The sequence below is a fragment of the Tardiphaga sp. P9-11 genome, from assembly GCF_008329525.1.
GTDB lineage: Bacteria > Pseudomonadota > Alphaproteobacteria > Rhizobiales > Xanthobacteraceae > Tardiphaga.
Genome location: NZ_NPKQ01000004.1, coordinates 282,177 through 338,558, shown reverse-complemented (window position 1 = coordinate 338,558; position 56,382 = coordinate 282,177). Strand labels below are relative to the sequence as shown.

Sequence of the window (56,382 nt, the reverse complement as noted above, 5' to 3'; positions counted from 1 at the left end):
TCAGGCCCACGCCGAGTGGTGCCTATTGCTGAACAACCGGCGGTGTACCCGCCGACTGCGCGGCACCCTGACGGGCCGGCGCGGCGGGCGCTGGCGTCGTGCGAGCACGCTTGGCTGGTGCAGGTTTGGTCGAACTTGTGCCCGTCGCCGCAGCGGGATCCGGAGGAGCTCCGGCAGGCGCAGCAGCAGCCTCTTCCGGCGGCTCGACGGCGTCGTTCTGGACGGCCTTTTCGAGCGCGCGCAGCTTGCTGACGTTCTTCTGATGCGCGTCGTAGGTCTCGGTGAAGGCGTGACCACCGGTGCCATCGGCAACGAAGAACAGGTCACGGGTGCGCGCGGGATTGGCGGTCGCTTCGAGCGACGCACGGCCGGGATTGGCGATCGGCCCAGGCGGCAGGCCTTCAACGACATAGGTGTTGTACGGCGACGGCTGCTGGATCTCGCTGCGCTTGATCGGACGGCCGAGCGTGCCCTTGCCGCCGACAATGCCGTAGATGATCGTCGGATCGGACTGCAGCTTCATCTTCTGGCGCAGGCGATTGGCGAATACGGCGGCCACGCGGCTGCGCTCGTCGGCACGGCCGGTTTCCTTCTCAACGATGGAAGCGAGCGTCACCAACTGCTCCGGCGTCTTCGCGGGGATATCGGCGTTGCGGCGTTCCCAGATCTCGGCCAGCACGCGCTTTTGCGCCTGCTGCATGCGTTGGATCACCTGGTCGCGCGGCGTGCCACGCGGAAATTTATAGGTCTCTGGCAGCAACGTGCCCTCGCGCGGCATTTCGCGGATCGAGCCGGTGAAGATGTCGTTATCAGTCAAACGCGCGACGATCTGCTCGGAGGTCAGGCCTTCGGGAATGGTGATCGAGTGTTGCACGACCTTGCCTTCGACGATGGTGCCGATGACGTCGCGCAGATTGGCGTTCTTCTGGAACAGATACTCGCCGGGCTTCAGTTCGGAGCTGGCTTTCAGGGCGAACACGGCGCCGATGAAAACCCAGCGATTGGCGGAGATCACGCCTTCGCGCAGCAACGCTTCAGCGATGTCGCCCTTGCCCGCGCGTGCGGGGATATTGACGACCTTCTCGTCCTGCAGCGGTCCCGGCGCTTCGAGCGCCTGGCGACCATAGACATAGGCACCACCTGCACCGAGCATGGCGACGATGATGATGGTGATGATGGCATTACCGGCAACCACAAGCGGATTGCGCGCATGATCGGAACGCTTCGGCGGCGGCGGAACCTGCTCCGGCTCCAGCGCGGCACGCGGGCTCCTCGGCGAAATGGGCGGCCTCTCACTCATCGATAGCACCTGATTCTGTCGGTTCAATCGTGACGGGGACAAACACGATCCCCGTCAATAGCATACGCCCAGTGTTGGAATTAGTGCGGAATACGGCGAAACGGTGGAGGTTCTCTAACCAGCCACGCGCTGCAAGATCACGGACGCATTAGTACCGCCGAAACCGAATGAATTCGACAAGGCAATGTTGACCTCGCGCTTGCGCGGGGTCAATGCGACGAGATCGATCGCAGTTTCCACCGACGGATTGTCGAGATTGATCGTCGGCGGCGCGATGTTATCCCGAATCGCAAGCACACAGAAGATGGCCTCGACCGCACCGGCAGCACCGAGCAGGTGGCCGATCGACGACTTCGTCGACGACATCGATACTTTCGACGCGGCATTGCCGAGCAAGCGCTGAACCGCGCCGAGTTCGATCTCGTCGCCGAGCGGCGTCGAGGTGCCGTGCGCATTGATGTAGTCGATGTCGGCCGCGGCAATGCCTGCGCGCTTCATTGCAGCATTCATGCTGCGGAACGCACCGTCGCCATCGGGCGTCGGCGACGTGATGTGATAGGCATCGCCCGACATGCCGTAGCCGATGATCTCGGCATAAATGCGCGCGCCGCGCGCCTTGGCGTGTTCATACTCTTCGAGCACGACGACGCCGGCGCCCTCGCCCATGACGAAGCCATCGCGGTCCTTGTCGTAAGGCCGCGACGCCTTCTCGGGCGTTTCGTTGAAACTGGTCGACAGCGCGCGTGCCGCCGCGAAGCCGGCCATCGCCAAACGGCTGATCGGCGACTCGGTGCCGCCGGCGACCATTACCTCGGCATCGCCAAGCGCGATCAGACGGCTGGCATCGCCGATCGCATGCGCGCCGGTCGAACATGCCGTGACCACGGAGTGATTGGGGCCTTTGAGGCCGTGCTCGATCGAGACATAGCCCGAAGCGAGATTGATCAACCGGCCGGGAATGAAGAACGGCGACACTTTGCGCGGGCCGCGTTCTTTCAGAAGCAATGCGGTATCGGCAATGCCGGACAGACCGCCGATGCCGGAGCCGATCATCACGCCAGTGGCGCAGCGATCGTCTTCATTGTCGGGGTGCCAGTTGGCATCGTCGAGCGCCTGCCTGGCGGCGCACATCGCATAGATGATGAAGTCGTCGACCTTGCGCTGGTCTTTTGGCTCCATCCACTGGTCGGGATTGAAGGTGCCATCGCTGCCGTCACCGCGTGGAATTACACAGGCGATCTGACTGGTGAGATCGGATACATCGAACGTATCGATCCGCTTTGCGCCGCTCTCACCGTTGAGGATGCGCTTCCAGGTCGGCTCGACGCCGCAGCCAAGTGGCGAAACCATGCCAAGGCCTGTGACGACCACCCGCCTCATTGTCGTACCTCCACGGCCCATCCTTGAGCCGATGTGTCTTGAACTAAAGTCTCTTGAGCAAATACCTGCGCATCACAGCAAGAAGCCGGTGGATCGCGCAAACGCAATCCGTCCGGCTTCAAATGTGTCGCGCGAAGGCGTCAGCTCTTTGCGTTCTTCTCGAGAAACTTGGTGGCGTCGCCGACGGTCAGAATCGTCTCTGCGGCGTCGTCCGGAATTTCGCAGCCGAACTCTTCTTCGAATGCCATTACGAGCTCGACCGTGTCGAGGCTGTCAGCGCCGAGATCATCGATGAAGCTCGCGGCATCGACCACCTTCTCTGGTTCAACACCAAGGTGTTCAACCACGATCTTCTTCACTCGCTCGCCAATCTCGCTCATATCAACCTCGTGCTTGTTACATTGGGCCCGTCCGCAGACGATACGAGCCATCGTGGAGCGTTTAACTCGTTAAACCTTGCGCAGTTGCGCGTCTCTGGATTGACCCCGTCGTCCCGGACGGAGCCTCGCGAAAACGGCAGGCTCGTCCCCGCCAATATACAGGGTTTCAAATTCCTGCAATGGCCTTCTTTGCCCCACCGTTGGCGGTTCGGTTACCATACTTCATCTGGCTTGGCCACATAGCCCGGTGACCGTCCAAACCTCAATTAAATCACAGCGTTGGGGTTCCCCGACGCTTAGATCATCGCCATGCCGCCATTGACATGAATTGTCTGTCCAGTGACGTAAGCTGCCTCATTTGAGCTCAGATAGACGGCTGCCGCCGCAATATCTTCCGGCGAGCCGAGACGCCCTGCCGGCACCTTACTGAGAATCGTTTCGCGTTGCTTATCATTCAGCACATCGGTCATCGGCGTCGCGATGAAACCGGGTGCAATGCAATTGGCCGTCACATTGCGCTTCGCGTATTCCGCACCCAGCGTCTTCATCATGCCGATCAGACCCGCTTTCGCCGCAGTGTAATTCCCCTGCCCGGGATTTCCGGTGACGCCGACCACCGAAGTAATCGCGATGATTCGGCCGAAGCGCTTGCGCATCATCAGCTTGGTGGCAGCACGCGCGAGGCGGAAGGTCGCGGTCAGATTGACGTTGATGACGTCATCCCAATCCTCGTCCTTGAGCTGAACGAACAGATTGTCCTTGGTGATACCGGCGTTCGCCACAAGGATGTCGAGCTGTCCCATCGCCTTTTCGGCGGATGGCACGAGTTCTTCGACTTCCGCTGCATCGGACAGATTGCACGGCAGCACATGAACGCGGTCGCCGAGCTTGGCTGCCAATGCATCAAGTATCTCGCGGCGCGTGCCCGAGATCGCCACCGTGGCGCCTTGTGCGTGCAGGGCGGTCGCGATCGCGCCACCGATGCCACCGGTCGCGCCAGTGACCAGCGCTGTACGTCCCGTCAAATCAAACATCTTGTCTCTCCTCTGGCCGCTTACGCCGAACGCGCTGCTGCGAGCGCATCCTTGGCGGCGGCAATGTCGTTGGGTCCACCGATGGCGACGCCCACAGCGCCTTCGGCAATGCGTTTGACGAGCCCGCTCAGCACCTTGCCGGAGCCGACTTCAAGAAAGCGGGTCACGCCCTGACCTGCCATATAGGACACGCATTCGCGCCAGCGCACGGTGCCGGTGACCTGCTCGACGAGGCGGCGGCGAATTTCATCAGGATCCCCAATCGGCGCGGCGAGTACATTGGACACCAGAGGCACCACCGGCTTGTTGATCGTAACCTTGGCCAGCGCCTCTGCCATCACGTCGGCGGCAGGCTGCATCAGGCTGCAATGGAACGGCGCCGACACCGGCAGCAGCATCGCACGCTTGGCGCCCTTGGTCTTGGCGATTTCCAGCGCGCGTTCGACCGCAGCCTTGTTGCCGGACACCACCACCTGACCACCACCATTGTCGTTGGCGGCATGGCAGACTTCGCCCTGTGCGGCTTCTTCAGCCACGGCCACGGCCGTCTCGTAATCGAGGCCAAGCAACGCTGCCATGGCACCGACGCCCACCGGCACGGCCTTCTGCATGGCCAGCCCGCGGGTCCGCAGCAGGCGGGCCGCATCCGTGACCGATAGGCTTCCGGCCGCTGCCAGCGCCGAATATTCGCCGAGCGAGTGACCGGCCACGAAAGCCGCGTCCCTGGCCAGCGAGATGCCTGCCTCGGTTTGAAGCACCCGCATGGTCGCCAGCGACACCGCCATCAGCGCGGGCTGAGCGTTTTCGGTCAATTGGAGGGTTTCGGCCGGCCCATCCCAGATGATGCCAGTCAGCTTCTCATTCAAGGCCGAATCGACCTCGTCGAACACCGCCTTGGCGGCTGGAAATGCCTCGGCCAGTGCCTTGCCCATGCCGACCGCCTGGGAACCCTGCCCCGGAAAGGTAAATGCTGCGGTCATTGACGCCCCGTCATGTTTTTTGGCTTAAACTCGTTCAAACATGCGCCGTAAGACACTGGCACGACGGGGAATGTCAAGCTGCAGCGCCCGGGATGCACCACGATCCGGGTTCCCGCCCGCTCCCGGAATCCGCTCATTTGACCCCTGTTTCGCTTGCCATTACTGGGAAAATCCGTATAAGGCCCCGATCCGCAGATTCCGGCCGGGAGCTGAACGGACGGTCACAGCAAAATTCACCTGTAAATCATCCACAGCGGTTTTGTTGCGATAGGGCCAGTCGGCTCGTCGTCCCGTGCTCCCGCCTTCTGAGCAATATCGAGTCCTTTCCATAAGGGTTCGAAGGGCTTGCCGCCGGGAAACGCGCTAACCTTGGAAAGGACAGCCATGCCTCTTTATGAGCATGTATTTCTCGCACGTCAGGATGCGAGCGCACAGCAGGTCGAAGACCTCACCACCCAGATGACCGGCATCGTCGAAGGTCTCGGCGGCAAGGTCGTGAAGATGGAAAACTGGGGCGTGCGCTCCCTGACCTATCGCATGAACAAGAATCGCAAGGCGCACTTCGTGCTGATGAATCTCGATGCCCCGTCCGCGGCGGTCACCGAGATCGAGCGCCAGGAGCGGATCAGCGAAGACGTTATCCGTTATCTGACCGTCCGTGTCGAAGAGCACGAGGAAGGCCCAAGCGCCATGATGCGCAAGGCTGATCGTGATCGTGAGCGCGATGACCGTGGCGGTGGTTTCCGTGGCGACCGCGAAGGCGGCGGTTTCCGTGGCGACCGTGAAGGCGGTGGCTTCCGTGGTGATCGTGGTCCGCGTCGTCCGCGCGACGACGAAGCAGCATCGGTTGAGGAGTAAGAATAATGGCTGAAGCTGGTGCACGTCGTCCGTTTTTCCGCCGTCGCAAGACCTGCCCGTTCACGGGTCCGAACGCGCCGAAGATCGATTACAAGGATTCCAAGCTGCTGATGCGTTACGTTTCCGAGCGCGGCAAGATCGTGCCGAGCCGCATCACTGCCGTCTCCGCCAAGAAGCAGCGTGAACTCGCCCGCGCCATCAAGCGCTCGCGTTTCCTCGGCCTGCTGCCCTACGTTATCCGCTAAGGCGGTTTTCGACCGGCGGCCTAAGGCCGCCGGTCGCTTCTATTTCTCATAAGGCTTCCGGGTCGTCCGGTCGCCGATGGTTGGGGCTTCGAGCCTCTAACCGCTCAAAGGGGGCGGGACAGCTGATGATCGCAAGTCTTCTCATCGCGTTTGCCGCCGGCGCTGCCTCAGCGCTGATGTTCGCCTCGATCATTTCGGGCGCGTTGATTTCCCTTTTGCTGTTCTATCTCGCGCCGCTGCCCTTGATGGTGGCCGCTCTCGGCTGGGGCCCGGTCACTGCTGCCATCGGCGGCATCGCAGCCGGCACCTCGCTCGGCCTGCTGTTCGGCATGCCCTATCTCGCCGCCTTCGTCTTCACCGTGGCGCTGCCCGCCTGGTGGCTTGGCCATCTCGCGCTGCTCGGCCGTCCCGTTACTGCAGAGGTGCCCGGAGTGAATGGCGCCCCCACAACGCCGCCCGTGGTCGAATGGTATCCGGTCGGCCGCATGCTGCTGTGGACCGCGGGTTTCGCCGCTTTCACCACCATGGGCGCGCTGCTGACCCTCGGCACAGACGGCGACACCATCGTCTCATCGCTGCGGCACGCTCTGACCCGCATTCTGGGATCGCGCGGCGGCGCTGGCGACTCCGAACAGATCATCAACGCGCTGGTGACGATCGCGCCGGCTGCCGCCGCCATCGTTGCGATCATGACGCTGACGCTCAATCTCTGGCTTGCGGGCCGCATCATCGTGACATCGGGCCGGCTGAATCGGCCGTGGCCGGAGCTGAAATCCGCGGCACTGCCACCGATGACGATGGTCGCGCTGTGTCTGGCCATCGCGCTGTCCTTCATGGGCGGACTGATCGGCATCTTTTCGCAGATCGTCACGTCGGCGCTGATGATGGCCTATGCCCTCACCGGCTTCGCCGCGCTGCATACGCTGACCATGGGCATGAAAAGCCGCGTGATGGTGCTGGGCCTGACCTACGCCATGGTGCTCATCCTGGGCTGGCCCATCCTCACCATGGTGGGCCTCGGCCTCGCCGATGCTTTTTTCGGATTTCGCCAACGTTTTCTCGCACGCAAGCCACCTTCTTCGACGGTGGCCTGATTACTTCACCTCACTCACTACTCATTCAAACTCAAAGGAGATCGATCATGGAAGTCATTCTGTTGGAACGCGTTGCCAAGCTCGGCCAGATGGGCGAAGTCGTCCGCGTCAAGGACGGCTACGGCCGCAACTTTCTGCTGAAGCGCGGCAAGGCGCTGCGCGCCACTGCCGACAACCGCGCCAAGTACGACGGTATGAAGGCTGACCTCGAAGCCAACAACATCAAGGCCAAGGCAGAAGCCACCACGGTTGCCGAGAAGATCAACGGCCGCAACGTCGTCATCATCCGTCAGGCATCGGAAACCGGCCAGCTGTTCGGTTCGGTGTCGGTGCGCGATATCATCGCCACCTTCGAAGCCGACGGCGTTACCTTCGCCCGCAGCCAGGTTCTGCTCGACGCACCGATCAAGACCATCGGCCAGCACAAGATCTCGATCGCCGTGCATCCTGAAGTCGAAGTCAGCGTCAGCGTTACCGTTGCCCGTTCGGCCGACGAAGCCGAGCGCATCAACCGCGGCGAAGACATCTCGAGCCGTCAGGAAGATCAGGACGCAGCCGCCGAAGCACTGGCTGCCGCTGGCGAGTTCTTCGATCCGGACGCACAGGGCAACGCCGAAGAAGACAACGGCTAAACCCACACGACAGAGCTTCTGCTCAAACGAGAAAAGCCCGGCCAATATGGCCGGGCTTTTTTTGTTCGGTCGTTCGAACGACGACTGATGTCTTACTGCGAGATCGGCGGCACCGGGGGGCCTGACGAGGCCGGAGGCGCCGGTGGTGCAACAGACGGCGGAGGCGGCGGCGGTGCTGCAGGCGTCGGGGCGGTAGGCGCCGGCGGAGTTGCTGGAGGTGGCGTTGGAGCCGCAGGTGCCGGCGCAGGCGTTGCTGCTGGCGGAGACGCAGGAGCAGGCGCTACGGGTGCAGGCGTCGGCGTCACGGGCGCGGATGGCGCCGGACGGCTCTCCCCTTCGGGGGCCTTCGGTGCCGGCGTCACCGGCGGGACCGGATCCGGACGTAATGTCGGCGGCTCAGGCCTGGCTTCGGGCTTAGCTTCAGGCTTGGGCTCCGGCTTCGCCTCGGGCTTGCTTTCTTCAGCGGGCTTCGCAGGCTCGGTCTTGGCCGGCTCCGGCTTTGGCTCGACCTTCGGTTCAGTCTTGGGTTCAGTCTTGGGCTCAGGCTTGGGTTCGGCCTTCGGCTCAGTCTTGGTTTCGACCTTGGGCTCGTCCTTCACAGGCTCGGCCTTCGGCTCTTCCTGATGGCGACGCCCCTTCTTGCCGAGCTTCTGCTTCTGCGCAGGGCGCTCGGTTTCAGCAGCCGCAGGCGCCTGCGCATCTGCGGGCTTGGCCGCATCCGGCCTGGCTTCGGGATTCTCTGTCTCCGGACGTGCCTGACGCTTGGCATTGCGGCCCTTCCGCGTGCCGGGCTCGACCTGAGCCGGCGCAACATCGGCCTCCGGCTTCGCGGCTTCCTGCGAACGGGATCGGCGGCCCGGAGGCGTCGCCTCGGGCGCCGGTGCAGTACCTGGCTTCGCATCGGCCGGAGCCGGCTTCTGCTCGGTGGTCAGCTCCCGGCCCTGCCGTGTCAGGTTATCCCCGGTAGCAGGACGGCGGTCGGCTGCCCCGTTGGACACGACATAAGCGGCCATCGAGGCCGCCATATCTGTACTCGTGGTGTAGTGCTGGCGCAGGAAGGCCGGCAGCTGACCGGGTGCCACCGTCTTCAACAGTCCGCGCGGACTTTTATGGCAAACGGCACAGCCGCCCGCGAAAATCTGGGAGGGTGATTTTCCGGCTTCGAGGTTTTGGGCCTGTGCCGGGACTGCCGCGAAGCTAACCAGGAGCATCACCGTCGCTAAACTGAGCGCTCGGCTCAACATTTCAATCTCCTGATTTGGCTAGCTTAGTCACGCGGATCACCTTGTATCCGATTGTGACGTGAATGGAAGCATCGACATATCGCAACGATGTGATCGGAACAATCGGGATGGCGGCATTGCAGCGTGCGCATTGGCACAGACGGTGCGCGGCTACTATCATCTATCTGAGAGCTAGGGAGACAGTTGATCTCGTGCACGGCGGGAAGTTACGCTGGTGCTTCAGTTTGCGCGTGATCGGATCATTGGGGTGATTTCGATGGACCGTCTGTTGCGATTCTTCCTGAGTCAGTACATTCGCCGAGGGGCAATAACCTTCACAACCTCCTCCGGCCAACAATTCACCTTCGGCGATGGCTCCGGCCCTCCCGTCTCTGCCCGCTTCGTCACCAAAGCCGCCCAACGCCGACTACTTCTCGATCCCGAACTGGCGCTCGGCGAGATATTCATGGACGGGCTCCTCGTCATGGAGCGCGGCACCATCGCCGACCTTCTCGCCATCGCTCTGAACCAGTCCGATATGGCGCCCCGCTGGGCCAGGCTGCAATGGTGGGTCCGTTACGTTCTGCGCCACGCCCAACAGTTTAATCCGCGCAAGCGCTCCCGCAACAACGTTGCCCATCACTACGATCTGGACGCCCGGCTCTACTCATTGTTTCTGGATGCCGACAAGCAATATAGCTGTGCCTATTTCGAAGGACCGGACGCGACCCTGGACGACGCCCAGCTCGCCAAGAAGCGCCACCTCGCGGCCAAGATGCTCATCAAAAAAGGTCAGCGCGTACTCGACATCGGCTCCGGCTGGGGCGGGCTTGGGCTTTATCTGGCAGAGATGACCGGCGCCAATGTTACTGGCGTTACGCTGTCCACCGAACAGCTGCAGGTCGCCAATGCCCGGGCCGGCGAGAAAAACCTCAAAGACCGCGCGAAATTCCTGCTCGAGGACTATCGCGACATCCCCGGTCCATTCCACCGCATCGTCTCCGTCGGCATGTTCGAACATGTCGGCGTCGACCATTACGACACCTACTTCAAGCGATGCGCTGAACTCCTGACCGAGGACGGCGTCATGGTGCTGCACTCCATCGGCCGCCCTGAGGGACCCGGTATCACCAATCCATGGGTTGCCAAGTACATTTTCCCCGGCGGCTACATCCCTGCTCTGTCGGAAGTTCTCCCGGCGATCGAACGGGCCGGGTTGCTCGTCTCGGATATTGAAATCCTGCGGCTGCATTATGCTGAAACGCTGAAAGCGTGGCGCGAGCGCTTCATGGCACGACGCGAGGAAGCCGTGCGGCTCTATGACGAGCGCTTCGCGCGGATGTGGGAGTTTTATCTTGCGGCGTCGGAAATGTCGTTCCGTATGCAGAACGTGATGAACTTCCAGATCCAGCTCACCAAACGTCAGGACGTCGTGCCGTTCACGCGGGATTATATCGGGCGGGAGGAAGATCGGCTTCGCGCCAGGGAACGTGCCCAGCAACCGCGTTTGCAGATTGCCGGCGAATAAGCTCGCTCAGTGCTGGAATTCGAGCGTCACCTGACGGCGGCGCGCGACCCGCCGCGACGGTAAAATGGCGGGACGCTCAAGGCGAGCCATGGCGGCGGACAGGGATTTCGCGTCGCATGGGACGTTTTCGAGCTGGGCGGTGCGCTGGAACGTGTCGACCAGCGTGGACAACCACGCAGAACCGTCGGTTCCGGCATCGCAATGCTGGTGGCGCTGGCCCATCGATCTATCCTTCGCCTCTTATCGTTATGAAGCCAACGCTTGGGTCCCCGAGGGGTTCCGGCATCGCCGTTCCTGCAAACGGTTGGCTCTCATAATAAGTGCGAGAGATCGCCATCCGGTTCAGGCGTGCGGGTCAATTTTTCCGGGTTCCTTAAGCAATGATTCAGGACCCTCCCCCTTGTTGCCACCGAGGCGTCAAGCGCAATGCTTGGTTCGGCCGTAAATCCCACCGGGCCAATGTGGGAATCGTGCATAAGGCCTGACCGCATCCTTTCGTTCGCCGCACGCGAAGCGCTTAGTCCAACGCCGCGCGTCACGACGCCGTTCATCCGCCCAATTCAGAAGACCAAATAAAGACCATGGCCGCATTCGATTCGAACGTTCTCAAGCTCGCGCCCGATGCCGGCACCCCGGCCTACCGGACTGCGCCTCACAATATCGAAGCGGAACAAGGCGTTCTCGGCGCCATGCTGGTCAATAACGACGCGTTCTACCGGGTCTCGGACTTCCTCAAACCCGATCATTTCTTCGAGCCGATCCACCAGACCATTTTCGAGACCATCAGCGCCATTGTCCGCGCGGGCAAGATCGCCACGCCGGTCACGCTGAAGACCTTCCTGCCGACCGACACGGATCTCGGCGGCATGACCGTGGGCCAATACCTCGCCCGCCTCGCCGCTGAAGCCACCACCATCATCAACGCGCAGGATTACGGCCGCACGATTTATGAGCTGGCGATCCGCCGGCAGTTGATCGGCGTCGGCGAAGATATGGTCAATGTGGCCTATGACGCGCCGGTCGACTTCGCGCCCCGCGCCCAGATCGAGGATGCCGAGCGCCGGCTCTACGAACTGGCCGAAGCCGGCCGCTATGACGGCGGCTTCCAGCGCTTCTCGCAGGCGATGACCACCGCCCTCGACATGGCCGCCAACGCCTATCAGCGCGAAGGCAAGCTCTCGGGCATTTCCACTGGCCTGCGCGACCTTGATGCCCGCATGGGCGGCCTGCAGCGCTCGGATCTTCTCGTGCTCGCGGGACGTCCCGGCATGGGCAAGACATCGCTCGCCACCAACATCGCCTACAATATCGCCGCGGCCTATCAGTCCGAAGTGCAGCCCGACGGCAGCATGAAAACCATTAATGGCGGCGTCGTTGGCTTCTTCTCCTGCGAAATGTCGGCCGAACAGCTTGCCACGCGTATTCTCGCCGAGCAGACCGAGATTTCGTCGAGCGCGATCCGTCGCGGCGGCATCACCCAGAGCGAATTCGACAAGATTCGCGACTACACCATCAAGCTGCAGAACCTGCCGCTTTATGTCGACGAAACCGGTGGTCTGTCGATCTCGCAGCTCACCGCCCGCGCCCGCCGCCTGAAGCGGCAAAAGGGCCTCGACGTCATCATGGTGGACTACATCCAGCTGCTGCAGGGCTCGGGCAAGCGCTCCGACAACCGCGTGCAGGAAGTCACCGAGATCACCACGAGCCTCAAGGCGCTGGCGAAGGAATTGAACTGCCCGGTGGTGGCATTGTCGCAGCTCTCGCGTCAGGTCGAAAATCGTGAGGACAAGCATCCTCAGCTCTCCGACCTGCGTGAATCGGGATCGATCGAGCAGGACGCCGACGTGGTGGTCTTCGTGTATCGCGAGGAATACTACCTGCAGGCCAAGGAGCCACGAACCGGCACCCCCGAGCACGAGAAATGGCAGCTCGATATGGATCTTGCGCATGGCAAGGCCGAAGTCATCATCGCCAAGCAGCGTCACGGCCCCACCGGCACCGTCGACCTGCAGTTCGAAGGCCAGTTCACGCGCTTCAGCGATCTCGCCGGTGGCTCCCAGTTCCGCGCGCCCGAGGAGTAATGCGCGTGCGGTTGAACCGGGTCTGACGCCCGCTTATGGTGCGGCGCAGAAGATTGATCGCGTGATCCCATCGCGTGATCGCACTGCCTGCCTGATCTGTGTGCCAGGACATTTCGATGAACAGCGTCTCCGACCCGAAACCGACAACTCCGGTCGATATGGAGTTGCCCGCAGACGCCAGCGGTATCCTGACCATCGATCTCAACGCCATCGTCGCCAATTGGCGCAAGCTCGAAAAGCACGGCGTGCCCGCCGAATGCGGCGCGGCAGTGAAGGCCGACGCCTATGGCTGCGGCATCACGCCGGTGGTACGCGCGCTGGCCAAGGCTAGCTGCAAGACTTTCTTCGTCGCCACCTTTGATGAAGCCCGCGCCGCGCGCGCGGCTGCGCCTGACGCGGCAATCTATCTGCTGAATGGCTTCCCGCCCAATTCCGGCGATGCGCTGGCCGCCATCAATGTGCAGCCCGTGATCGGCGACCTCAACGAACTCGCCGAATGGGACATGTTCTGCCGCCGCACCGGCTGGAAGGGCGGCGCGGCCGTGCATGTCGACACCGGCATGAACCGGCTCGGTATCAGTCTTGTCGATGTCCAGGGCCTGATCCCGCGCCTCGGTTCAGGCGATCACGGCTTCACGCTGGTGATGAGCCACCTTGCTTGCGCTGAACAACTGCACCATCCGATGAACGCGCGGCAATATTCCAGTTTCCGCGAAGCGTCTTCACTATTCTCCGGCGTGCCGGCATCCCTCGCGAATTCGTCAGGCATCTATCTCGGCGCGGCGTATCAGTTCGATCTGATACGTCCAGGTGCGGCACTCTATGGCGTTAATCCGACGCCGGAAGCCGACAACCCGATGGCGCCCGTGGTCGATCTCAAGGTGCGCATCCTGCAGACCCGCAACGTCGACAAGGGCGACAGCGTCGGCTACGGCGCCACCTGGACCGCGCGACGTCCGACCAAGCTTGCGATCATCTCGGCCGGCTATGCCGACGGCTATTTCCGCGCCGCCGGCAGCAGCGACGGCACCCGCGGCGCCGAGGTCATCATCGCCGGGCAGCGCTGCCCAATCGCCGGCCGCATCTCGATGGATTTACTGGCCGTCGATATCACCGACCTGCCCCACAACGCCGCCCGCCGCGGCCATCTGGCGACGCTGATCGGCGACGGCATCACCGTCGACGAACTCGCGCATCACTACGGCACCATCGCTTATGAAGTGCTGACCAGCCTCGGCCGCCGCTACCTGCGGGTCTACAAGGGCGGCGACAGCGCCGCCCCCGCGCCCGCTGCCGCGTCCTAGACGTCGACCTTGACGCTAAGTTCGATCTCGCATGCAGGCAGACCGCCGCGCACGCCCCAGTTCTCCAGTTGGCATCGCCCTCTCTCCCATCGGATCGCTTGCACCTTCACGACCGGAGCGCTCTTGTAACGTCCCGCGCTTGGGGAATCGCGCCGTGAACTTTATCTTCGTCTGCACGGTCGGCCTGATCGCCGGCACCATCTCCGGGATCGTCGGCACCGGCTCGTCGATCATGCTGATGCCGGTGCTGGTCTATGAATTCGGCCCCAAGCAGGCCGTGCCGATCATGGCCATCGCCGCCGTGATGTCCAATCTCTCGCGCATCGCGGCCTGGTGGCGCGAGGTCGACTGGCGCGCCACCGCAGCCTATTCGCTCACCGGCGTTCCCGCAGCAGCCCTGGGCGCACGGACGCTGCTGGTGCTGCCGTCACACGTGGTCGATCTCACCATCGGCCTTTTTTTCATCGCCATGGTGCCGCTGCGCCACTGGCTGGCGCGGCGCTCCTTCACCATCGGTCTGTGGCAACTCGCGCTTGGCGGCGCGATCATCGGCTATCTCACCGGCATTGTCGTCTCCAGCGGTCCCCTGAGCGTGCCGCTGTTTCTGTTTTACGGCCTCGCCAAGGGCGCCTTCCTCGCCACCGAAGCCGCGAGTTCGCTCGGCCTCTATCTCAGCAAGTCCGTCACCTTCCAGCAATTCGGCGCGCTCAATACCGACGTGCTGGTGAAAGGCCTGATCGCCGGTGCGTCGCTGATGGCCGGCGCGTTCATCGCCAAACGCTACGTGCTGAAGCTGAGCGTCGAGGCGTTCCGCCTGGTCATGGACGCCATCATGATCGTGGCAGGCGTGAGTATGGTGCTGTCGGGCATGGCGCTGATTTAGGGCGTGCAGGCGCAAATCGAGGTTCGTATGTCCGCTATCCGGCGAATTGCAGGCCCAAACAGGACATCGTCTCGAGCCCGAAAAGCGCCAAAGAACAAGTCGTATGATTGATGGTGCTTCGCATCAACTTCCCGGACGCGCTTTTGGGTGCCGCTTGGGCCGGTTCAATTGAACGGAAACTGAACGAGCGACGCGGCACGCAAGAGACGGGATTTCCAGACAACAGCCCGTTGCAAGCCGGCGCTGTTTAAAGTTGTATCTATCACTTACAAGAACGTGCGACCGACGTTCATAGAACGACGAGGAACGAGCCACAGGCATTTAGGATCTCGCGGACCCGCATTTCCGCTGAGCGCAGTGCAACATAATGCTTCGCCCCGCCGCCTACAGTAATGCCAATATTTCCAACCTATTATTAAGGTTCGTCATCCACGCTGAAATCCGGAATTTCATTTGTTTCATTTGTAACGACTACGTGGACGCTTCATGCGTGCGTTCTATGGAAGGCTGGCCCGACTGCCAGGATTTTCATTAGTAGTGCTCGGCGTCTTCTTTGCGGCGTCGATCATCGTTGTGTTTCTGGTGGATCTGCAGGCACGCCATCATGCGGCGCTTTCCGAGGCAAAAAAAGCGACACTGAACATCGCCGAGATTCTCGCCGAGCACACAGCGCTGACCTTTGAGGGAATCGATCGAACACTGCTCGAAGCCGAGAGAATTCGCGAAGATAGTCTTTCGGGAAAGTATGCAACACCTGAGGCCGCAAATACCGCCTTGCGTCTTCTGAAGAAAGCCTCATCGATCGTCGTTGCCGTCGGCTGGACAGATGCCGCCGGTAACCTTCTGGCACATTCCTACGATCCCACGCCGCCGCGAGGCAATGTCTCCGACATGCCGCACTTCACCGCTCAACGCGATCAGGCCAATAGCCAACTGTTTATCTCGCCACCCTATCTCTCGGCTGTCACCGGAAAATGGTTCACGGCGGCGTCGCGCCGGTTAAGCAATGCCGACGGCAGCTTCGCAGGAGTCGCAATTGCGCCGCTCGACCCTACCCATTTCACGCAGGTCTATCGCGCGATCGATGTCGGCAAAGGTGGATCCGTGCTGCTGCTGCATCGCGCGGGAACGGGGCGGGTTCTTGCGCGAGAGCCTGCGATAAAGGGAGCCATCGGAAAATCTTTCGCGGATAGCCCGCTCGTCTCCGAATATCTGCCAAAATCAGAAGCCGGTTCCTACGAGACGATAGGCGTTATCGACGGCATCGCGCGCATCGCAGGATACAAGGCTGTGCCCGGACTGCCGCTGGTCCTGGTCATTACATACGCCCGCAGCGAGGTGCTGGGACCGTGGCGCCAACATCTTTACATGGTTGGCCCGCTCGTCGCTATGATCGTTGGCGTCATCTTGCTCGGCACGTTTCGGATCGTGCGCCAGACAAATAGTCTTGCCGTGAAAACAAGGATTCTGGAACGAACGAACATGCAGTTCGATGCTGCCTTGAGCAACATGTCGCTAGGGCTCTGCCTGTTTGACGCGAACAAGAATTTGGTGGTTTCGAATGGCCGCTTCCGCGAGATGTACGGTTTCCCGGAAGAACTCGTCAGGCCCGGAACGCCCTTGCCTCGCATGCTGCAGGCCCTCAAAGATCGCGGAAAGCACGATTTGTCCATCGACGGCGATGTTCAGGAGATTCCGACAAAGCAAAAGCAGATTTTTATGTCTGCCGACGGTCGCGTGATCTTAATTCAACGCAGGCCGATTGCGGATGGCGGATGGGTCGCAACCCATGAAGACATCACCGAGCAGAAACGTGCACAGCGATTGTTGACTGATAAAGCTGCTGAACTCGAGCGGATCAACATGCGCTTCGACGCCGCGATGAACAACATGTCGCAGGGGCTTTCGCTGTTTGATAGCAAGCAGAGGATCATTCTTTCAAATGCTCGCTATGCGGAAATCTATCACCTCAGCGAGGAACAGGTGAAGCCAGGCACGACGCTGCGGCAAATCATCGAATACCGCCGGGCGGAGAGGACAAACTGCGAAATGGCTGCGGACGTGCTTGTCGACGTCAAACTGAAACTCGAGAAAGAGGTCCAGGAGCTTGTCGATGGGCGCCTCATTTCGATGACGCGCCATCTGATGCCGAACGAGGGGTGGCTCGCGACTCATGAAGATGTCACGGCGCAAAAACACAGGGAGCAATTGCTGGCCGCGAAAGCCGCGGAGCTGGAGCAGACGAACGAACGGTTCGACATTGCGCTGGGTAACATGTCGCAGGGTCTCTGCATGTTCGACGGAGCGAAACGGCTCGTTGTCTGGAATGATCGCTATGCGGAACTATACCAGTTGCCCGCAGCTTTGCTGAAAGTCGGCACACCTCATGAGGCCATCATCGCCGATCGCGTCTCCCGTGGCATTCTCAAGGGCGGGACGAGCGAACCAGCCATCAGGAAAAAGATAGCTGAGTTGGGCCAGCATTCGACAGATTCAAGCTCGGCCAGGGTGGATGAATTTGCGGATGGGCGATTGATGCTCGTCACCCGACAGCCGATGAAGGACGGCGGTTGGGTTGCAACGCACGAAGACATCACCGAACGGCGGCGCGCAGAGGCCGAGATCGTTCACCTGGCGCGTCACGATGCGCTCACGGGGCTTGCCAACCGAACATTGTTTACCGAGAAACTCGAGGAGGCGAGCAAGCGTCTTGGCCGCCATGACAGTGGCTTTGCCGTGGTCATGCTCGACCTCGATAAATTCAAGACCATCAACGACACGCTGGGACATCCCGCTGGTGATCGTATGCTCGTTGAATTCGCTCAACGGCTGAAAGCATCGACTCGCGAAACCGACGTAGTGGCCCGCCTTGGGGGTGACGAGTTTGCGATCATCCAGGACGGTGGACCCAATCCGCAGGAGGGTGCAATCGTGCTGGCCCTCAGGATCATTGATGCCATTGCTCAGCCATTTGATCTCAACGGCCATCAGGCCAGCATCGGGACCAGCATTGGAATTGCCCTCGCTCCGGAACATGGCGTCGACCCCGAAGACCTGTTGAGAAAGGCGGATCTCGCGCTCTACGACGCCAAGACGGGCGGGCGAAACGATTTCCGCCTGTTCCAGTCCGAGATGATCGAGGCTGCCCACTCGCAGACGGTGTTGGCAAATGAACTGCGGGACGCGATCGCACGAAATGAATTCGAGCTGCACTATCAGCCGGTGGTTGACGCCAAGACGCGGCAGATGCGTGGCGCTGAGGCGCTGGTCCGCTGGCGGCATCCATCGAAAGGACTCATCTCTCCCGATCAGTTTATTCCACTCGCGGAAGCGACGGGGCTGATCCTTCCTCTTGGCGAGTGGATTCTGCGCCAGGCTTGCACGGACGCAGCATCGTGGCCGGCTCACCTCAAGATCACGGTCAACATCTCTGCGGTTCAGGTCAGCAAGGGAAACCTGCTCGATGTCATGCTGGATATTCTGATGGAGACGGGTCTTTCGCCTGAACGGCTGGAGTTGGAGGTGACGGAGACGGCTCTTCTGGAGAACGCAACGGCGCATCTGGGGACGATACGGCAGCTCAAGAATCTCGGCATCTCCATGGCGCTCGATGATTTTGGCACCGGCTATTCGACGGCGAGTTATCTGACCAATTTCCCGTTCGACAGGATCAAGATCGACAAGTCCTTCGTACAAGGCGTTCCCAATCGCCGCGATTGCGCAGCGGTGGTGTCTTCGGTGCTAGCGCTGGCCTGTGGTCTGGGGATCGCAACGACGGCAGAGGGTGTCGAGACCGAAGGGCAATTTGAATATCTGCAAGCTGCAGGCGTCGACCTCGTCCAGGGCTTTCTGTTCGGTCGTCCCGTCCCGCTCTCCGAATTCTGCCTCGATGTGGCAGTTTCATTTGGAGATAGTTCTGACGGCAAGTCATGCACAGGGATTGTCACCGCAGGGAGATGATCCCTGCGCTTCAAACGGCGATCAGGTGGGCCGCGCCACTGCTGCAACGAAGCGCGACATCGGCCACAGCTCCGGAAGCGTCATTCGGATTTGGCTACACGCTTATAAGTCCACGCCCCGGTTCGTCCGGACGCAACGTCAGCACCGACACGCCGGAAGCAGTCACGGCAACGGTGTGCTCGAACTGTGCGGACAGCGATCCGTCTCTCGTCACAACGGTCCAACCGTCCGCCTCTGTTTTCACAGTCCGTCGGCCGCGATTGAGCATCGGCTCGATCGTGAACACCATGCCCTCGCGCAAGGCGAGGCCAGTGCCCGGCTTGCCGAAATGCATCACCTGCGGCTCTTCATGCATCTTGCGGCCGATGCCGTGACCGCAATATTCGCGCACCACCGAATAGCCATTGCGCTTTGCATGTCGTTCGATCGCCCAGCCGATGTCTCCGAGCCGCGCGCCTGGGCGAACCGCCTGAATGCCCATCCACATCGCCTCATAGGTGGTCTGGACCAACCTCCTGGCGGCCGGATTCACCTCGCCAACGAGATAGGTCTTGCTGGAATCTGCGATATAACCGTTCTTCTCGAGCGTGATGTCGAGATTGACGATGTCGCCGTCGCGAAGCACGTGCGATGGCGATGGAACACCGTGGCAGACCACGTCATTCACCGAGGCATTCAACACAAAGCCATAGCCATATTGGCCCTTGCTCGCGGGGCGGGCCTGAAGATCGTGGACGATGAATCGCTCGACCATCTCGTCGATCTGAAGTGTCGACATGCCGGCGAGCGAGGTTCGATCCAGCAGACCGAAGACGGACGCCAGCAGCCGGCCGGCTTCAGCCAGCAACGCCAGTTCTTCGGGCCGCTTCGTCATGCTGCACCGACAGCCATCGGCTGAGCCGAAACGCCCGCAGAGCTAAGTTCGCGCTTTATGATCTCGTTGAAACTGAGCGTCGGATTGGTCTCGCACAGCATGCCGATCTTGATCCAATAGGCGGCCTGCGCATTGATCGACCGAAACGATACGGTGCTGGCCTTGCGCACCTGATCGTGCAGATCGTCATCGATGTTCACAATGCCCACGCGGACCTCCGTATATGATTCGTGCATGAAACATATATGCACCGCATGCAGGAAAGCCCAGGGCGGTTTATCCTGACCGCCGCATCGGCGACCTCCCCCCAAACGCCAATCGGCCGCCCTGAGGCGGCCGATTGCAGTCCTGAAAATCTGGGCTATCCGCGGCTTAGTAGCCGTATCCGTAGCTTGAGCCGAAGTTGAAGCCGCGATTGCAGGTCGAGCAGCCCTGCTGCACCGGTGCGTAATAGACCTGCGCCGGTGCGACCATCTGAACGCGGTGCTGGGTGGCGTATTGCGCCGGGATCCGCTCGTAGTCGACGCGCGCCGGTGCGACCATTACGGTCTTCGGCACCATCACGGTTTCGTACTGGGCCGGCGTGCGATGTCGGACGGTGCGGCCGGGAGCCACCATCACCGTCTCTTCGACGGTGCGATACTGCGGCGGCACCACTTGCTGCTGATAGCAGGTCTGGCACGGCGGCGGCGGCGCGTAACAATTATAGCAGCCTGCCGAGGCAACACCGGGCATCGCCATTCCGGCGACAGTGGCGAACAGTGCAGCAGCAATCAATTTTTTCATGATCAGGTCCCGTGGCGAGCTGGTTTGAAATGGAGGCGTATCGCTTTGATGCGCGACACTTAGCCAAGCATCACTGCCGGTCAACGCGGTCCTGATATTTACCTTGATGAACGTGCTTAAGAATTGATGAGGGCGGTTCTCTCAAACCTCAGGTTTCAAAGGACGTATCTGGAACTGTGCACGCTCGATAGCAATGCATCGCACACAGAGAGCTCAACCACGCCAGAATCTCGCCCATTGACGCAACTTTCTCGCAAATCGAACAGAGCGTGCGGATTCGTATGATCGAACCACTCTTTTACACTCGGATAGCTCGATGGAACGATCAGATAGCTCGATCGTGCGACGTGCTAACACATCATTCAGCTCGGTCGCCTGGTTTCGCAATCGCTGCACCTCTTCCATCCAGGGGATTCCGGCTTGCGTCCGGGGTAACCAGTCACTGTTGAATTTGATCTGCTCGGCGCGAAACGTCTCCCGGTTAAAATCCCGCTCAGGTCGCCATTGGGAGATCGTCGATGAGTAGATGCCTTCAAGCCGAGCTACCAGGCAATCCAGGCCTGCCTCCGAGCGCACCTTTTTGCTGACGACCGCTGCATCCAGTGGATCGTAATCTTCTATTGCACCGATCAACAATTCCAGCGTCGGATCGCGTTTCAGCAGACCCAGACCGAAATTCAGCCGACGTCCGTTTTCGAAATTCCGGGACGTCACGAGCCCGCCGAAACCGCGACCATCGACCAGTATGACGGCCGCACCGACCGCCATCGCTTCCAGCGCCGTTCGCGCTGTCGCGAAAACGAGATCGTTTTCTGCGAAGACCCGCTCGATATCGCCGATTGGCCGGCCAACCCCGTGTCCGTGTAATTCGAGCGGGATGCCTTTGACCCGGCAGGCTTCAACGATCAGCTCAATCGGGCCGCTATGCTTGACCAGGGAAACGGCACGCGCCGGCCGCGCCGGCAGAGGCGTGGTGCGCGTCTGAAATCGTCTCAGATCGACCGCATTGGGCAAAATGTCGATCCTCTCAGGCGCCACCCCTTCGGTTACGAGGCGGGAACGACACGTGTCATCAACAGCAAAAATGCGCCTCACCTGCGTAAAGGGAGGAAGCTGATCAAACCAGGACTGCGCACCGTGACAGACCCATATTGCGGGCACGGAGGGAAACGCGATGATAGCTTCAGCTGTCGGCAGCGTGTGATGTCCATGGATGATGTCGGGAACGCCATCGAATTCCCGCAAATCGTCGATCACCCGGATATCGTCAGATCGCACTTCATTCGCGAATTCGCCTAGCGCAGGAGCATATATGGTGACCTCGTGACCTGCCTCGCCAAACCTTTGAGCCAGATCCCGGACGACAATTTCGGTGCCAGACCTGTGCGAGAGCTGGATATTTGTGAAGAGGATCTTCATTCTTCAAATTTCGAAACTCTTCGCCAACTGGGCGAGGATAGCTTCAACATGCCTCCACCGGATAACCTCGCGATAAACCCCTCTTTGAACGCGTTCTTCGCCGTACTGCTCATAAAGCGGCTTGATCTGCGGTTTCTCCAGCAAGAGCTTGAGATCCGGAGGCACGAAGAAATACTCCGCACCCAAAGCATGCAGACCTTCAATTTTCGCGATTTCCTCTCTCTCTCCATCTATCCCGGGATATCCCTCGATAGCGCGTTGCTTCGCACGAAGTTCGTCCTCCGATAGTTCGACGACACCGACACACTTTCCCATATCGCTGGCGCCAGAGATTGCGTTTGGAACAACCATATATTGGAGCACCGTTATTTCTCTTTTCAGAGCTAGCGAGGCGTGCTGCGCGGCGATCCGCCCCATGACATGAGCCAGATCATGGCTCACCGAATAAAGCTGCCATCCATCGACAACCAGAACCGTGACCTCATTTGCAATCAAGGTATTAATGGTCACGCGGACGAGATGCTCCATTCGCGATGCATCGCCTGCCAGGACCTGTGAATACAACTCGCGGTCCAAGAGATCGCCAAATATGCTGGCGCGCCGCCCACTCATGGACTCGATCAGATCCGACGTGGCCACCAATCTTGCGCTATCGGTGCCGGAGCGGGCCCCCGTGGTCAGAACGAAGCAGAGCGGTTTCTGTTGGGATAGCCATCCATGGATTCGAAGCTCGTGACCCGGATGCGCGGAGAAAAATGCAGAACTGGTTGAAATCATCATGCAATTATTGAACGAGAACACCACTGAATGGGGGACTTGCGCGATCAGACCATCGCCAGCCCCATTTGGCGCGGCCAAATGATCGCTGCGCTAACATGAAATCAAGCAAGAACAGATGGAAGCCCGAGCGTGGCGAAACAACCATCCAGGACTTCGCTATGGTTGGAGTGCGCACGCTTTGCTCAAATCGTGAGATCGACCAACTCACTCCGGTTTAAAGGCACTCCCCCCTCCGCTTATAGCAGAATCCCTCCTCTCTTTCGTCTGCCGGAATTACGGGCGAGGCGTATAATCGCCACATGGCAAATGCACCTCCTGCGGCGAGCCCCATTGACGCAAGCGCTGCAGCTTCGAAGCAAGGTAGCTGAGACCCCCGCTGGATGGCCGGCGTCTGTCGTTGGATTACAGTAACCGATCATACAGAGCGCCCCTGCACTGCGATGAAACGGCCGCTTCGTCCGGCATTTCATGCTATCCACCACCCTACCTCCCCCTAACCCCGATTCCCTCACCCTCATGGCCAAAAACCTCCTCTCCTTCGTCTGCCAGAATTGCGGTGCCGCCTATAACAAGTGGCAGGGCAAGTGCGACGCCTGCGGCGAGTGGAATTCGCTGGCCGAGGAGGACACCACCGGCGTCACCACGATTCCGGTCAGTGCGCGCTCCAAGCGCAAGGGGCGCACCTTCAATCTCGAAAGCCTGACCGGCCAGAGCAATGACGCACCGCGCATTCCCTCGGGGATGGGCGAGCTCGACCGCGTCACCGGCGGCGGTTTCGTGCGCGGCTCGGTACTGCTGATCGGCGGCGATCCCGGCATCGGCAAGTCGACCTTGCTGACGCAGGCCACCAGCCTGATGGCGCGGGCCGGCCACCGCGTGGTCTACATCTCCGGCGAAGAAGCTGTGGCGCAAGTCCGGCTGCGCGCGTCGCGTCTGGGCCTCGCGGACGCCTCGGTGCAGCTCGCGTCCGAAACCTCGGTGGAGGATATCGTCGCCACGCTGTCCGAAGGTACGGTGCCGCGGCTGATCGTGATCGACTCGATCCAGACCATGTGGACCGACACGGTGGAATCCGCGCCGGGCACCGTGACCCAGGTCCGCGCCTCGGCGCAGGCGCTCATTCGCTTCGCCAAGAAATCCGGCGCCACCATCATCCTGGTCGGCCATGTCACCAAGGACGGCCAGATCGCCGGCCCCCGCGTGGTCGAGCACATGGTGGATGCCGTGATGTCCTTCGAGGGCGAAGGTTCGCAGCAGTTCCGCATCTTGCGCGCGGTGAAGAACCGCTTCGGCCCGACCGACGAGATCGGCGTGTTCGAAATGACCGGCCTGGGCCTGCGCGAGGTGTCGAACCCCTCCGAACTGTTTTTGTCGGATCGCGATTTGGGTTCACCCGGCACCGCCGTGTTCGCCGGCATGGAGGGCACCCGCCCGGTGCTGGTGGAACTGCAGGCTCTGGTTGCGCCGACAACGCTGGGCACTCCGCGCCGCGCGGTGGTCGGCTGGGATTCATCCCGCCTGTCTATGGTGCTAGCGGTGCTGGAGGCGCATTGCGGGGTCAAGTTGTCGGGCTACGATGTCTATTTCAACGTCGCCGGCGGATTGCGCATTAACGAGCCCGCCGCCGACATGGCCGCCGCCGCAGCTTTGGTGTCGTCGCTCTGCAACGCGCCGCTACCGCCGGATGCGGTCTATTTCGGCGAAATCTCGCTGTCCGGTGCGGTCCGCCCGGTGGCGCAGACCTCGGCGCGGCTCAAGGAAGCCGCGAAGCTCGGCTTCGGCCGGGCAGTGCTGCCGGAATCGGCGCGCGGTGACCCCGGCGGCGACGCCGGACTGTCTCTCAATACCATCGGAGGCCTCACCTCGCTGGTCGCCGACATCGCCGCGCGCGGCGTAAAACCCACGCGCGACAACAGCAAAAGCACAGATGACGAGAAAAATACCGCACCGGCGCGATTCAAGCGCCGAGACGGCTGACGCGCGGGTGACCTGCGCGGCTACGGCCGCTATAGAATGCGCGCGCAACCAACTGCGCAGATGTGCAACACGCTCCGTTAAGGCATTTTGCCCAAAGCGGAACAATGGTGTGATCTGGTGTGCTCTTGCGGCCGATAGCGGTTTTCCGGCCTTGCGAGACGTGCCATATCACCGTCACCTGAAGCGGCAGCCTGTGCCGATTCGCGGTTTCTGATTCACGAGCGGACCTGACCAGCCGATGCCGATCACGATTCTCGACCTTGTCCTGCTCGGCGTCATGCTGATCTCTGGCCTCCTGGCCATGGTCCGCGGCTTCATGCGCGAGATCCTGTCGATCGCAGCCTGGGGCGCCGCAGCGCTGGTCACCCTGTTTGCTTTCCAGAAGCTGCTCCCGACCGCTAAAACTTATTTCAACAACGATACCGTCGCCAGCATCGTGGTGGTGGCCGGCGTGTTTATCGGCACGCTGATCGTGGTCTCGATCATCACCGTCCGCATCTCCGACATGATCCTGGATTCGCGCATCGGTGCGCTGGACCGCACGCTGGGCTTCCTGTTCGGCCTTGCCCGCGGCCTCCTGATCGTGGTCGTCGCGTTCCTGTTCTTCTCATGGCTGGTGCCGGACAAGCAGCGTCCGGACTGGGTCACAGGTGCCAAATCGCGGGTTGTGCTGGAATCGACCGGCAATTGGCTGATGGCGCTCTTGCCGGATGACCCTGAAAACACCATCTTGAAGAGGTTCAAGAAAAACAAACCCGATGAGGATACGACCGACGCCGAGCCCACAGCGCCCGGCGCCGCGGATGGCTATTCCAAACCTGCCCGCGACAGCCTGAAAAAGCTGATCGATGGCAAACCGGCGGGACGCTAGGCGTTCTTAGTTTCTCGCGACACCTGAAAGGCGCGATGGATCCGATGCAGAGCCCTTCCGACGACGCGAGCACCACCATGCGTAATCCTGACTTAGACGGCGACATGCTCCGCGAAAAATGCGGTGTATTTGGTATTTATGGACATCCCGATGCAGCGGCGATTACGGCGCTCGGGCTCCACGCCCTTCAGCATCGCGGACAGGAGGCTGCCGGCATCGTCGCTTTCGACGGCAAGCGCTTCCATTCCGAACGCCGCCTCGGCCTCGTCGGCGACACCTTCTCCCGCCGCGAAGTGATCGAGCGCCTGCCCGGCACTGCCGCCGTCGGCCACACCCGCTACTCCACCACAGGCGAAACCATTCTCCGCAACGTCCAACCACTGTTCGCCGAACTCAATGCCGGCGGTTTTGCAGTCGCCCATAACGGCAACCTCACCAACGGTCTGACCCTGCGCCGCGAACTCGTGAAGAACGGCGCGATGATGCAGTCGACCACCGACACCGAGGTGATCCTGCACCTCGTCGCACATTCCAAGCGCAACCGTTTCATCGACCGCTACATCGAAGCACTGCGCGCCATCGAAGGCGCCTATGCGCTGGTGTCGCTGACCAACAAGAAACTGGTCGGCGCCCGCGATCCGCTCGGCATTCGTCCGCTGGTGCTGGGTGACCTCGATGGTTGTCCGATCCTCGCCTCGGAGACCTGCGCGCTCGACATCATCGGCGCCAAATATGTCCGTGACATCGAGCCAGGCGAAGTCATCGTGTTCGACGAAAGCGGCGCACAGAGCCACAAGCCGTTCGCGCCGCAAGCGCCGCGCCCCTGCATCTTCGAGTATATCTATTTCGCGCGCCCTGACTCAATCGTCGGCGGACGCTCGGTCTACGACACCCGCAAGGCGATGGGCGAACAGCTTGCCCGCGAGACCCATGTGGAAGCCGACGTGATCGTGCCGGTGCCGGACTCCGGCGTGCCTGCCGCGATCGGTTATTCCCGTGCCTCGGGCGTGCCGTTCGAACTCGGCATCATCCGCAATCACTATGTCGGCCGCACCTTCATCCAGCCGACCCAGAGCGTGCGCGAACTCGGCGTGCGCATGAAACATTCGGCCAACCGCGCCGCCATCGAAGGCAAGCGCATCGTGCTGATCGACGACAGTCTGGTGCGGGGCACCACGTCGAAGAAGATCGTCAAGATGATGCGCGACGCCGGCGCCAAGGAAGTCCACTTCCGCATCGCCTCGCCGCCGATCACCCATCCGGATTATTATGGCATCGATACGCCGGACCGCGCCGGCCTCCTCGCCGCCACCCACACGCTGGAAGAAATGCGCGATCTGATCGGCGCGGATTCGCTGGCCTTCGTCTCGGTCGACGGCATCTACCGCGCCATGGGCGAATCGGGCCGCGACGCAGCGCATCCGAAATTCGCCGACCACTGTTTCACCGGCGACTACCCGACCCCGCTCACCGACATGAGCGAAATCGACGCCCCGCGGCAGCTCTCGCTGCTGGCTGAGGCGAGCTGACCACTCAAACTCTCGTCTCGTCCCCGCCTAGTGCGCCGAACGCGCATGCGGAGCGGGGATCCATAGCCTCCATCGGTTTTGTGTCGCTCAGGATTAGACATGAGCGCGTTCCCGCATCATAACTCTCCGCGTGTATGGATCCCCGCCTTCGCGGGGATGACGCCTGAGAGTTACGAGTTGTCATGACCACCCCCCTCGCCTCCCGCATCGCCCTCGTCACCGGCGCCTCGCGCGGCATCGGCTATGCCACCGCCCTCGCATTGGCCAAGGCCGGCGCGCATATCGTTGCAGTGGCCCGCACGCAAGGCGGCCTTGAAGAACTCGATGACGCGATCCGCGCCGAGGGCGGCAGCGCCACGCTGGTGCCGCTCAACATTACCGATCTCGACGGAATCTCGCGCCTTGGCGCCGCGCTCCATGAGCGTCATGGCAAGCTCGATATTCTGGTCGGCAATGCCGGCGTCGCAGGCCCCTCGTCGCCGCTCGGTCATATCGAGATGAAGGCCTGGAACGACACCGTGGCGACGAACCTCACCGCGAATTTCCAGCTCATTCGCTGCATGGAGCCGCTGCTGCAGCAGTCCGATGCCGGCCGCGCCGTGTTCGTCACATCCGGCACCGCCAACAAGGCCTCCGCCTATCGCGGCCCCTATGCCGTCTCCAAGGCTGCGCTGGAAACGCTGGTGCGGGTCTGGGCCAACGAGACCGCCACCAAGAACATCCGCGTCAACCTGTTCAATCCCGGTCCCGTACGCACGCATATGCGCGCCATCGTGATGCCTGGTGAAGACCCCGAAACGCTCGACACGCCGGCACAGGTCGCAGAGCACATCGTGCCGCTGTGTCTGCCGTCATGGACCGAGACCGGCAAGTTCGTCGACTACAAAACCGGCAAGGTGATGGGCTTCCACGCACCGGCGTAGTGCCGATCAGTAGGATGGGTAGAACGCCTCCGCTCTACCCATCCTACACAATGCAGAACGCCGCGCGTCTTCACTGCGCCGCAAGATTGACTCTTCCCTACCGCCGGACTTCACTTCCTCCCAAGCGGGACAACCCGCACCGAAAATCAGGGAGGTCGTCATGGCATCGCCAACTCATCGCACGCGGTCGCTGCGCATACTTGCAGCAGCACTCACCTTCGCCGCGCTGTCATTCGCACCTCTCCCCTCCCGCGCCGCCGACATCCCCCGCTTCCAGGTCGATGCCTCCTGGCCAAAGCCGTTGCCGAACAACTGGATCCTCGGTCAGGTCGGCGGCATCACCACTGACAAAGACGGTCATGTCTGGGTGATCCATCGCCCGAAGTCGCTGACCGATGACGAGAAAGGCGCAGCGCTCAATCCGCCACGCTCGAAATGCTGCGTCTCCGCACCGCCCGTTCTGGAATTCGATACCGACGGCAATCTGCTGCGCTCGTGGGGCGGCCCCGGTGAAGGTTATGAATGGGTCGGCCGCGAACACGGCATCGAGGTCAGCGACGACGGCTTCGTCTGGGTCGGCGGCAATCTCGACAACGACAATGCGATCCTGAAATTCACCACCGATGGCAAGTTCGTGATGCAGATCGGCAAGATCGCGCCGAGCAAGGGCAGCAACGACACCACGCAGCTTGGCAAACCCGCCGAGACCGCCATCGACAAGGACGCCAACGAGATCTATGTGGCGGATGGCTATGGCAATCGCCGCGTCATTGTGTTCGACGCCACCACCGGCGCCTACAAGCGGCACTGGGGCGCCTATGGCAACAAGCCCAATGACGACAAGCAGGCGGCCTATGATCCCAACGCGCCGGTGTCACAGCAATTCGCCAATCCCGTACATTGCGTGAAGATCGCCAATGACGGCCTCGTTTATGTCTGCGATCGCATCAACAACCGTGTGCAGGTGTTCAAGAAGGACGGCAGTTTCGTGAAGGAGTGGTTCTACGAGAAGGCTACGCTCGGCAACGGCGCGGTGTGGGATCTCGCGATCTGGCCCGATCCGAAGCAGAGCTGGCTCTTGACCGCCGACGGAGAGAACAACGAGATCCGCGTGCTCAATCGCGACGACGGCAAGGTGGTCGGCACGTTCGGACGCAACGGCCGTCAAGCCGGCCAGTTCCACTGGATTCATGCTATGGCCGTGGACGCCAAGGGCAATGTCTATACGGCCGAAGTCGACACCGGCAAGCGCATCCAGAAATTCAAGCTGGTGTCTGATGCGCTGAAGTAGTCATCGTGACACGTTATGACTACTGAGTGGACACATGAGCGCGCATCCATCCATAGCCGGATGGATGCAAGTTGAACGAAGGCAGGGTCGTTTATCTGCAAGCTTGTCATAACGCATCGCGCGCCCGAACGCGCAATATATGCTAATCTCTCGAGCCATCAAACGGACGACGGGTGATAGCGATGTTGGAAACCGACAAACTGTTCGCCGGCTCGATTCCGGAAAATTACGACCGCTATATGGTGCCGTTGATCTTCGAGCCGTTCGCCGCAGATCTTGCGCAACGAGCGGCGTCTTTCTCGCCAAGCGCCGTTTTGGAAATCGCCGCCGGCACCGGGGTTGTCACCCGCGCGTTGGCGCCAAAATTGTCTCCTGGTGCAAGCTATATCGTAACCGACCTCAACCAGCCGATGCTCGACTACGCCGCGTCGCGACAAACTCCGGACAATCGCATCACATGGCGCCAAGCGGATGCTCTGGCGCTCCCGTTTGAAAATGCAGCCTTCGACCTCGTCTGTTGTCAGTTTGGCGCGATGTTCTTTCCCGACCGCTCATCGGCCTACCGCGAAGCAAAGCGAGTCCTGAAGCCCGGAGGGCATTTCTTATTCAACGTCTGGGATCGTATCGAGGAGAATATATTTGCGGATGATGTGACGAATGCTCTCGCCGAGATTTTTCCGAACGATCCGCCGCGCTTTCTGGCGCGCACACCGCACGGCTACCACGATACGGCACTGATCCGCAGCGAGCTGGAGGACGCAGGCTTCTCCCTCGTGACGATCGAGACGAAAGCCGAACAAAGCCGTGCATCCTCGCCGCGCCTTCCAGCCGTTGCTTATTGTCAGGGAACTGTTCTTCGCACCGAAATCGAAGCCAGAGACGCTGGGAAACTGGAAGCTGCAACCGACCGCGCCGCATCCGCGATTGCTCACCGACATGGTAGCGGTGAGGTTACGGCCAAAATTCAGGCGCACGTGATCGTGGCTGTGGTCTGAGCGTCGGAATATCCTGTTCCGGCACTTCGCGATAATTCGTCGCGACGCAACAGTTGCGTCGCTTTCGAAGCTAAGTGGACATGAACCGAATTTATGAGCGCGCTCTAGTTCGGCCGTTTCCGCTTATGCGCAAACGGATTGGCCTTCTCGCGCAGCGTGATGCGGATCGGCGTGCCCGGCAGGTCGAACGCCTCGCGCAGCGTGTTGGTGAGATAGCGCAGGTAGCTCGTCGGCACCGCATCGGCGCGCGAGCAGAACACCACGAAGCTTGGCGGCCGTGCCTTGTTCTGGGTGACGTAGTTTAGTTTCAGCCGGCGACCCGATACCGACGGCGGCGGGTTCTTGTCGATCGCATCCTCGAACCAGCGATTGAGGCCGGCGGTGGGAATGCGGCGATTCCAGACCGCATAGGAATCCTGTATCGCCTTCATCAGCCGTTCCACGCCCTCGCCCATCAGGCCGGAGATCGCAACGACCGGCACCCCCCTGATCTGCGGCAACAAGTGATCGGCATCGGTGCGCAGCGCACCAATCTGGCCGCCCTGCTTCTCGACCAGATCCCATTTGTTGACCGCAAGCACCAGCGCGCGTCCCTCACGCTCGACCAGATCGGCGATGCGCAGATCCTGCTCCTCGAACTTGTTCTGCGAGTCCATCATCAGCACGACGACTTCGGCGAAACGCACCGCGCGCAGCGTATCGGCAACGGAGAGCTTCTCCAGCTTCTCCTCAATGCGCGACCGACGGCGCAGACCCGCGGTATCGAAGATGCGGAAGTCGCGGCCCTTGTAGTTGAGCTCGACCGAAATGCTGTCGCGTGTGGTGCCCGCTTCCGGCGAGGTCAGCAGCCGCTCTTCACCGAGCAGATAGTTGATGGTGGTCGATTTGCCGGCATTGGGGCGGCCGACGATGGCAACGCGGATCGGCCGCGTCTCGATCTCTTCTTCGGGAATGATGACGTCGTCATCATCGAATTCTTCGGGCTCTTCGACCGGCTCCGGCATCAGCACGCGCAGCGCGTCATAGAGCTCGCCAAGGCCTTCACCGTGTTCCGCGGAGATCTGGATGGGATCGCCGAGCCCGAGTGCATAGGATTCCATGGCACCGACTTCGCCGTGCTTGCCTTCGCTCTTGTTGGCGAGCAGCAGCACCGGCTTGTTCGCGCGACGCGCGAAATCCGCAAAGGCGCGATCGTTCGGTGTGAGGCCCGCGCGCGCGTCGATGACAAAGAACAGCGCATCGGCCAGCGCAATCGCCGTTTCTGTCTGCTCCTGCATCCGCGCGGTCAGCGAGCCCTTCGGACCTTCGTCGAGACCGGCGGTATCCACCAAGGTGAATTCGAGATCGCCGAGCTTGCCTTCGCCCTCGCGGCGGTCGCGGGTGACACCGGGGGTGTCATCGACCAGCGCAAGCTTCTGCCCGACCAGACGGTTGAACAGCGTGGATTTGCCGACATTGGGTCGGCCAATGATGGCAATCGTGAAAGGTGCTTGAAGTGAAGACATAGGTGATCCGTGCGCCCTTTACGGACAGCCTGTCAATGAGAGGGAGCGCGATACGACAGCGTTTTCCGGCGACGTGGTTGCCGGTTCGCGTGAAGAAAACGCGTCAAAACAAGAATCTAGAGGCCGCGTTGCGATCAGATTGGAACGCAGCCTCTAGCGCGAGAAACTACCCGACGGCACTGGTGCCGGGAATGGTGTGGTGGCTTGCTGGGCAGGCGCTGTCGGTGCTGCTGCCGGCTCGTCCGGCGGCGGCGCGGTGGTGCTGCGACGGCGAGCGACCTTCTTGCCTTTCGGTGGCGGCGGCGCTGCGGCGGTGCTGCCTTCCTCGGCGGCTGCGGCATCAGGTTCTGCGGCTGGCGCTGCGCCATCCTGGCTCACGGTGCCGACCTGAACCGAGCCACGGCCCTTCGCCTTGCGGCCCTTGGGCTCCGGCGCAGGTGCCGCCGGCTGCGGCGTTGCCGCTGCGGCAGCCGCGGCGTCCTGCGCGCGCTGGCGCTCGGCATTCTCCTTGTAGAGATCCTTCGGCACACCCTGCTCGAGGCCCGGGACCCCATCGGGGAAGACCGGCTTGCGGTCGCCGGGCAGCTTCTTCTTGGTATCCAGGAAGTCGAGCAAGTCAGCAGGATCCCAGCCGGACATGCTGCCGCAGCCCGAGAGCGCTGACGACAGCGCAATCAGGACGGCAGCGGAAACGAGGCGTTGCATCGGGCGCATGGACGACTTCTCACTCAACTCATGATCTGAACGATCGGCTTCAGGTCAGCTCTAATTCAGCTCTTGTCTTGCTCAGCGCTGCTTTAGCTCTTGGCTGCCGGCGGCAACAGCGCCTGCAACGCTTCGGCGCGGGTGCGCAGGCTCGCCGGCGTCTCCGCGTCGTTGGACATCATGTCCAGCCACTGCCGTGTCGCCACGGCGTTGTTGGCCTTCCATGCCGATAGCGCCAGCAGTTCGCGCGCCGAATGGCGATAGGTGCTGGTATTGGTGGTCGCCGGCTCCAGGCGCGTCAGCATCGCCTCATAGGGCGAGGTCTCCAGCAGCAGGCTGCCGGCGCGGATCCGCGCGAGATCCTGCTCGGGTGCAGGAACCGTGCGGTCGGCGATGATGTCGTCATACAGTTTTACCGCGGCCTGCGGGTCGCGCGACACGGCTTCGGCAGCGGCGCGCAAGCGCGCCAGCGTGCGATAGCCGGACGGCGCCTCGGCCGCGAGCTTGGTGAAGGCGGCTTCCGCCTCGGCATGCTTGTTCTGCTCGGCCAGTTCAGCCGCGCGGTCGAATGCCGCACCGGCCTCGCCAGCCTTCTTGGCCTCGAGATAAGTGTAGCCGCGCCACCCGCCGACGCCGACCACGATCAGAATCGCGACTGCGATGATCAGGAGCGAGTACTTCTCCCAGATCTTCTTGAGCTGCTCGCGACGCAGGTCTTCGTCGACTTCATTAAATAATTCAGACACTTAAAGGTATCCTGTCCCCGATGGGCCGCGCTCACCCCGAGCGGCGCCGGGCATTGCGCCTCGGCATGGCGGCGGCGATACCCTAGCGTTATGGCGCTGGCAAGGCAAAGCCAGCGCGATCAAGGCGTTATCCCGAAATGCTTAATTTGAACCGATGCTTCTGAAAGCGTCAGTTCATACCGCCAGCGCCGCCGCTGGTGCGGCCATTGGCATTGGACCCGGCGCTGTTGTCGCCGAAGGCCGAATTGGCGTTGTTGCCGCCCAGCGCCGCATTGCCGCGAGTGTCATTGAGCGGGTTGGTGATCGGACGCGGCTCTTCGACCCGATAATGGGGCTTCCGCTCCCTTTTGGCGGGCTCGGCCTGGGAAACCGCGGGAAGCAGCGCCAGCACGGCGACAAAGCTCAGGAATTTCAAGGCCTTCATAGTCATCATCCTTCGCATCTGCCCCTGCATTTCAACCCCAAGCTGGCCGCAAAATTCCTGCGGATTTCCTGCGGCCGTCTTGCGTCAAACCTGTGTCAGCCCTTCGGCTTGCCGCCATAGACATGTTCCGGTCCCGGAAACGCGCGCGAGCGCACGTCGGTGGCATACCCCTCGATGGCCGCCTCAATCATGGGGCCGAGATTGCCGTAACGTTTCACAAATTTGGGCACACGTGCCGACAGGCCGAGCATGTCTTCGAGCACCAGCACCTGACCGTCACAGGCCGCGCTCGCGCCGATGCCGATGGTCGGGATTGAAATGGTCTCGGTGATCTTTCGCGCCAGCGGTTCGGCCACGGCTTCGATGACGACGGAGAACGCGCCGGCTTGCGCGACAGCGATCGCATCGTTCTGGATCGGACCCGGCACATTCTCACCGCGCGCAATGGCTTCGGCCTCTTCCTTGCCTTGCGAACGGAATGAGCCGAGCGCTGCGATCGACTGCGGCGTCAGACCGATATGCGCCATCACCGGAATACTGCGCTCGGTGAGAAACGCGATGGTCTCGGCCATGCGCGCGCCGCCTTCCAGCTTCACGGCGCCGCAATGGGTCTCTTTCAGGATGCGCGCGGCAGAGTGAAACGCCTGCTCTTTCGAGGCTTCATAGGAGCCGAACGGCATATCGACGACGACGAGTGACTGCTTGGAGCCGCGCATCACCGCGTGGCCCTGCAGGATCATCATCTCGAGCGTCACGGGGATTGTGGTCTCGAAGCCGTGCATCACATTGCCAAGCGAGTCGCCGACGAGGATGACGTCGCAATAGCGATCCACCAGTGAGGCCGTATGCGCATGATACGAGGTGAGCATCACGATCGGCTCGCCGTTCTTGCGCGCGAGAATATCCGGTGCGGTCTTGCGCTTGATGGCCGACTGAACTGACATGAACTTAAGCTCCGAACACGGGAACGCCGATCACCACCGGATGGAAGGCGAAACCCAAAGCGATATAGGCGACGATACCGACCGCAACAGCGATCACATCGTTGAGCGGACCGCCCACGGGGATCGGCGGACCGCCGGCGTCGACGCGATGCTTCATCGAGATGCGGTCGATCACCGCCCAGGCGAGGAACGACCCGAACAGGATGATCGAGCCGAGATCGCCATTGGCAAGCAGATGCGCCGCGGCCCACAATTTAACGCCGGCGAGCATCGGATGTTTCAGCGTGGTGTAGATACGGCCGCGGATATAGGACGCGGCGACCATGATCACCGCCGGGAGCATCAGAGCGACGGTGATGTGCTTCATCGCCAGCGGCGGCGTCCAGACATTGATCCAGCCTGTCGCGCGATATTGCGCGAACCCCCAGATGATCAGCGCAAGGCCGATGGCGGAGATCAGCGCAAAGCCGAGCTTGTAGATGCTCTCGCCCAGGCGCGCGATCAGCTCCGCGCGTGCCTCGCGCTTCGTAATGAACAGGTGAACGCCGAGAAACAGCACGAGGCCGAGGATCATCACGATCAGTCCCATGACGTTCAGTCCTCTCGCCCGGGCGGTAGCGTGCCGGATGGGTTGCCCGCCCTGAAATTCCCACTATGGTCCCGCCCGGTCAGCGGATTTTAGCCGCCTTCGGCGCCGGTCAGACGGTTCCGGGTATCACTTTTCAGGGGACGCACGCAATGCTGCGAAACGACACGACACCTGCCCGCTTTCGCCTTGCGTTCGCAGCGCTGCTGTTCGTTGCGCTGCCTTTCGCGGCGCACGCGCAAGCTCCCGTCTGGCCGCCCAAACTGGTGCGCATCATCGTGCCGTTCGGCGCAGGCGCGAGCCCGGACATCGTCGGCCGCGTGCTCGCCGACAGTCTGCAAACTCGGCATCCCGGCACCAATTTCGTCGTGGAGAATAAGCCCGGCGCCTCCGGCAATATCGGCACCGATGCCATCGCCAAATCCACGCCTGATGGTTCGACTATCGGCATCTCGCTCGGCGGCCCGCTCGCCATCAACACGCTGCTGTTTGCCAAGCTGCCCTACAATCCCGACACCGACATCGCGCCGATCACCTTGCTGACTCAGCTTCCCAGCGTGCTCGCAGTGCCGACCAGCCTTGGCGTCAACACCGTCGCAGAATTCCTCGCGAAAGCCAAAGCCGATCCGAAGGGCCTCGGTTACGGCTCCATCGGCGTCGGCACGCTGTCACAGCTCTGCATGGAGGCAATCGCGCAGAAGGCCGGCGCCAATATGGTGCACATCCCCTATCCGTCGTCGCCGGCCGCGACCACCGCGCTGATCCGCGGCGATGTGCAGGTCGCGTGCCTGCCCGCCATCGGCGTCACGCCACAGCTCGCCACAGGCGCTGTGAAGATCCTCGCCGTCACCACCGCGAAGCGTTCGCCGTTCCTGCCGGATGTGCCGACGCTGACCGAGAGCGGCATTGACGTGCAGTCCGACGCCTGGAATGCGCTGGTCGGCCCCGGTGGACTATCGAAAGATGTGGTGGCGACGATCAATGCCGAAGTCACTCAGACGCTTGCCGAGCCCGCCGTGATCGAGAAGTTGAAGTTGCAGCTCATCACGCCCTCGCCGACCACGCCGGATCAGCTTCGCAAGCGCATGGCCGACGAGAAGGCGCTATGGGCCGAGGTGATCAAGGCGGCGAAGATCAGGATCGATTGAGGCGCATCACACAATACGGCCGGCTCTCCTAACCTCTTCCAGCCGTTAGCGGGAGAGGTCACGACTGAGCAACGTCATACGAACCGGCAGTTTCGCGCGGTTTGCGCCATGCCGGACGACGACGAGGTTGGAATGCTGTAGCTTGCCTCGCTCGGCGTTTGGCCGCGTGCGGGGACGATCACCGTGCCGTGGTCCTTCACCGAGCCCTTGGCGTTGCTTACCGTGACGTCGATGCCGCAGGCGATCTTGCGGGCGCAGTTGTTCTCGAAATCCATCTTGAACGAATACTTGCCGTTGTCCTGCCAGAACCCGACATACTTGTCGCCGACGCAGGCCTTGGCTTCCTCGGTCCAGTTGTCGGCTTCGGGCCAAAGCAGCAACGCGCTGCCGCCGGTGAGCGCGCCGACGGCGCAAACAATCGTCGCAATCAACACGAACCTGCGTCCAAACATCGCCGCCTCCGGAGTGGTTTCCCCTTCGTCGCAGCGACAGACGCAGCGGTTCACGCCACACCCTACTTCCCGGACTGCTTCTCCAGCTCCCGGTTATCGACATAGCGGATCATGATCGGCCGCCCGGCGACCGCGCCACCGAGACCCTTGGTGAGTTTCAGCGGCAAACAGCTATGGAGCGAGGCGTTGATGGCCTTAAGATAGGTGTCGCGCGTGTCCTGCGGCGCATCCTTGGTGGCAAAGGTCACCCGCGGCGGCGCGATGAGCGTGCCGGCCGTGTTGAACGAAAACATCACCGACATCTGCATGCCCGCACGCGCACTCTCCACCGCGGGCGGCGACCAGCACGACCGCAAGGTGGCGAGCAGATCGCCGAGCGTATCGAGATCATGATCCGGCCTGCGGTAGCGGTCCTGCTGATCATCAGGCGGCACGCTCAGCACTGTGACCTGCAGGTTCTGGCCGATCGGATAATCGATCTCCGGAATGCACGGCCCGTGATCGAACACGCTGCAGGTGGATGGCGTGCAAGGTTCGCCATCCAGCACGCTGCACGGCGCGTGCGAAAACGGCACAGCGTCCCCGGCCCGCAGCCGCCGCGCCTCCGCCTGGCCGGCGAATACCGTTACTACGCCGGCGATCAACAGTAACGTGAGGTTCCGTGTCATTCGGACAGCTTTGCAAATGCGCCCTCACCTGAAATGATACAGGCGTGTGGCGTCATCAAGATCGGGATGGATCACAACCGCACGAGCAGACCAACAAGCGGGACGCCAGCCAAACGACCAATTACAGACATTGTTGCGCCAGCGCCCAGCCCGGCACCACACGTCGTGTCATCACACCCCAACCTCAGGAGACCGACATGAGCAGTCCCCAGGTGCATCGTGATACTTCCGTCGCCATGAAGCTCGAAATCGTCGTCATTCCCGTGTCGAATGTCGACACGGCCAAGAGTTTTTACGCAAACCTGGGCTGGAGACTCGATGCCGACTTCGTGGTCGGCGACGACTATCGCGTGATCCAGTTCACGCCGCCGGGTTCGGATTGCTCGGTCATCTTCGGCAAGAACGTCACTGCCGCAACGCCCGGTTCGGCGCAGGGCCTGTATCTGATCGTCTCCGACATCGAGGCCGCTCGTGCGGACCTGCTCGGCCGCGGCGTCAAGGTGAGCGACGCCTTCCACGCCGGAGATGCCAATGTCGGGCCGGACGAGCCTTACTTGTTCGGACGGCTTCGGGTGAAAGGTCCTGATCCCGCGCGCGCCAGCTATCGCTCCTTCGCGTCATTCAGCGACCCGGACGGCAACGGCTGGCTATTTCAGGAGATCACCGCGCGATTGCCCGGACGTGTCGATGCCAGTGCCACGACGTTCAACTCTTCCGCTGACCTCGCAGCCGCCTTGCGGCGAGCTGCGATCGCGCATGGAGAGCACGAAAAGCGCAATGGCGGCCAGCATGACGAGAACTGGCCGGACTGGTATGCCGACTATATCGTGCGCGAACAGACCGGCGAGTCGTTGCCGACATAGCGGCCGCATCGCCCGGCATATGGAATACGTACACGATCAGGGAAATGCCGGATGAACACGACCATATCGACCCACCCGTTTGAGCGCAGCCATTCCATCGTGATCGCGGCTGCGCCCGAAGCCGTGTTCGATTACGTCACCAATCCGAAGTCATGGCCGCAATGGCTGCCCTCCTCGCACGAGATCGACTGCGAGGACCGTCCGATGCGCTTCGGCGACACGTTTCACGAGCACTGGTCGACGCGCTCGGGCCCGGTCGCGCTGGACTGGCTGGTGATCACCTGTGAACGCCCGCGTCTGTGGATCGGCCTGACGCATATGAGCGTCACCGGCCCCATCGTCGTGCAATATGTCTGTGATGTCGTCGATGGCGGGACGAAATTCACGCGGACTGTGCGCAACCCAGCGCGGCCGAAGGCGCCGACGCCGGAGGTGGTTCAGCGGATCGACGAGGAAGCGGAGCTGGGGTTGGCGAATATCAAGCGGAATGTAGAATCTCGTGCCTAAGGCTGTGCCCTTCAGGCTGTACAAACTTCATATCCACTTCACGACTTAACTATACAGGAGCAACCGCCGTTTCTCCGCTGCCTTGACTGACAATAGTTGCGGACACGCTTCGCGCGCAGGAATCTTTCTTTAAGAATTCAGCGATACGGTCTTCTCAAGCGGTTCATGTATTGCGTACCGCTAGCAGGTCAAGATCCGCCGGAGCGACCCGGCGGATCGTCCTGCCTCTGTCGTGAGACAGCTGCGTCGGCCTACGAAAGGCCGAGGTCCAACGCGCAGTCCTCCCTGTGCCCGGAGTTCGATTACACCAATCCGAAATCACGGCCGCAATGGCTGCCCTCCTCGCACGACATCGACCGCGAGGTTCAGCGGATGGATGAGGAAGCGGTGCTGGGACTGGGGAATATCAAAAGGGAGGTGGAGAGGCGCGATAACCGTAGAACGGAAAGCGCAGTCCAAGCCGTCAATACACATCGCGAACCGACCTCGACGTCAGAGGCGGACGCCGTCCTGGCCCTGCAGCTGCGGGAGTGCGTATCCGGATCCGACGGAAGGCGCGTCGGCAGAGACGCTCGATAACGCATGGGAAATCGTGCGGTTGCGACCGGTCCGCTTCGCTTCGTAAAGTCGCTCGTCGACCCGCTTGTACAGGCTCGGCCAGCTATCTCCCGGTTGCAACGTCCCCACGCCGAAGCTCGCAGTGACCTGCCTCGCTCCGCCGAGGACGGCAAAGCTGTTCTGCTCGATTGCGCCCCTCAACCGTTCGGCATAATCAACCGTTTCCTGTTCGTTCGTATCCGGAAGGAACACCGCAAATTCCTCGCCGCCCAATCGCCCGACAATGTCACGTTTGCGCGACGCGCTACGCAGCATGCGCCCCACCTCTTCGAGGACACCGTCCCCGACGTCATGACCGAGCGTATCGTTGATGCTCTTGAAGTGGTCGATGTCGCACAAAGCGAGCGCAGCATGGCCTGGTCCGTGTTTGCGCAGATAGGCAGATACCCGTTCATGAAAGCCGCGCCGATTCAGGATACCGGTCAACAGATCGAGATCGCGTTCGCGACGCAGATCATCAATCATGTCGGACACTGCCGCAGCGAGGATGGCCAGCGCCAGACCGGCGCCAAGTACGGCGAGCGACAGTTGGAGCGCCTGCCAGAACATCGAATTGGCGAAAGCGGTTTTGTCGACCGGCAAGGTAAATCCGACCGTGAGCAGGGTTCGCGGAAAGAAATGCAACCCAAACAGCAACAGCACCCAGAACAGAGCCCTGTCGACAGTCCGCCCCCGCGCCAAAGGGGTGAGCCGCCACGCTGTGATCAACATCAGGAGGCCATAGCCGAAATTCTGGATGTACACCCGGGCGACGAGACGACGGTCGATATAAAAGAAATAGGCGAGCAGAAGGACGAAGCCGGCCAGGATCGCCATGTCGAGGACCGGACCGAGCGGCTTGCCCGAACGCAGCAGAATGCCCTCCACGGCGGCGATCACTGCTGCGGTGTAGAGCGCGCCCGACACGATGGCATTGGGCCCCGCGCCGGGCGGCCAGCCCAAAATCTGCGACATCGCGCCCAAGGCAAACAGGAGGCACGCGCCAGCCAACAAGAACAGGTAGTTGCGCTTCTTCTCGATGAGCCACGCGCAAACAAAGGCAATCCCGAAGACAACGAGTATGCCGGGCGCGATCAGTTGGAGCGTAGTCTTGACGACGACCCCGTCCATCTCACTCAAACTTTCCAACAGGCCAAGCCGTCGTGGCGCGACCGCCTCAACACCGCGTGCCTCGTAGCCAGAAAACGCTATCAAATTTGATCAGAAATGCCTCAAATTCGAATAGATTCACCGGAACCAGGATCCCCGCCCCCTGGATGATTGAATAGCTTGCGTGATCCCGCCGGCTTCAAGAAAGCGTCAACGCCGCCACATCGGGACATAGCGCGGCACCGAGAGCATCGCAGATCGTAGGGCGGGATTAACCGAAGGCATAATCCGCCAATCAGCGACGGCGGAATACGCTGCGCTATTCCGCCGTACTTACCTCACCCCTGCTTCTTCACGTCCTTGATATCAGAGAACACGATGCCTTCGGCGCGTTCCTTGGTGTAGTTCAGATAGAAGTCGTTCTTCGCCAGGAACACCGGATCGCCATCGACGTCATCCGCGACGCCGGAATTGTTGTTGGACATGAAGGTCTCGAGCTTCTTCTTGTCGTCCGACGAAATCCAGCGCGCCAGCGAGAATTCCGAGACTTCGAAACTCACGGGCAACTGATACTCGGCATCGAGCCGAGCCTTAAGCACATCGAGCTGCAGCGGGCCAACGACGCCGACCAGCGCAGGCGCGCCGTCGCGCGGTCGGAACACCTGGACGACGCCCTCTTCCGACATCTGCTGCAGAGCCTCTTTCAGCTTCTTCGCCTTCATCGCATCGCCGAGGCGGACGCGGCGGACGATTTCCGGCGCAAAGGACGGCACGCCGATAAAAGTGATGTCCTCGCCGTCGGTCAGCGTGTCGCCGATCCGCAGCGTGCCGTGATTGGGAATGCCGACCACATCGCCGGCATAGGCTTCATCCGCAATCGCACGATCTTGCGCGAAGAAGAACTGCGGCGACGACAGCGACATGTTCTTGCCGGTGCGCACCAGCTTTGCCTTCATGCCCCTTGTCAGCTTGCCGGAGCACAGCCGCGCGAACGCAATGCGGTCGCGGTGGTTGGGATCCATGTTCGCCTGGATCTTGAACACGAAAGCCGACATGCCGGGTTCATCGGCCTCGACCTTGCGGACATTGCTCTCTTGCGCGCGCGGCGGCGGCGCGAAGCGCCCGAGGCCTTCGAGTAGATCGCCGACGCCGAAATTGCGCAGCGCGCTGCCGAAATAGACCGGCGTCATATGGCCTTCGCGGAACGACTGCAGGTCGAACCGCTTGGAGGCTTCCTTCACCAGTTCGAGTTCGTCGGCGATTTCAGAGGCATCGAGATTGGCGTTGCGACCGGCAAGATCGGCGATCTTGATCTTCTCGGCCGCTCCCGTTTTCGCGCCGCCGCCTTCGAGCAGGCGGATGCCGCCGGTCTCGATATCGTAGGTGCCCATGAAATCGCGGCCGCGGCCGACAGGCCAGTTGATCGGCGTGGTGTCGAGCGCCAGCGTTTTCTCGATCTCGTCCAAGAGATCGAACACGTCGCGGCTCTCGCGGTCCATCTTGTTGACGAAGGTAATGATCGGGATGTCGCGCAGGCGACAGACCTCGATCAGCTTCAGCGTACGCGCCTCGATGCCCTTGGCGGCGTCGATCACCATCACGGCCGAGTCGACCGCGGTCAGCGTACGATAGGTGTCTTCCGAGAAGTCCTCGTGGCCCGGCGTGTCCAGGAGGTTGAAGACGTGGCCCTGGAATTCGAAGGTCATCACCGAGGTGACCACCGAGATGCCGCGGTCGCGCTCGATCTTCATCCAGTCCGAACGGGTGTTGCGGCGCTCGCCCTTGGCCTTCACCTGCCCGGCCAGATTGATGGCGCCGCCGAACAGCAGCAGCTTTTCGGTCAGCGTGGTCTTGCCGGCGTCAGGATGCGAGATGATCGCGAAAGTGCGACGGCGGGCGACCTCAGTGGCAAGCGGGGAACGCGCGGCTGAGTCGGCGGAAAGGGCGATATCGGACATAAGCGTGCCTGTGGCAGGGAAAACGGGCGCAATCAAGGGATTTTGAGCGGGAAACTGGCCGAAGTGGCGACCATCGGCCGCGTTGCGATCCGGCTGCATCGCTCCCATATAACTCCTGCGAGGACGACCTCCAAATCATCATCATCCGCAGGGACGGCCCTGCCTGTTTACAGGGGTCATCCCATGGCTTGGCTATTGTTGCTAATCGCGGGTCTGCTCGAAATCGGCTGGGCCGTCGGGCTCAAATATACCGAAGGCTTCACCCGCCTCATCCCCTCCGTTCTCACCCTGCTCAGCATGACCGCGTCAGTCGGCATGCTCGCCCTGGCCCTCAAGGAACTGCCGATGGGAACCGCCTATGCGGTGTGGACCGGCATCGGCGCGGTTGGCACGGCCGTGCTGGGCATGTACCTGTTCGGCGACCCGGCCACCGTTGCGCGGATCGCCTGTATCGGGTTGATCGTGGCGGGCATTGCCGGACTGAAGCTGGTGTCGTGACAAGCCTCAGATAAAGCTGAGATGCAGCAGCTTCACGATCCACCAGGTCGCGGCGGCAACGATCGCCGCGGCCGGAATCGTGATCACCCAGGCATAGACGATCGAACTCGCCACATTCCAGCGCACCGCTGACATACGCCGCGCGGCACCGACGCCTACGATGGCGCCGGTGATGGTGTGCGTGGTCGACACCGGCACACCCAGGAACGTCGCGGCGAACAACGTCGCCGCCCCGCCGGTCTCGGCGCAGAAGCCCTGCATCGGCGTCAGCTTGGTGATGCGCAGGCCCATGGTGCGAACGATACGCCACCCCCCCATCAGCGTGCCCAGCGCCATCGCCGCCTGGCACGACAGCACGACCCAGAACGGCACCGAGAACTCCGTGCCGAGATAGCCCTGCGAATAAAGCAGCACCGCGATGATGCCCATGGTCTTCTGCGCGTCATTGCCGCCATGGCCGAGCGAATAAAGCGACGCCGAGACGAACTGCAAAATGCGGAAGGCACGGTCCACAGCAAACGGCGTCGAGCGCACCGAGGCCCATGACACGATGGCCACCAGCACCAGCGCCAGCAGGAAACCGACCACCGGTGACAGCACGATGGCCAGCAGTGCCTTGGTCAGCCCACCCCACACCGCAGCCGATAGGCCCGCCTTGGCGAGCCCTGCCCCCAGCAAACCGCCGATCAGCGCATGCGAGGAACTGGAGGGAATGCCGAGCGCCCAGGTGATCACGTTCCAGACGATGGCGCCCATCAAGGCTGCAAAGATCACCGGCGCGTCGATGATGTGAGGCTCGATGATCCCGGTGCCGATGGTGTTGGCGACATGCAGGCCGAACACCAGGAAGGCGATGAAGTTGAAGAACGCGGCCCACAGCACCGCATATTGCGGCCGCAGCACGCGCGTCGAGACGATCGTCGCGATCGAATTGGCGGCGTCGTGCAGCCCGTTGAGAAAATCGAACAGCAATGCGATGGCGATGAGGCCGATCAGCACCGGAAAGGCAAGCGTGGCGTCCACCTGATGGCCCTGCTCTATACTTGTTCGATGACGATGCTGTTGATCTCGTTCGCGACGTCGTCGAAGCGATCGGCCACCTTTTCAAGGTGCTTGTAGATCTCGGCGCCGACCACGAAATCCATCGTGTTGGCGTCGCGATGCTTAAGAAAGAGCTCCTTGAGTCCGATGTCGTGCAGGTCGTCGACGCGGCCCTCGAGCTTGCCGACTTCCTCGGTGATCGCGGTGAGCAGACCGACATTGTCGCCGATGGCGCTCATCAGCGGCACGGCGCGACCGACAAGGTTGGCGCACTCCACCAGCAGGATTCCAATTTCGCGCATCGGCGGCTCGAACTGACGCACCTCGAACAGCATCACGGCTTTTGCCGTCTGCTGCATCTGGTCGATGGAATCGTCCATCGCGGTGATCAGGTTCTTGATGTCGACGCGGTCGAACGGCGTGATGAAGGTGCGGCGAACGGCGGTCAGCACCTCGCGGGTGATGGCGTCGGCGTCGTTCTCGAACTGGTTGACGCGCTGGCAGTAAACGGGCGTCTCGTCGCCGCCTTCCAGCATTCCGGCCAGCGCTTCCGCGCCCTGCACCACAGTCACCGAGTGACGGGCGAACAGGTCGAAAAACCTCTCCTCCCGCGGCAGAAAGGACCGGAACCAGCGCAGCATCATCTCATCCAACTGTCAGGAAAACGCAGCGACTGGACCACCAACCGGCGGACCATAGTCCTGCGGGGCCGCCACAACGTGGCCCTATGTCACAGGGCTGTCATAAAGCATTTCCGGTCAAGGCGGGCAATCGCGCACCTTTTAGACCCGGTCATCCACCGCTTTATGACAGCCTGCTTTTCCTGAGGCAGTGCCTGGATTTACAGTGAGCGCTTGAAGTAATGCGCGATTTCACCATTCGCGCTGCGGAGAAAGGTCGAGCGCAACTCTCTCGACGGCTACGCCCTGTAGGCGACCCAGCCCCGGAACGTGAACCCGGCATAAAACAGGGCGACGTCAGTAAAGCCCGCGTCGCGCAACAGGGCCTCGTCCTGTTCCGGCGACAAAAGCGGCAACCGTTCACCTATCGCCGAGATTGCATTCGCCGCATTGGCGGCCGGCACGCCCGACGCCGCCGCAAAAGCAGCGTAACGGGACAGCCATCTGGCCTTCTCTCCGTCGTGCTGGGGAAAGCTGTGATGGGCGACGACGAAGGGAGCGCCTGGCTTGAGCCGCCGATACACCTCTGCCAGCGTGCATCGACGCTCATCCTCCGGGATGAAATGCAAAGTCAGAATGCACGTCGCCGCATCGAACGGCCCCTCTGGCGCGCCATCGATATAGCCTTCATGGAGATCGACGCGCGGAGAGAGCGGACCGAGCGTGCGCCTCGCCAATCCCAGCATCTCGGCCGACGGATCGACGCCGCAAAAGCGCCATCCGGGCTGTGTCTCGGCGAATGCCTTCAGCTCCAGCCCGCCGCCAGCACCGAGCACAAGCACGCGGGCATCATTCGGTGCCAGTTCCGCGAGAAGGATACCCGCCATCTGCAGCAGACCGAGAAAGCCCGGCACCTGCCGCACCGGACCCTCGGCATAGCGTGCCACCGCCTCCGGATCGGAGAAGTAGGACAACGCCGACCTTACAGCGAGCGCTTGAAGTAATGCGCGATTTCGCCAATGACGCCGCGGCGGAAGGTCAGCACGCAGACCACGAAGATCACGCCCTGGATCACCGTCACCCACTGGCCGAAACCGGCGAGATACTGCTGCATGGCGATGATCACGAAGGCGCCGACCACCGGCCCGAACAGCGTGCCGAGGCCGCCGACCAGCGTGATCAGCACGATTTCACCGGACATGGTCCAGTGCACGTCGGTGAGCGAGGCGTTCTGCGCCACGAACACCTTCAGCGCGCCAGCAAAGCCCGCCAGCGTGCCGGACAGGATATAGGCCAAGAGCTTGTACTGGTCGGTCTTGTAGCCCAGCGACACCGCGCGCGGCTCGTTCTCACGGATCGCCTTCAGCACCTCGCCGAACGGCGAGTTGATGGCACGGTAGATGATCAGGAAGCCCAACAGGAAGCCGGCCAGGATCACGTAATACAGCGTGATCGGCTTCGACAGGTTGAACAGGCCGAACAGGATGCCCTGCGGAATGCCCTGGATGCCGTCTTCACCGTGGGTGAACGGCGTCTGCAGATAGACGAAGAACAGCAGCTGCGACAGCGCCAGCGTGATCATGGCGAAGTAGATGCCCTGACGACGAATGGCGATGAGACCGGTGATGACCGACAGCGCTGCGGCCGCCACGACGCCAACGATAATGCCGAGCTCGGGCGTCAGGCCCCAGACCTTCAGCGCATGCGCCGTACAGTAACCGGCGGTGCCGAGGAACATCGCGTGGCCGAACGACAGCAGGCCGCCGTAACCGATCAGGAGATTGAAGGCGCAGGCGAGCAGCGCAAAGCACAATGCCTGCATCACGAAGAACGGGTAGACGCCGGTAAGCGGCACGACCAGCAACAGCGCGGTCATGATCGCGAAGGCGACCATCTCGTCCTTGACGGTGCGGCGGGGTGACGGAACGGCGTTTTCAGTGATCGTTGTCATATCAGGCAGCCCGTCCCGTCAGTCCGGAAGGTTTCACAAGGAGCACCAGCACCATCAGCACGAAGACGACGGTGTTGGAGGCCTCGGGGTAAAAATACTTGGTCAGACCCTCGATGATGCCGAGGGCGAAACCGGTGATGATCGAGCCCATGATCGAGCCCATGCCGCCGATCACGACGACCGCGAAGACGACGATGATCAGGTCAGCGCCCATCAGCGGGCGAACCTGGTTGATCGGCGCCGACAGCACGCCGGCAAGTGCCGCCAGACCGACACCGAGACCATAGGTCAGCGTAATCATCAGCGGCACGTTGATGCCGAAGGCGCGTACCAGCGTCGGATTTTCGGTGGCGGCGCGCAGGTAAGCGCCGAGTCGCGTGCGCTCGATCAGGAACCAGGTCGCGATACAGACGATGAGCGAGAAGATGACTACCCAGCCGCGATAGATCGGCAGGAACATGAAGCCGAGATTCATGCCGCCCTTCAGCGCATCAGGAATGGCGTAAGGCAGGCCCGACGAGCCAAAATAGTTCTGGAATACACCCTGGATGATCAGCGCCAGACCGAAGGTCAGCAGCAGGCCGTAGAGATGGTCGAGATTGGCGATCCATTTCAGCATGGTGCGTTCCATCACCATGCCGAACAGACCGACCGCCAGCGGCGCCAGGATCAGCGCCGGCCAGTACCCGATGCCCGCGATGTTCAGGAGGAAGTAAGCCGCGAAGGCCCCCATCATATAGACGGCGCCATGGGCAAAATTGATAATGTTCAGCATGCCGAAGATCACGGCAAGGCCGAGACTTAACAGCGCATAGAACGAGCCGTTGATGAGTCCGACCAGCAATTGCGCAGACAGGGCCTGTAGATTGATCGACATGTTGTTCTCAACTCTTATCGCAGGACAGTATTGGCCCGGCAGCGTGACGCCGCCGGGCCAACGATCTTATTTCTTCAGGAGCGCGCAGGTGCTCTTTTCGATCGGCGTAAACGCCTGATCGGCCGGCACGGTACCAGCAAGCTTGTAGAAATCCCAAGGCGCCTTCGATTCCGACGGCTTCTTCACCTCGAACAGATAGCCCGGGTGAATCTTGCGGCCATTGGCTTCGATCTTGCCCTGCCCGAACAGCGGATCGTCGGTCGGCAATTCCTTCATCTTGGCGACGACCTTGGCGCCATCATGCGGATTGCTGCCGAGCGCTTCCAGCGCCTTGAAGTAGTGGATCAGGCCGGCATACACGCCCGCCTGCACCATCGACGGCGGAGCGCCATTCTTCATGCGCGCCGCGAATTTCTTGGAGAATTCGCGGGTCTTGTCGTTCAGGTCCCAATAGAAGGTCTCGGTGAAGCTGAGGCCCTGCGCGGTTTCGAGACCGATCGCCTTGACGTCCGTGATGAACAGCAGGAGCGCCGCGAGTTTCTGACCGCCCTTGGCGATGCCGAATTCAGCCGCCTGCTTGATCGAGTTGGTGGTGTCCCCGCCGGCATTGGCCAGACCGATGACCTTGGCTTTCGACGACTGCGCCTGCAGCAGGAAGGACGAGAAGTCGGCGGTGTTGAGCGGATGCTTGACGCCGCCAACTACCTTGCCGCCATTGGCCTTGATGACTTCGGTCGTGTCACGCTCGAGTGCGGCACCGAAGGCATAGTCGGCCGTGAGGAAGAACCAGCTGTCGCCGCCGGCCTTCACCATCGCCTGCCCGGTCGAATGCGCGAGCATGTAGGTGTCATAGGTCCAGTGCACGGTGTTCGGCGAACACTGCGCGTTGGTGAGATCCGACGTTGCAGCGCCCGAATTGATGTAGACGCCGTTCTTCTCTTTGACGACGTTGTTCACCGCCAGCGCCACGCCGGAATTCGGCACATCGACGATGGTGTCGACCTTGTCGACGTCGAACCACTGCCGGGCGATGTTGGAGCCGATATCCGGCTTGTTCTGGTGATCGCCGGAAATGATGTCGATCTTCCACCCTTTGGCCATCAGACCGGAATCTTCGGCCGCCATTTGAGCGGCGAGCGTCGAGCCCGGCCCACCCAGATCGGCGTAGAGGCCGGACTGATCGCTGAGCGAGCCGATTTTGACGGTCTTATCCTGTGCCATGGCGATACCTGCCATGGCCAGCGAAAGCGCCGTACCGAGAAGTGCAGTAGAGATCGTATTTCTCATGACTTCCTCACAATGGACACTATTAAAAGGCGCGAAGGTTCACTTACTTCTTCAGGAGCGGACAGCTGCTCTTGTCGAGAGGCGTAAAGGCCTGGTCAGCGGGAATGGTCGCCACCAGCTTGTAGTAATCCCAAGGTCCCTTCGACTCCTCGGGCTTCTTGACCTCGAACAGATAGGCCGGGTGCAGCTTGCGGCCGTTCGGCTGGATCGTGCCTTTGCCGAAGATGATGTCATCGGTCGGGGTCGCTTTCATCTTGTCGACGATCTTCAACCCGTCATGGGAGTTGCCGCCCATGGCATCGAGGGTCTTGAAGTAGTGGATCAGCGACGAATACACGCCAGCCTGCACCGTGGTCGGCATGGCCTTGTTCTTCATGCGCTCCTGGAAGCGCTTGGAGAACGACCGCGTACCGTCATTGAGATCCCAGTAGAAGGTCTCGGTAAAGCTCAGTCCTTGCGCAACCGGCAGACCCAGGGCATGGACGTCCGAAATGAACATCAGCAGGCCAGCGAGTTTCTGGCCACCCTTGATGATGCCGAATTCCGAGGCCTGCTTGATCGAGTTGATGGTGTCACCGCCGGCATTCGCCAGACCGATCACCTTCGCCTTCGAAGTCTGCGCCTGCAGCAGGAACGACGAGAAGTCGGCGGTGTTCAGCGGCGGGCGCACGCTGCCGAGCACCTTGCCGCCCATGGCGGTCACCGCGTTGGTGGTGTCGCGCTCGAGCGCGGTGCCGAAAGCATAGTCCGCGGTCAGGAAGAACCAGGTATCGCCGCCTGATTTGACCATGGCCGAGCCGGTGCCGTTGGCCAATTGATAGGTGTCATAGGCCCAGTGGATGGTGTTGGGCGAGCACTGCGCATTGGAGAGATCGGATGTGCCGGAGCCGGAATTCAAATAGACGCCGTTCTTTTCCTTGACGACGTTGTTGACGGCGAGACCGACGGAGGACGTCGGCACATCGACGATCACGTCGACCTTGTCGCGGTCGAACCACTGGCGCGCGATGTTGACGCCGATATCCGGCTTGTTCTGGTGGTCACCGACCACGACGTCGATCTTCCAGCCCTTGGCGGCAAGGCCGGAATCCTCGACGGCCATCTGAGCGGCCAGCGTCGAGCCGACACCGGTGACGTCGGCATAGAGGCCGGACTGATCGTTCAGTACGCCGATCTTGGCGGTCTTGTCCTGGGCGAACGCAAGCGAGCTTGCGCTCATCATCAGCGCTAAACCCAGCAGCGACGTCGAAACGGCCTTCTTCATTCTGTGCTTCCCTACCCGTATTGATGGTTGTGTCTATCGTCGGACCGTTGGCTCGGTCCGTTATTCGATATTTAGACGCCGAGATACGTATGCAGCTTGTCCATATTCGCCGACAGCTCCGAATTGGCGAAGCCATCGATGATCTTGCCGTGCTCGACGATGTAGTAGCGATCCGCCACCGTGGCGGCGAAACGGAAGTTCTGTTCGACCAGCAAAATGGTGAAACCTTCCGACTTCAGCCGCGCGATGGTGTGACCGATCTGCTGGATGATGACTGGCGCCAGACCCTCGGTCGGCTCGTCCAGCATCAGGAAGCGCGCGCCGGTGCGCAGGATACGACCGATCGCCAACATCTGCTGCTCACCGCCGGAGAGTTTTGTCCCCTGGCTGTTGAGACGCTCTTTCAGGTTTGGAAACAGCTCGAAGATCTGATCCAGCGACAACCCGCCCGGCCGGATCGTCGGCGGCAGCATCAGGTTCTCTTTCACGTCGAGGCTGGAAAAGATGCCACGTTCTTCCGGGCAGAATGCGATGCCCTGCTTCGCGATCTTGTCTGACGAGGTCTTGATGATCTCGTTGCCTTCGAACTTTATCGAGCCGGTGCGCTTGCCGATGATGCCCATGATGGACTTCAGCGTCGTGGTCTTGCCGGCGCCGTTGCGACCGAGCAGCGTGACGACCTCTCCCGGCTTCACGTTGAAATTGATGCCGTGGAGAATGTGCGACTCACCGTACCAGGCTTCGAGATTCTCGATGCTGAGAATTGGATTGCCGGTCGCTGCGGTCTTTGCCGGTTCGGCCATTTTAACGTCAGCCATTAGCCGGCTCCCAGATAGGCTTCCTTGACACGCTCGTCCTTGGTGAGGTCGGCATAGCTGCCTTCCGCAAGAACCTTTCCGCGAGTCAGAACGGTAATGATGTCCGACAGGTTCGACACAACACTGAGGTTATGTTCGACCATCAGGATCGTGTACTTCGCCGAGATGCGCTTGATGAGTGCTGCGATCTTGTCGATGTCCTCATGACCCATGCCGGCCATCGGTTCGTCGAGCAGCATCATCTCCGGATCGAGCGCCAGCGTGGTGGCGATCTCCAATGCCCGCTTGCGGCCATAGGGCATTTCCACCGCGGGCGTATTGGCGAATTCGCTGAGGCCGACGTCGTCGAGCAGCTCGGCGGCGCGATGATTGTACTGATCCAGCACGCTCTTGGATCGCCAGAAGTCGAACGACGATCCATGCTGACGCTGCAGTGCAACACGGACATTCTCCAGCGCCGTCAGATGCGGAAACACCGCCGAGATCTGGAACGAACGCACGAGGCCAAGACGCGCCACGTCGGCAGGCGCCGTCGCGGTGATGTCCTTGCCTTTGTAGAAAATCTGTCCGGCGGACGGCTGCATGAACTTGGTCAGCAGATTGAAACACGTCGTCTTCCCGGCACCGTTAGGGCCGATCAGAGCGTGAATGGTACCGCGGCGAACTTTGAGACTGACATCGCGGACAGCGAAAAAGCCCGCAAATTCCTTGGTCAGTCCGTTGGTTTCGAGAATGAACTCATCGGTCAAGCAAATTTCCCCCATCGACCTTCCCGGCGCGTGTCTCCGCCAGTGGCCAATTTTTTGCGCAGCCACATTTCAGGGAAAACTGAAAGTCATCCCCGCGCGGCCACATCGAGTGGCGCGAATATGCCGTCAACGCGGCGGCGAACGCAAGGTGCAATGCGGCACAATTGCGTGGACCGCCTGTCACACCAACTTCGCCCTTAGTCGTAGGCAGTTAGGCTCTCGCACATGCAGAAAGCAAAGCCTGGATGCGATCGCTCTATCGTGCAGAACGCGCCACCTGTTTGCGCCGCAAACGGCCCCGAAAATCGCTCGTTAATTGTATTGCGAGGTGATTTCCCGCATTCACTGATTATTTGCTCGGTGCACGCATACTGCCGGCAATCGATGTCAGGGGGATCGTTGCCGTGGACTTCCAGAGCGCCGACGCGTCCGTGGTGAAGTCCGTTCGGCAGCGCGATCTGCTGAATTGCTGGCTGCGGCTCTATGCGCCGCAACAGGCCCTGCCCGATATCGCAGACTATCACCCGGAGCGGATAGACGAGGAACGTCCTGATCTCGTCGACTACATCGTTGATCACAGCACGGCCCCCCCGCGGCTCATCATCGACAGCAACGGCACCCGCATGGCGAGCGCCTATGGCACCACCGGCAAGGGCCGCTACCTCGACGACTATCTCGGCCCGATCCTCGGCCCTGTCGTGCTGCCGGCCTATCATGAATGCATCGCACGCAAACTGCCGACTTACACCGTCTCGATGATCGACGACGTCAACGGCCGCGTTGTTGCCTACGAGCGGATGCTGATGCCGTTCTCATCAGGCGACGGCGTCACCCACATCATCGCGTCGCTCAAGACCATCAGCGAGGACGGCGGCTTCGAAATTAGAAATCTGATGCGCGGCCATCGCAGCGCGCCGGTGCCGAAACTTCGCGCTGTGCTCGATCGCAACCTGTCCTATCGTGCGCCGAACCGCATCGCAGCCGGCGACGTCGTCGAGATCGACTGAACTTTACTTCACATCCTTCGCGTAAATCTCGGGCTTGAATCCGACCACGAGCTTGCCGCCGAGATCCAGCACCGGGCGCTTGATCATCGATGGCTGTTCGAGCATCAGCTCGATCGCCTTGCTCTCGTTCAGACCTTCCTTGGCAGCGTCATCGAGCTTGCGGAACGTAGTGCCGGCGCGATTGAGCAGTGTCTCCCACCCAACCTCCTTGGCCCAGCGCTGCAACCGGGCCTTGTCTATGCCTTCGGCCTTATAGTCGTGAAAGCTGTAGCCGACGCTGTGGCTGTCGAGCCATGCGCGGGCCTTCTTCATCGTATCGCAATTCTTGATGCCGTAGATGGTGATCGCCATGAGATCTTCGCCGTGCCTGCCTGGAGTGATCGTTGTTCCAATCTGACTAGCAGATCAAACGGCTTCGCCTGACAGCAAACTGGGTATCATCCACAGAGGCGGCTGGTGATGCCGAGCGGGCATCACTGGCATGCCTGCGAGATCAGGCCGCGCGTCTGCGGTTCGCGAATATCAGCCACAGCGCGGACACCAGAAAATAGAACGCGCCGAAGCCGGCATAGGGTGCGATGTCCACAATCGTCGGCACCGTGGCGCCGCCCGCCTGCTTGATAAAAAACAGGCCGGCCGCGGTCGACTGCGCGCCGCTCAGGATCATCGCCCATTGCGCGCCAAATGCGCGCCAGCGCCGCACGCCCGTCACGAGTTGTGCGAGACCCGCCAGCGCAGCCCAAATGCCGAAAACTGCCAGCACGGCATTCATGCCGGTGCGCAAGGCGAAGGCCACCGCCAGCGCCGCAACGACGCTCACGCCCACATTCAGCGCCTGCGAGGGATTGGCCAGCAGCCCGCCACTCCCGTTGGCATCGAACCAGTTCGCCAGCGCATCCCAGGCGGGATAGCTGACCAGCAGGATGGCGGCCGCTCCCGCGGATGACACGCCGACAGTGGCGGCAGCTGCCACCCAGGCCGCCGCGACGATGCCGCGAATGAGGTAATAGCGGGCGAGACCGCCCGTATCCAAAGCCTGCAGGCTGGCGGTTCCCTGTGGGGCGGCCATGCTGGTCTCCATCAGATCTGTGACCGGGCGCCCCTCACCGGGATGGCGGGAACGCTTTGGCCATATTACATATTACGATAATTAATATCGCGATAATCTTCTTGACGCGAGCAGGATGCCTTGTCCAGTTTTATTTATCGCGATATACATTATTGTGATATTGACGTGAGGAGAATTGCCATGGTGCCCGCCGACATTCCGCTGGATCACCAGCTCTGTTTTTCGCTCTACAGCGCCAGCATGGCCATCGGCCGGGCCTACAAGCCGCTGCTCGACGCGCTCGAGATCACCTACCCGCAATATCTCGTGCTGAGCACATTGTGGGAGGGCGGTGCACAGAGCGTCGGCGGCATCGCCGACCGGCTGGCACTGGAATCGAGCACAGTCACGCCGCTGGTGAAGCGGCTCGAACAGGCCGGCTTCGTTGCGCGCAAGCGCAATCCGGACGATGAGCGGCAGGTCGTTGTCAGCCTCACTGCCAAAGGCATGGTTCTGCGCGAAAAATCCCGCTGCCTTGGCGAGACGTTGTTCGCCGCGGCCGGCATGACGCCGGAACGGTTGATCGCCCTGAACAGCGAGGTCCATGCCTTTCGCGATGCCGTGGCCAACTACACCGGCAAGACAGGCGCGACCGCGACAGAGACCGTCGACTGACGAAGATGACACGCGACATGTCGTCTGCGAATCTGACGTAAGGTACCGAACGCAGTCAGCGCCGGAGCCACCATGGAATTCACCGCCCTCTTTCTGGCGATCGTCGTCGCGATGCTGGTCGCATGGTATGGCAGCCGCACGCTCGCACTGTCGCTGTTTGCCGCAGTGTTGATCGGCTGCGTCGCGACCTTCCTGCACCACGCCACTGACGCGCTCAAGCTGTCGTTCTGAGACCATCATGACCTCGCAACGCGCCATCGCCCTCAACGTCCTCGCACTCTACGCCCTCGCGGCGCTGCTCGCGGCCGCTTTTGCCGCGCAGTTCATCCTGGGCGAACTGCCCTGCCCGCTATGTCTGCTGCAGCGGATCATGTTCGCGCTGCTCGCTATCGGTCCGATCCTCAACATCCGCTTCGGCCCGCGTCCCAGCCACTATGCGCTGTCGCTGCTCGCGGCCGTGGTCGGCGCCGCCGTCTCGACGCGGCAGGTGCTGCTGCACATCACGCCCGGCGATCCCGGCTTCGGCACTGCGCTGTTCGGCTATCACTATTACACCTGGGCACTGATCGGCTTCATCGCGGCCATCGTTCTGTTATCGCTGGTGCTGCTGCTCGACGAGCAATTCGAGAAGGATCCCGCTGCTTACTCCGCGCCCGACGTGATCGCGCATGTTGCCGTCTGGCTCGTGATCGGCCTGACGGTCGCGAACGTCGCCTCGACCTTGCTCGAATGCGGCTTCAAGGCCTGTGCGGATGATCCCGTGGTGTATGAGCTGCTGAAGCGATAGCCACGCGACACCGAAACGCCATCAGCTATAATTCCAGTCGCCGTGTGATCCCGACATTCTCCAGAAACGTCTCGTCGTGGCTGACGATCACGAGCGCACCGTCATAGGCCCGCAGGCCCGCTTCCACAGCCTCGATGGAATCGACGTCGAGATGATTAGTCGGCTCGTCGAGGATCAGAAGCTGCGGCCGCGACGGGCCGCCCATCACGCAGGCGAGACCGGTGCGCAGCATCTGCCCTCCGCTCAGTATGCCGACCATCTGCAGCGCGGCATCGGCACGAAACATGAAACGCGCCAGCGCCGCGCGGCAGGCATTCTCGTCAGCCAGCGGATGGAGCCGCCGGAAATTATCGCGGATCGTCTGCGACGGGTCGAGCAAACTGACCTGCTGGTCGAGCATGGCGAAGTCGACCAACACTCGCACGACGCCGCTGATGGGCTCGAATGCGCCGGTGATGAGGCCCAGCAGCGTCGTCTTGCCGGAGCCGTTCGAACCGGTTACCGCAATCCGTTCCGGCCCGTTAATCGCGAACGACAGATTGCGGATGATCGGCGCATCTGCCGCATAGCCGAAACTGACATCATTAAGCTGCAAGACCGCCCTGTGCGCCGGAAGTCCGGTTGATGGAACGGCGACCGAGAGTGGCTGCAGAATTTCGATGCGCTCGCGCGCGGCGGCCAGCGCGTCCTGCGCCTGAGCCTGCCGGCGCTCGGCAAGCCGCGCATGCGCGCCGCCCGTGTCTTCGCTGCGATCCTTCAGGCCGCCGAGCGCGATCCGTGGCAAATCGCCTTTGGCGCCCTTCTTTTGTCCTGCCTGATCCCGACGCGCCTGACGCTCCGCCGTCGCTTGCGCCTGCCGCGCAAGTGCGTCCATGCGCTTCTCTGCATCGACGAGTTGATACTCTGCAGCCGCAAGCTCGCGCGTCTTACGTTTACGATAATGCGTCCAGTTGCCGCCATAGCGCGTGGCACCGAGTGAAGTCAGCTCGACGATGGCATCCATCGTGTCGAGCAATTCGCGATCATGGCTGACGACAATGGCACTCTCGCGCCAGCCCGCCAGCAGATCGATGACCGCGCGTCGGCCGTCGCGGTCAAGATTGTTGGTCGGTTCATCCAGCAGCAGGAGATCCGGCGAGGCGAAGACCAGCGCCGCCAGTGCGGCGCGTGTCCGTTGGCCGCCGGAGAGCGCTGACAGCGGCGCGTCATGGCGCACATCC

At 61.5% G+C, this 56,382-nt stretch carries 57 protein-coding genes (1 of these 57 cut by a window edge); 23 read left to right on the top strand and 34 right to left on the bottom strand.

The genetic code is table 11. The annotated features are described in order from the left end of the window. Nucleotides 1–22 precede the first annotated feature (22 nt). The 5 genes from mltG to fabD form a co-directional block, all read right to left on the bottom strand. Complete coding sequence (gene mltG, locus CIW50_RS16995) at nt 23–1,300, bottom strand: endolytic transglycosylase MltG (RefSeq protein WP_149532387.1); 1,278 nt, start codon at nt 1,298–1,300, stop codon at nt 23–25. Between the two features lie 114 nt (nt 1,301–1,414). Continuing rightward, on the bottom strand, nt 1,415–2,680 hold the full coding sequence (fabF, locus tag CIW50_RS16990; protein ID WP_149532386.1) for a beta-ketoacyl-ACP synthase II: 1,266 nt from the start codon (nt 2,678–2,680) through the stop codon (nt 1,415–1,417). A 140-nt stretch (nt 2,681–2,820) separates the two neighbouring features. Next, nucleotides 2,821–3,060, bottom strand: a complete 240-nt coding sequence (locus CIW50_RS16985) for an acyl carrier protein (protein WP_006020277.1) — start codon at nt 3,058–3,060, stop codon at nt 2,821–2,823. Between the two features lie 296 nt (nt 3,061–3,356). Further along, nucleotides 3,357–4,094 (bottom strand): 3-oxoacyl-[acyl-carrier-protein] reductase, encoded by a 738-nt coding sequence (gene fabG / locus CIW50_RS16980; protein ID WP_149532385.1) that lies wholly within the window; start codon nt 4,092–4,094, stop codon nt 3,357–3,359. A 20-nt stretch (nt 4,095–4,114) separates the two neighbouring features. Further along, nucleotides 4,115–5,074 (bottom strand): ACP S-malonyltransferase, encoded by a 960-nt coding sequence (gene fabD / locus CIW50_RS16975; protein WP_149532384.1) that lies wholly within the window; start codon nt 5,072–5,074, stop codon nt 4,115–4,117. A gap of 384 nt (nt 5,075–5,458) precedes the next feature. On the opposite strand from fabD, the gene rpsF reads away from it, so the two are divergent. From rpsF to rplI, 4 genes are all read left to right on the top strand, one after another. Next, nucleotides 5,459–5,932: a 30S ribosomal protein S6 gene (gene rpsF, locus CIW50_RS16970; protein ID WP_068731054.1), complete on the top strand. Its 474-nt coding sequence runs from the start codon at nt 5,459–5,461 to the stop codon at nt 5,930–5,932. 5 nt (nt 5,933–5,937) lie between these two features. Then, the gene (gene rpsR, locus CIW50_RS16965; RefSeq protein ID WP_002711478.1) at nt 5,938–6,177 is read left to right on the top strand and encodes a 30S ribosomal protein S18; all 240 of its coding nucleotides are present in this window, start codon (nt 5,938–5,940) and stop codon (nt 6,175–6,177) included. 125 nt (nt 6,178–6,302) lie between these two features. Further along, complete coding sequence (locus tag CIW50_RS16960) at nt 6,303–7,271, top strand: hypothetical protein (RefSeq protein ID WP_149532383.1); 969 nt, start codon at nt 6,303–6,305, stop codon at nt 7,269–7,271. Between the two features lie 47 nt (nt 7,272–7,318). Continuing rightward, nucleotides 7,319–7,903 carry a 50S ribosomal protein L9 gene (rplI, locus tag CIW50_RS16955; RefSeq protein ID WP_116662429.1) on the top strand — a complete coding sequence of 195 codons (585 nt, stop codon included), beginning with the start codon at nt 7,319–7,321 and terminating at the stop codon, nt 7,901–7,903. 92 nt (nt 7,904–7,995) lie between these two features. On the opposite strand, the gene CIW50_RS16950 is transcribed toward rplI, so the two are convergent. After that, complete coding sequence (locus CIW50_RS16950; RefSeq protein WP_349636742.1) at nt 7,996–8,985, bottom strand: hypothetical protein; 990 nt, start codon at nt 8,983–8,985, stop codon at nt 7,996–7,998. A gap of 418 nt (nt 8,986–9,403) precedes the next feature. On the opposite strand from CIW50_RS16950, the gene CIW50_RS16945 reads away from it, so the two are divergent. Continuing rightward, nucleotides 9,404–10,654 carry a cyclopropane fatty acid synthase gene (locus tag CIW50_RS16945; RefSeq protein WP_149532381.1) on the top strand — a complete coding sequence of 417 codons (1,251 nt, stop codon included), beginning with the start codon at nt 9,404–9,406 and terminating at the stop codon, nt 10,652–10,654. A gap of 6 nt (nt 10,655–10,660) precedes the next feature. Here the strand turns inward: CIW50_RS16945 and CIW50_RS16940 are convergent, their stop codons facing one another. Next, entirely contained in the window at nt 10,661–10,876 is a 216-nt protein-coding gene (locus CIW50_RS16940; RefSeq protein ID WP_149532380.1) for a hypothetical protein, read from the bottom strand. Between the two features lie 359 nt (nt 10,877–11,235). Here CIW50_RS16940 and CIW50_RS16935 point away from each other — a divergent pair, with 359 nt between their 5' ends. From CIW50_RS16935 to CIW50_RS16920, 4 genes are all read left to right on the top strand, one after another. Then, a complete protein-coding gene (locus tag CIW50_RS16935; RefSeq protein ID WP_149532379.1) occupies nt 11,236–12,735 on the top strand; it encodes a replicative DNA helicase in 1,500 nt (499 codons plus the stop codon). Between the two features lie 116 nt (nt 12,736–12,851). Then, nucleotides 12,852–14,039, top strand: coding sequence for an alanine racemase (gene alr / locus CIW50_RS16930; protein WP_149532378.1), 1,188 nt, complete (start codon nt 12,852–12,854; stop codon nt 14,037–14,039). 154 nt (nt 14,040–14,193) lie between these two features. Beyond that, nucleotides 14,194–14,922 (top strand): sulfite exporter TauE/SafE family protein, encoded by a 729-nt coding sequence (locus CIW50_RS16925; RefSeq protein WP_149532377.1) that lies wholly within the window; start codon nt 14,194–14,196, stop codon nt 14,920–14,922. A gap of 486 nt (nt 14,923–15,408) precedes the next feature. Next, complete coding sequence (locus CIW50_RS16920; protein WP_149532376.1) at nt 15,409–18,882, top strand: bifunctional diguanylate cyclase/phosphodiesterase; 3,474 nt, start codon at nt 15,409–15,411, stop codon at nt 18,880–18,882. Between the two features lie 94 nt (nt 18,883–18,976). Here CIW50_RS16920 and map read toward each other — a convergent pair whose 3' ends face one another. From map to CIW50_RS16895, 5 genes are all read right to left on the bottom strand, one after another. Then, nucleotides 18,977–19,756: a type I methionyl aminopeptidase gene (gene map / locus CIW50_RS16915; protein ID WP_149532375.1), complete on the bottom strand. Its 780-nt coding sequence runs from the start codon at nt 19,754–19,756 to the stop codon at nt 18,977–18,979. Then, a complete protein-coding gene (locus CIW50_RS16910; RefSeq protein WP_149532374.1) occupies nt 19,753–19,965 on the bottom strand; it encodes a ParD-like family protein in 213 nt (70 codons plus the stop codon). The genes map and CIW50_RS16910 overlap by 4 nt, the downstream gene beginning before the upstream one ends. A 163-nt stretch (nt 19,966–20,128) precedes the next feature. Then, nucleotides 20,129–20,491 (bottom strand): hypothetical protein, encoded by a 363-nt coding sequence (locus tag CIW50_RS16905; protein ID WP_149532518.1) that lies wholly within the window; start codon nt 20,489–20,491, stop codon nt 20,129–20,131. Between the two features lie 264 nt (nt 20,492–20,755). Further along, nucleotides 20,756–21,961, bottom strand: a complete 1,206-nt coding sequence (locus CIW50_RS16900) for a glycosyltransferase (RefSeq protein ID WP_149532373.1) — start codon at nt 21,959–21,961, stop codon at nt 20,756–20,758. A 3-nt stretch (nt 21,962–21,964) separates the two neighbouring features. After that, nucleotides 21,965–22,819 (bottom strand): hypothetical protein, encoded by an 855-nt coding sequence (locus CIW50_RS16895; RefSeq protein ID WP_149532372.1) that lies wholly within the window; start codon nt 22,817–22,819, stop codon nt 21,965–21,967. A gap of 438 nt (nt 22,820–23,257) precedes the next feature. Between CIW50_RS16895 and radA the strand changes: the two genes are divergently transcribed. The 6 genes from radA to CIW50_RS16865 all read left to right on the top strand — a co-directional run bounded on the left by radA (nt 23,258) and on the right by CIW50_RS16865 (nt 30,327). Next, on the top strand, nt 23,258–24,718 hold the full coding sequence (gene radA / locus CIW50_RS16890) for a DNA repair protein RadA (RefSeq protein ID WP_149532371.1): 1,461 nt from the start codon (nt 23,258–23,260) through the stop codon (nt 24,716–24,718). A gap of 238 nt (nt 24,719–24,956) precedes the next feature. Further along, nucleotides 24,957–25,589: a CvpA family protein gene (locus CIW50_RS16885; protein WP_149532370.1), complete on the top strand. Its 633-nt coding sequence runs from the start codon at nt 24,957–24,959 to the stop codon at nt 25,587–25,589. A gap of 35 nt (nt 25,590–25,624) precedes the next feature. Continuing rightward, the gene (purF, locus tag CIW50_RS16880) at nt 25,625–27,118 is read left to right on the top strand and encodes an amidophosphoribosyltransferase (protein WP_149532369.1); all 1,494 of its coding nucleotides are present in this window, start codon (nt 25,625–25,627) and stop codon (nt 27,116–27,118) included. Nucleotides 27,119–27,300: 182 nt separating this feature from the next. Beyond that, entirely contained in the window at nt 27,301–28,041 is a 741-nt protein-coding gene (locus CIW50_RS16875; protein WP_149532368.1) for an SDR family NAD(P)-dependent oxidoreductase, read from the top strand. 160 nt (nt 28,042–28,201) lie between these two features. Then, nucleotides 28,202–29,332: an NHL repeat-containing protein gene (locus CIW50_RS16870; protein WP_149532367.1), complete on the top strand. Its 1,131-nt coding sequence runs from the start codon at nt 28,202–28,204 to the stop codon at nt 29,330–29,332. Between the two features lie 182 nt (nt 29,333–29,514). Beyond that, complete coding sequence (locus CIW50_RS16865; RefSeq protein WP_149532366.1) at nt 29,515–30,327, top strand: class I SAM-dependent methyltransferase; 813 nt, start codon at nt 29,515–29,517, stop codon at nt 30,325–30,327. Between the two features lie 104 nt (nt 30,328–30,431). Here CIW50_RS16865 and der read toward each other — a convergent pair whose 3' ends face one another. The 6 genes from der to CIW50_RS16835 form a co-directional block, all read right to left on the bottom strand. After that, the gene (gene der, locus CIW50_RS16860) at nt 30,432–31,832 is read right to left on the bottom strand and encodes a ribosome biogenesis GTPase Der (RefSeq protein WP_149532365.1); all 1,401 of its coding nucleotides are present in this window, start codon (nt 31,830–31,832) and stop codon (nt 30,432–30,434) included. Between the two features lie 153 nt (nt 31,833–31,985). After that, nucleotides 31,986–32,546 (bottom strand): hypothetical protein, encoded by a 561-nt coding sequence (locus CIW50_RS16855; RefSeq protein WP_149532364.1) that lies wholly within the window; start codon nt 32,544–32,546, stop codon nt 31,986–31,988. Between the two features lie 83 nt (nt 32,547–32,629). Then, nucleotides 32,630–33,283 (bottom strand): tetratricopeptide repeat protein, encoded by a 654-nt coding sequence (locus tag CIW50_RS16850; RefSeq protein WP_149532363.1) that lies wholly within the window; start codon nt 33,281–33,283, stop codon nt 32,630–32,632. A 169-nt stretch (nt 33,284–33,452) separates the two neighbouring features. Beyond that, nucleotides 33,453–33,707 (bottom strand): hypothetical protein, encoded by a 255-nt coding sequence (locus CIW50_RS16845; protein WP_149532362.1) that lies wholly within the window; start codon nt 33,705–33,707, stop codon nt 33,453–33,455. Nucleotides 33,708–33,802: 95 nt separating this feature from the next. Then, on the bottom strand, nt 33,803–34,651 hold the full coding sequence (gene panB / locus CIW50_RS16840; protein WP_149532361.1) for a 3-methyl-2-oxobutanoate hydroxymethyltransferase: 849 nt from the start codon (nt 34,649–34,651) through the stop codon (nt 33,803–33,805). A gap of 4 nt (nt 34,652–34,655) precedes the next feature. Then, the gene (locus tag CIW50_RS16835; RefSeq protein ID WP_149532360.1) at nt 34,656–35,240 is read right to left on the bottom strand and encodes an NnrU family protein; all 585 of its coding nucleotides are present in this window, start codon (nt 35,238–35,240) and stop codon (nt 34,656–34,658) included. A gap of 149 nt (nt 35,241–35,389) precedes the next feature. Here CIW50_RS16835 and CIW50_RS16830 point away from each other — a divergent pair, with 149 nt between their 5' ends. Beyond that, nucleotides 35,390–36,385, top strand: coding sequence for a Bug family tripartite tricarboxylate transporter substrate binding protein (locus CIW50_RS16830; RefSeq protein WP_149532359.1), 996 nt, complete (start codon nt 35,390–35,392; stop codon nt 36,383–36,385). A 74-nt stretch (nt 36,386–36,459) separates the two neighbouring features. On the opposite strand, the gene CIW50_RS16825 is transcribed toward CIW50_RS16830, so the two are convergent. Together CIW50_RS16825 and CIW50_RS16820 are read right to left on the bottom strand one after the other, a co-directional pair. Then, nucleotides 36,460–36,837 (bottom strand): hypothetical protein, encoded by a 378-nt coding sequence (locus tag CIW50_RS16825; RefSeq protein WP_149532358.1) that lies wholly within the window; start codon nt 36,835–36,837, stop codon nt 36,460–36,462. A gap of 62 nt (nt 36,838–36,899) precedes the next feature. Continuing rightward, entirely contained in the window at nt 36,900–37,505 is a 606-nt protein-coding gene (locus CIW50_RS16820; protein WP_149532357.1) for a UCP034077 family protein, read from the bottom strand. Between the two features lie 197 nt (nt 37,506–37,702). On the opposite strand from CIW50_RS16820, the gene CIW50_RS16815 reads away from it, so the two are divergent. Beyond that, nucleotides 37,703–38,368, top strand: a complete 666-nt coding sequence (locus CIW50_RS16815; RefSeq protein ID WP_149532356.1) for a VOC family protein — start codon at nt 37,703–37,705, stop codon at nt 38,366–38,368. 51 nt (nt 38,369–38,419) lie between these two features. Next, the gene (locus CIW50_RS16810) at nt 38,420–38,875 is read left to right on the top strand and encodes an SRPBCC family protein (RefSeq protein WP_149532355.1); all 456 of its coding nucleotides are present in this window, start codon (nt 38,420–38,422) and stop codon (nt 38,873–38,875) included. A 492-nt stretch (nt 38,876–39,367) separates the two neighbouring features. Here CIW50_RS16810 and CIW50_RS16805 read toward each other — a convergent pair whose 3' ends face one another. Next, nucleotides 39,368–40,603, bottom strand: a complete 1,236-nt coding sequence (locus CIW50_RS16805; RefSeq protein WP_149532354.1) for a GGDEF domain-containing protein — start codon at nt 40,601–40,603, stop codon at nt 39,368–39,370. A 317-nt stretch (nt 40,604–40,920) separates the two neighbouring features. Continuing rightward, entirely contained in the window at nt 40,921–42,540 is a 1,620-nt protein-coding gene (locus CIW50_RS16800) for a peptide chain release factor 3 (RefSeq protein WP_149532517.1), read from the bottom strand. 183 nt (nt 42,541–42,723) lie between these two features. On the opposite strand from CIW50_RS16800, the gene sugE reads away from it, so the two are divergent. Beyond that, on the top strand, nt 42,724–43,038 hold the full coding sequence (sugE, locus tag CIW50_RS16795) for a quaternary ammonium compound efflux SMR transporter SugE (RefSeq protein ID WP_149532353.1): 315 nt from the start codon (nt 42,724–42,726) through the stop codon (nt 43,036–43,038). Between the two features lie 6 nt (nt 43,039–43,044). On the opposite strand, the gene CIW50_RS16790 is transcribed toward sugE, so the two are convergent. The 9 genes from CIW50_RS16790 to CIW50_RS16750 all read right to left on the bottom strand — a co-directional run bounded on the left by CIW50_RS16790 (nt 43,045) and on the right by CIW50_RS16750 (nt 51,645). Continuing rightward, nucleotides 43,045–44,061, bottom strand: coding sequence for an inorganic phosphate transporter (locus CIW50_RS16790; protein WP_149532352.1), 1,017 nt, complete (start codon nt 44,059–44,061; stop codon nt 43,045–43,047). 14 nt (nt 44,062–44,075) lie between these two features. Beyond that, complete coding sequence (locus tag CIW50_RS16785) at nt 44,076–44,720, bottom strand: DUF47 domain-containing protein (protein ID WP_149532351.1); 645 nt, start codon at nt 44,718–44,720, stop codon at nt 44,076–44,078. A gap of 278 nt (nt 44,721–44,998) precedes the next feature. Beyond that, nucleotides 44,999–45,673 carry a class I SAM-dependent methyltransferase gene (locus tag CIW50_RS16780; protein ID WP_149532350.1) on the bottom strand — a complete coding sequence of 225 codons (675 nt, stop codon included), beginning with the start codon at nt 45,671–45,673 and terminating at the stop codon, nt 44,999–45,001. Nucleotides 45,674–45,681: 8 nt separating this feature from the next. Beyond that, on the bottom strand, nt 45,682–46,650 hold the full coding sequence (locus CIW50_RS16775) for a branched-chain amino acid ABC transporter permease (RefSeq protein WP_149532349.1): 969 nt from the start codon (nt 46,648–46,650) through the stop codon (nt 45,682–45,684). A 1-nt stretch (nt 46,651) separates the two neighbouring features. Further along, nucleotides 46,652–47,527, bottom strand: coding sequence for a branched-chain amino acid ABC transporter permease (locus tag CIW50_RS16770; protein ID WP_149532348.1), 876 nt, complete (start codon nt 47,525–47,527; stop codon nt 46,652–46,654). Nucleotides 47,528–47,593: 66 nt separating this feature from the next. Further along, nucleotides 47,594–48,814, bottom strand: a complete 1,221-nt coding sequence (locus CIW50_RS16765) for an ABC transporter substrate-binding protein (protein ID WP_149532347.1) — start codon at nt 48,812–48,814, stop codon at nt 47,594–47,596. Between the two features lie 43 nt (nt 48,815–48,857). Further along, nucleotides 48,858–50,078, bottom strand: coding sequence for an ABC transporter substrate-binding protein (locus CIW50_RS16760; protein ID WP_149532346.1), 1,221 nt, complete (start codon nt 50,076–50,078; stop codon nt 48,858–48,860). A 71-nt stretch (nt 50,079–50,149) separates the two neighbouring features. Next, nucleotides 50,150–50,896 (bottom strand): ABC transporter ATP-binding protein, encoded by a 747-nt coding sequence (locus CIW50_RS16755; RefSeq protein WP_149532345.1) that lies wholly within the window; start codon nt 50,894–50,896, stop codon nt 50,150–50,152. Next, entirely contained in the window at nt 50,896–51,645 is a 750-nt protein-coding gene (locus CIW50_RS16750) for an ABC transporter ATP-binding protein (protein ID WP_149532344.1), read from the bottom strand. Before CIW50_RS16750 ends, CIW50_RS16755 begins: the two co-directional genes overlap by 1 nt. A gap of 404 nt (nt 51,646–52,049) precedes the next feature. Here CIW50_RS16750 and CIW50_RS16745 point away from each other — a divergent pair, with 404 nt between their 5' ends. Continuing rightward, nucleotides 52,050–52,652 (top strand): PAS domain-containing protein, encoded by a 603-nt coding sequence (locus CIW50_RS16745; RefSeq protein ID WP_149532343.1) that lies wholly within the window; start codon nt 52,050–52,052, stop codon nt 52,650–52,652. A gap of 3 nt (nt 52,653–52,655) precedes the next feature. On the opposite strand, the gene CIW50_RS16740 is transcribed toward CIW50_RS16745, so the two are convergent. Beyond that, nucleotides 52,656–53,003: an ArsC family reductase gene (locus CIW50_RS16740; protein ID WP_149532342.1), complete on the bottom strand. Its 348-nt coding sequence runs from the start codon at nt 53,001–53,003 to the stop codon at nt 52,656–52,658. A gap of 142 nt (nt 53,004–53,145) precedes the next feature. Then, complete coding sequence (locus CIW50_RS16735) at nt 53,146–53,721, bottom strand: DUF308 domain-containing protein (RefSeq protein ID WP_149532341.1); 576 nt, start codon at nt 53,719–53,721, stop codon at nt 53,146–53,148. A gap of 180 nt (nt 53,722–53,901) precedes the next feature. On the opposite strand from CIW50_RS16735, the gene CIW50_RS16730 reads away from it, so the two are divergent. The 3 genes from CIW50_RS16730 to CIW50_RS16725 all read left to right on the top strand — a co-directional run bounded on the left by CIW50_RS16730 (nt 53,902) and on the right by CIW50_RS16725 (nt 55,162). After that, nucleotides 53,902–54,375, top strand: a complete 474-nt coding sequence (locus CIW50_RS16730) for a MarR family winged helix-turn-helix transcriptional regulator (RefSeq protein ID WP_149532340.1) — start codon at nt 53,902–53,904, stop codon at nt 54,373–54,375. 72 nt (nt 54,376–54,447) lie between these two features. Continuing rightward, the gene (locus CIW50_RS29080) at nt 54,448–54,606 is read left to right on the top strand and encodes a DUF5993 family protein (protein WP_172980356.1); all 159 of its coding nucleotides are present in this window, start codon (nt 54,448–54,450) and stop codon (nt 54,604–54,606) included. 7 nt (nt 54,607–54,613) lie between these two features. After that, nucleotides 54,614–55,162 carry a disulfide bond formation protein B gene (locus tag CIW50_RS16725; protein WP_149532339.1) on the top strand — a complete coding sequence of 183 codons (549 nt, stop codon included), beginning with the start codon at nt 54,614–54,616 and terminating at the stop codon, nt 55,160–55,162. A 25-nt stretch (nt 55,163–55,187) separates the two neighbouring features. On the opposite strand, the gene CIW50_RS16720 is transcribed toward CIW50_RS16725, so the two are convergent. Beyond that, on the bottom strand, nt 55,188–56,382 hold the 3' portion of the coding sequence (locus CIW50_RS16720; RefSeq protein WP_149532338.1) for an ABC-F family ATP-binding cassette domain-containing protein. Its footprint extends 383 nt past the window's final position; only the last 1,195 of its 1,578 coding nucleotides appear in the window; the start codon falls outside the window, past its right edge — the gene reads right to left on this strand; it ends in the stop codon at nt 55,188–55,190.

Bases quoted from the DNA above. Each gene is read 5' to 3' on its own strand.
- CIW50_RS16740 (WP_149532342.1), bottom strand. From the start codon at position 53,003: ATGGCGATCACCATCTACGGCATCAAGAATTGCGATACGATGAAGAAG.
- CIW50_RS16985 (WP_006020277.1), bottom strand. From the start codon at position 3,060: ATGAGCGAGATTGGCGAGCGAGTGAAGAAGATCGTGGTTGAACACCTT.
- CIW50_RS16855 (WP_149532364.1), bottom strand. From the start codon at position 32,546: ATGCGCCCGATGCAACGCCTCGTTTCCGCTGCCGTCCTGATTGCGCTG.
- fabF (WP_149532386.1), bottom strand. From the start codon at position 2,680: ATGAGGCGGGTGGTCGTCACAGGCCTTGGCATGGTTTCGCCACTTGGC.
- der (WP_149532365.1), bottom strand. From the start codon at position 31,832: ATGTCTTCACTTCAAGCACCTTTCACGATTGCCATCATTGGCCGACCC.
- CIW50_RS16800 (WP_149532517.1), bottom strand. From the start codon at position 42,540: ATGTCCGATATCGCCCTTTCCGCCGACTCAGCCGCGCGTTCCCCGCTT.
- CIW50_RS16815 (WP_149532356.1), top strand. From the start codon at position 37,703: ATGAGCAGTCCCCAGGTGCATCGTGATACTTCCGTCGCCATGAAGCTC.
- CIW50_RS16870 (WP_149532367.1), top strand. From the start codon at position 28,202: ATGGCATCGCCAACTCATCGCACGCGGTCGCTGCGCATACTTGCAGCA.
- CIW50_RS16900 (WP_149532373.1), bottom strand. From the start codon at position 21,961: ATGAAGATCCTCTTCACAAATATCCAGCTCTCGCACAGGTCTGGCACC.
- mltG (WP_149532387.1), bottom strand. From the start codon at position 1,300: ATGAGTGAGAGGCCGCCCATTTCGCCGAGGAGCCCGCGTGCCGCGCTG.
- CIW50_RS16905 (WP_149532518.1), bottom strand. From the start codon at position 20,491: ATGCCCGGTGTTGCCTCGGCAGGCTGCTATAATTGTTACGCGCCGCCG.
- CIW50_RS16885 (WP_149532370.1), top strand. From the start codon at position 24,957: ATGCCGATCACGATTCTCGACCTTGTCCTGCTCGGCGTCATGCTGATC.
- CIW50_RS16875 (WP_149532368.1), top strand. From the start codon at position 27,301: ATGACCACCCCCCTCGCCTCCCGCATCGCCCTCGTCACCGGCGCCTCG.
- sugE (WP_149532353.1), top strand. From the start codon at position 42,724: ATGGCTTGGCTATTGTTGCTAATCGCGGGTCTGCTCGAAATCGGCTGG.
- CIW50_RS16730 (WP_149532340.1), top strand. From the start codon at position 53,902: ATGGTGCCCGCCGACATTCCGCTGGATCACCAGCTCTGTTTTTCGCTC.
- CIW50_RS16865 (WP_149532366.1), top strand. From the start codon at position 29,515: ATGTTGGAAACCGACAAACTGTTCGCCGGCTCGATTCCGGAAAATTAC.
- purF (WP_149532369.1), top strand. From the start codon at position 25,625: ATGGATCCGATGCAGAGCCCTTCCGACGACGCGAGCACCACCATGCGT.
- rpsR (WP_002711478.1), top strand. From the start codon at position 5,938: ATGGCTGAAGCTGGTGCACGTCGTCCGTTTTTCCGCCGTCGCAAGACC.
- CIW50_RS16845 (WP_149532362.1), bottom strand. From the start codon at position 33,707: ATGAAGGCCTTGAAATTCCTGAGCTTTGTCGCCGTGCTGGCGCTGCTT.
- CIW50_RS16775 (WP_149532349.1), bottom strand. From the start codon at position 46,650: ATGACAACGATCACTGAAAACGCCGTTCCGTCACCCCGCCGCACCGTC.
- CIW50_RS16770 (WP_149532348.1), bottom strand. From the start codon at position 47,527: ATGTCGATCAATCTACAGGCCCTGTCTGCGCAATTGCTGGTCGGACTC.
- CIW50_RS29080 (WP_172980356.1), top strand. From the start codon at position 54,448: ATGGAATTCACCGCCCTCTTTCTGGCGATCGTCGTCGCGATGCTGGTC.
- fabG (WP_149532385.1), bottom strand. From the start codon at position 4,094: ATGTTTGATTTGACGGGACGTACAGCGCTGGTCACTGGCGCGACCGGT.
- CIW50_RS16810 (WP_149532355.1), top strand. From the start codon at position 38,420: ATGAACACGACCATATCGACCCACCCGTTTGAGCGCAGCCATTCCATC.
- map (WP_149532375.1), bottom strand. From the start codon at position 19,756: ATGACGAAGCGGCCCGAAGAACTGGCGTTGCTGGCTGAAGCCGGCCGG.
- CIW50_RS16755 (WP_149532345.1), bottom strand. From the start codon at position 50,896: ATGGCTGACGTTAAAATGGCCGAACCGGCAAAGACCGCAGCGACCGGC.
- CIW50_RS16825 (WP_149532358.1), bottom strand. From the start codon at position 36,837: ATGTTTGGACGCAGGTTCGTGTTGATTGCGACGATTGTTTGCGCCGTC.
- panB (WP_149532361.1), bottom strand. From the start codon at position 34,651: ATGTCAGTTCAGTCGGCCATCAAGCGCAAGACCGCACCGGATATTCTC.
- rpsF (WP_068731054.1), top strand. From the start codon at position 5,459: ATGCCTCTTTATGAGCATGTATTTCTCGCACGTCAGGATGCGAGCGCA.
- CIW50_RS16760 (WP_149532346.1), bottom strand. From the start codon at position 50,078: ATGAAGAAGGCCGTTTCGACGTCGCTGCTGGGTTTAGCGCTGATGATG.
- CIW50_RS16935 (WP_149532379.1), top strand. From the start codon at position 11,236: ATGGCCGCATTCGATTCGAACGTTCTCAAGCTCGCGCCCGATGCCGGC.
- radA (WP_149532371.1), top strand. From the start codon at position 23,258: ATGGCCAAAAACCTCCTCTCCTTCGTCTGCCAGAATTGCGGTGCCGCC.
- CIW50_RS16940 (WP_149532380.1), bottom strand. From the start codon at position 10,876: ATGGGCCAGCGCCACCAGCATTGCGATGCCGGAACCGACGGTTCTGCG.
- CIW50_RS16830 (WP_149532359.1), top strand. From the start codon at position 35,390: ATGCTGCGAAACGACACGACACCTGCCCGCTTTCGCCTTGCGTTCGCA.
- CIW50_RS16785 (WP_149532351.1), bottom strand. From the start codon at position 44,720: ATGCTGCGCTGGTTCCGGTCCTTTCTGCCGCGGGAGGAGAGGTTTTTC.
- CIW50_RS16820 (WP_149532357.1), bottom strand. From the start codon at position 37,505: ATGACACGGAACCTCACGTTACTGTTGATCGCCGGCGTAGTAACGGTA.
- CIW50_RS16725 (WP_149532339.1), top strand. From the start codon at position 54,614: ATGACCTCGCAACGCGCCATCGCCCTCAACGTCCTCGCACTCTACGCC.
- CIW50_RS16765 (WP_149532347.1), bottom strand. From the start codon at position 48,814: ATGAGAAATACGATCTCTACTGCACTTCTCGGTACGGCGCTTTCGCTG.
- alr (WP_149532378.1), top strand. From the start codon at position 12,852: ATGAACAGCGTCTCCGACCCGAAACCGACAACTCCGGTCGATATGGAG.
- fabD (WP_149532384.1), bottom strand. From the start codon at position 5,074: ATGACCGCAGCATTTACCTTTCCGGGGCAGGGTTCCCAGGCGGTCGGC.
- CIW50_RS16835 (WP_149532360.1), bottom strand. From the start codon at position 35,240: ATGGGACTGATCGTGATGATCCTCGGCCTCGTGCTGTTTCTCGGCGTT.
- CIW50_RS16920 (WP_149532376.1), top strand. From the start codon at position 15,409: ATGCGTGCGTTCTATGGAAGGCTGGCCCGACTGCCAGGATTTTCATTA.
- CIW50_RS16945 (WP_149532381.1), top strand. From the start codon at position 9,404: ATGGACCGTCTGTTGCGATTCTTCCTGAGTCAGTACATTCGCCGAGGG.
- CIW50_RS16735 (WP_149532341.1), bottom strand. From the start codon at position 53,721: ATGGCCGCCCCACAGGGAACCGCCAGCCTGCAGGCTTTGGATACGGGC.
- CIW50_RS16960 (WP_149532383.1), top strand. From the start codon at position 6,303: ATGATCGCAAGTCTTCTCATCGCGTTTGCCGCCGGCGCTGCCTCAGCG.
- rplI (WP_116662429.1), top strand. From the start codon at position 7,319: ATGGAAGTCATTCTGTTGGAACGCGTTGCCAAGCTCGGCCAGATGGGC.
- CIW50_RS16805 (WP_149532354.1), bottom strand. From the start codon at position 40,603: ATGGACGGGGTCGTCGTCAAGACTACGCTCCAACTGATCGCGCCCGGC.